The following is a 57671-nucleotide window of genomic DNA, read 5'->3' on the forward strand; positions in this document are numbered from 1 at the left end:
CTCACACCAAACACTCCCTACTTCTTTAGAGTTGCCTCTACTGATCCTCAAGGCAATACCGGAGTCAATGACAATAATGGCAATGGATATGAAGTCACAACGAATCCTGGACCTTCTATCAGTGGTGTAGCGGTATCAAGTGCTTCTAACACACAAGCAACCATATTCTGGAATACGAATGTCCCTGCAGACTCTGTACTCCATTACAGTGAAAACAAGAATGGATCTCTTATCGATCCTATCACTCTCTCCGGATCAAGTGTTCTTACAAAAAATCATCAAGTAACCTTAGATGCTCTTACTCAAGGAACCACCTACTATTTCTACGTTACCTCCACCGACTCACAAGGAAACATTGCCAATGACAATAATGGAGGAAACTATTTTCAATTCTCTACAACACTCGACGAAACACCTCCTACCATAACGAATCTTCAAACATCTCTTATCTCAAATGACAAAGCAGTTATTACAGCAAACACAGATGAAGAAGCATCCTTCCTCCTTCAGTACAGAAAAAAAGGAAGCCTTACCTTCACACAAACAGAACAAGGAACAACATACGATAGATCTCACTACAGGGTACTCGATACTCTTACTCCTGATACAGAGTATGAATATCAAGTGAGTGTTAAAGATATCAATCAAAACGAATCACAGAGTGATATACAAACAATGAAAACAACCTTAGATCCAGAATACAATCATGCACCTCTTTCAAAGATTCATACTATCAGTGATCCTCCTAAAGTACTCACTGATCAAAAAGCAGTCATAACCTTCCAGACGGATCAAGCAGCAAACTGCATCCTTGAATATGGAACCCAATCAAGAAACTACCAAGAAGTTCCTCAAACAGAAGCGACAGGAATCTATGACACACTCCATTCCCTGCATCTTGGAGGACTCATCTTTAACACAACCTACTTCTACAAACTTCTTTGTGAAGATAATCTTGGAACCCTCATAGAGAGTGAAGAAAAAAGCTTCACAACAAAACTCAAACAAGTAGACAGTGGAAGTGAACAAGCAGAATCTACTCCTCCCTCTATCTCAGGAGTCAAAGTCAAAGACATTACAGGAGAGAGTGCAGTGGTGAGTTGGGAGACGGATGAAGTTTCAAACTCACAGGTGAGATATGGGACGACGAAGGAGACTCTTCAATTTGGTGGTGACAGTCTTGTCAACTTCGACCCCACCAAATACACCACCTCCCACTCCGTAACTCTTCGAGGTCTCATCCCATCTACTAAATACTTCTTCTCCACAGGATCTTCCGACACCGCCGGAAACATAGGCACCTCCTCCCAACAAACCTTCCAAACGCAATCTCCTTCTTCCATCTCTTCCATTAAAGCTTCTTCCAAACAAATAGGGGAAACAACTATCACATGGAAAACTTCCACTCCCACTACCTCTATTGTTGAATATGGAAACACAGAAAACTATGGACAAACAAGAAAAAGTGAAGAACTCAAAAAAGATCATGAAATTATCATAAACAATCTTTTAGAAAACTCTACCTACCACTTCCGAGTAAAAGGAGAAGATGAATCAAAAAATCTCTTCTCTTCTTCCGACTCTACCTTTGAACCAAAGTCTCCACCACAAATCAAAGAAATCAAGATAGAAGTTCTTTCAGACAGAGAAGCAAAAGTAAACTTCCTTACTGATACTCTTACCGACTCTCTTGTAACCTACAAAAACAAAAACAAAGAAGAAGATCAAAAGAGTGAAGGAAATCCCTCCCTCCTCCAAACTCACTCCCTCACCCTCAAAGAACTCACTCCTGGAGAAAACTACGTTCTTACTGTACGAGTCAGAGATGATATGGGAAATGAAACTCTCTCTGATGAGATAGAATTCACTATGCAAAAAGATGAAACTTCTCCTACAGTAGAAAGAGTCTCTACCGACTCCGCTCTTTCACAAAACGGAAAAGTACAAATGATTATTAACTGGCAAACAGATGAAGATGCTTCTTCCTCCCTCATCTACAAAGAAGGAAGAGCAGGAGAAGAAAAAACAGTGAATGTAAGTTCTTCCCCAACAAAGAATCACATCATTGTACTCACCTCTTGGAAACCAGGAACTCTCTACTCTTACAAAGTCATAGTAAAAGATCTGAGTGGGAATGAAACCATAACCAAAGACTACATCACCCTTACACCACAAACAAAAGAATCTGTTGTAGAACTCATCATAAAGAACTTCAAAGAAATCTTTGCTTGGACGGGAGGGTAGGAGAAGGAGGTTCTTTTTTGTCTTTTCGATCGATGAGTCTTCGAGGAGTGGAGACTTGGTCCGCCTTTGGCGGAAAACTCTCCGAATTTCCCTCCGTCTTTGCGAGCGAGTCTTCGAGCGTGGCAATCCAGGATTTTTCCGGATGGACCGCCACGTCAACTCATAGAAATGAGTTTCCTCGCGGAGACACAAGAAATCAAGAAAGGTATCTCTCGACTCGAGGACTTGCTTGAGATGGTGGGGGATTTTATAAATGAATTTCTTCATTTATTCACTTGAAAGAAGGGGAGGAAATGATTGACAAGAAAATGTCTTCTGATGTATTTTTCAAACGTTCATTATTATATGAATAAGAAATTTTTCAAAAGGAGGTTTTTGTTATGTACGAATATTGCGAAAGTACCTTTCGTCCAGTTTTTCTTCCAAAGGAAAGAAAAATAAATATAGGTTATTTTCTCCTCGTTCTTTCTGTTTTAACTTTTCTTGTTTTTTTCTTCGGGATATATAGCTTTATAAAGCTTATAACATCTACCAAGGATGCTTATTTGAAAAGATAATTTCTTTCCAAGATCCCATTTAACCGTAGTTTTTTCTGCGGTTTTTCTTTTTTTATGAAAGAGAATATGTAAAAAGTAGCATTTTTTGAAAAAAACTGATAGAATTTTTATGGAACCGTTACTAATTTTTATTGTCATAAAATCTGCAAATTTTTATGAATTTGCAGGAGAAAAGAGAGATGAATAAGAGTTTCTTTCTATCGTAGAAAAGAGAGAATGTGCGAAAAATTCAAAAAACTGAAGAAATAATTTTTGTTGTATGAAATATACTCCTGTTATTGGAATGGAAGTTCATGTAGAGCTTAAAACAGCATCAAAGATGTTTTGTTCGTGCAAGAATGATTTGAGTTTAGATCGAAAACCTAATACAAACATCTGTCCTGTTTGCTCTGGTCAACCAGGAGCACTTCCTGTTCCAAACAAAAAAGCAATTGCCTTTGTCCAGCGAGTTGGTTTAGCTCTTAATTGTAGGGTAAACCTCCTTTCTAAATTTGATAGAAAAAATTATTTTTATCCTGATCTTCCCAAGGGATACCAAATTTCACAATACGACATGCCTTTGGTAGAAGATGGCTTTTTGGATGTGGAAGATGTTCGTATTGGTATTACTCGTATTCACATGGAGGAAGATACAGGAAAATCACTTCACGAAAAAGGCTTAGGAGAAACACTCATCGATCTTAATCGAAGTGGTGTTCCACTTATGGAACTTGTTACAGAGCCTGATATTGCCAATGGAGAACAGGCGAGAAAATTCTGTCAAAAACTTCAATTGATTTTGCGGTATCTTAGTGTGAGTGATGCCGATATGGAAAAGGGACAGATGCGATGTGAAGCAAATATTTCTCTTTATAGCGAAGGAAAAAATAGATTAAGTGGTACGAAGGTAGAAGTAAAAAATCTCAATTCTTTTCGTAGCGTAGAAAAAGCGATAACATACGAAATTCAAAGACAATCAGAGCTTTTGGATTCAGGAGAATCTATTATTCAGGAAACTCGTGGATGGGATGATGCTGGCCAAAAAACTTTTTCACAAAGAAAAAAAGAATCCGCACATGATTATCGATATTTTCCCGAACCCGATATTCCTCCAATGGAATTTACCAAAGATTACATAACCATGCTTCAAAAATCTTTACCTGAACTTCCAGATACGAAAGCGAATCGTTTCGAAAAAGAATATGGTATCGAAAAAAAACTTGCCAAAATTCTTGTTTCCGATAAAGTATTGGCTGAATTTTTTGAACAAACTATGAGCGAGTTGGAAGAGAAAAAAGTTTCAGGAGAAATGAAAGGAGAACTTCTTAATGCAAGAAGAACAGCAACGAATTATCTTATCGTAGAGCTTCGAAAATTTCTTGCTGAAGATAGTCTAACATTTTCGGATATCCGACTTACTCCAGAAAATTTTGCCGAACTCGCAATGATCGTTATTGATGGAGGTATTAATTCTAGTGCAGCTCAAATTGTACTTCGTGAAATGTATGAACGAGGAGGAGATCCTTCTCATATTATAGAAGAAAAAAACTTAGCCCAAATGGATAACGATGATGAGCTAGAAAAAATTGTGGATGAAATTCTAACTCAAAATGAACAATCCATTATCGATTATAAAGCGGGAAAAGATCGTGCACTCGGATTCTTGGTAGGTCAAATTATGGCCAAAACTCAAGGAAAAGCGAATCCTCAAAAAGCAACAGATCTTCTCAAAAAGAAAATGTCCTAGTTTTTTTCGGAAACTATTTTTTCTCTTTACCATTTTTCTTCGAAAAAATAAATTTAGGTAAGGAAGAGAATAGTTTCCAAATGAAAGAAATACTTGTGTGTACTCGTACTACTTTCTGTAAATAAGAAGAAAATATTTTTGTTCATTACCGTATAAAAATATGAAATTAGATAAGAAGATGTTTCTTTCTCTAGCAATTCTCTTTTTTGTTGGTTTACTAGCATACTATGCAGGATCTTTTTTTTCTTCCAAGAAAAAATCAAATCTTCCTTTCAAAGGGGATTCTCAATATTCTTTTGGTATGGATGCTACTATATTCAAAGACCTTGACGTTCCCAAAAGAAACCCTGAGATTCGTGGACGTATTATTTCTGTCGCCGAAGATTCTTTGGTTATCTCTTACTCGAAAGCTATGAACAATACGGATGATCGTGAAAATCGTCGTACGGAAATGCAAAAAATGAGTGAAAGTGAAAGAGAAAAAATGAGAGAAACGCGAATGGCACAAAGAGAAGAAAATACTGAAAAAAGAAAAATATATTTCTCTGAAGAAACAAAAATATGGGAAATTCCCTCAGGGGAAGCGTCTCAAGCTAAAAAAATACAACGAAATGAATTAACTCAAGATGAGAATACTTTTCTTTGGATACAAGAGGGCTCCTCGGATAAAGCAGAGGCGCTTGTTGTGAACAAACGTGAAATTAAAAAATAAAAATATGGCTATTTTGAATTATCTAAAAGAGCATGCTTGGTATTTATTTTTACTTCTTTTGGTATGTTCGGGTGCTGGTTATTATGGTTATTACCAAGAGGGAACAACTTCTCAGACACAAGAAAGTAATATTGAATATGCTTCTGCAACAAAAGGAAATATTCAGGTGGAAGTAACTGCTACTGGTCAGGTATATGCGAAAGAACAAGTTTCTCTTAAGCCTCAAATAGCGGGGGATGGTTTGGAAATTATGGATATTCTTGTCGAAGATGGACAGGAGGTTAAGAAAGATGATGTTATTGCTGTTCTTGATAATGAGGAAGCATATGATGCTATAAGAGATGCTAAACTTTCTCTTAAAAGTGCCAAAATTAAGATGGATCAAACTCGAGATCTTTATATAGATAAAACTGTTGATGATAGAAGACTGCGTCAACTTCAAGAACTAACGTATAAAGAAAGTAAGAATAGAGTTTCTGATAGCGAAAAAGAATTAGAAAAATATTTTATAAAAGCTCCTTTTGACGGAATTGTTACTGATTTTAAAATGGAAAAAGGAGATTCTATTTCACGAGATGAAATATTGGCCTCCATTATCTCCAAAAAAATGTATGCAGAGGTCTCAATAAATGAGGTGGATGCTGTAAAACTAAAAAAGGGGAATCCCGCACGTTTAACATTTGATGCTCTCCCGGGCGTGAGTGTCGAAGGAACAGTTTCTAAAGTAGATACTATTGGAACGGTTGAGCAAAATGTTGTTTATTTTAAAGCAGAAATTGAATTTTCTGATATTCCTAAAGAACTCAAATCAGGAATGAGCGTGAGTGTCGCGATTACAACAGAATCTAAAGAAAATGTTTTAAGCATACCTCTATCCGCTCTCAAGGGAAATTCTTCAGAAGCTTTTGTGTGGAAAGAAAAGAAAAACTCTGATCTTGGTTATGAAAAAGTTCCTATTGTCTCTGGAATTTCTAATGATATTTCTGTCGAAATTGTCTCTGGAATTTTAGAAGGAGATCGCGTAGTAACAAAGATAACAGAACCAACAACTACAAAAGAAACTTCATCTCCATCTGGTATTTTGAATGGAGCTATTCGTATTCCTGGTTCCGGAGGTGCTCCTCCAGGAGGAATGAATCGATAATTTTGAATATGATGATTGAGTGTAAAAATATTACAAAAGTATATGGAAAAGGGGACAATGAAACATTAGCCTTGGACGATGTTTCCTTTACAATAAAAAAAGGTGAATTTGTTGCTATAATGGGTCCAAGTGGTTCGGGTAAATCGACCCTTATGAATATTCTTGGTGCTTTGGATAGGCCGACAAAAGGCTCCTATTTTTTAGATGGAAAAGATGTTTCCACATTAAAAGAAGATGAACTTGCCGAGATACGTCAAAATAAAATAGGTTTTGTATTTCAATCATTCAATCTTCTTTCTAGAACAAGTATTATAAGAAATGTTACCCTTCCTCTTGTTTATGATGAGGTTCCGCATAAAGAGAGGCTTTTTCGAGTTCAGAAAGTTCTTCGTATTGTAGGTATTCCAGAAGATAGATGGCATCATCATTCCAATCAGCTTTCTGGAGGACAGATTCAGAGAGTTGCCATAGCAAGAGCGCTTATTAATGAACCTTCTATTATTCTTGCTGATGAGCCCACTGGAAATCTTGATACAAAAACTGGTCATAAAATACTTGAATTTTTTTCCCAACTTAACAAAGAAAGTGGTCATACTATAATTCTTATTACTCATGAAGATGATGTTGCTACTTATGCACAACGCGTTATTACTATTCGTGATGGGAAAATTGTAGCTGATATTTTGCAAGAATAAATCTATGTTAATACGAGACGTTATTGAAGAAACAGGTATTGCTCTTTTGGCAAATAAAGTTCGCTCTTTTCTTACTGTTTTAGGTATTGTTATTGGAATAGCTTCTGTTATTGCTATGATTGCTATAGGAAAAGGTGCTCAAAATTCTATAGAAAAGAATATTCAATCTATAGGGTCAAATCTTTTAATAATTCAACCAGGGTCTCAACGGGGTTTTAATTCACCCGTAGCTGGATCTTCATCAGTACAAACACTTTCCTTAGAAGATGCTTACAAAATTTTTGAGGAAGTTCCAACAGTTCGTGCTGTTGCTCCAGTAATTTCTTCTCGTGAACAAGTTATTGCCAAAGGAACCAATACAAATGTTTCAATAACGGGAGTTACACCAGAATATGCTCAGGTTCGAAATATTGATTTAGCGGAGGGAGAATTTTTCTTACAACAACATATTGAACGAGCTTCTAAAGTAGCTATTCTTGGACCAGAAACGCAGACAGATCTTTTTGGTGAAGGAATAAGTGCTTTGGGTCAAAAAATTCGTGTTGCCAATATCGAAATGACGGTTATTGGAATTACAAAATCCAAAGGAGGAACATCTTCTGGAAGTTCAGATGCTATTGTCTATATTCCTCTTACGGTAGCTAGCCGTTACATAACGGGAAATAATAATGTTTCTTTGATAAATGTTGAAGTAATAGAACAATCTTCTATGGAAGGTGCTCAAAGTGCTATAACAAAAATTCTTCTTACCTCTCATAAAAAAGAAGATGAATCTTCAGCCGACTTTCGAATTATGAATCAGGGAGATATTGTGGAAACAGCTTCATCTGTGACGAATACATTTACATTACTTCTCGGTGCTGTAGCTGGAATATCATTACTTGTTGGTGGAATCGGTATTATGAATATGATGCTTACTACGGTTACAGAAAGAACTCGCGAAATAGGACTTCGTAAATCTATCGGAGCTAAAAGAAAAGACATTAGTATACAATTTCTTCTCGAATCTATTGTGCTTACTACTCTCGGTGGAATATTAGGGTTGATCCTTGGGTGGGGGATTGCTTTTGGCGTAAAGATGTATACGGGAATTGCAACAGAGATAACCATCTCATCCGTTGTCCTTGCTATAAGTGTCTCATCCTTTATTGGTATCATTTTTGGTTATTATCCTGCTAGAAGAGCTTCTAAACTTGATCCTATTACAGCACTTCGTTATGAATAAATTTTTTCTTGACAGGATTTTTGTAAAAGAAGATAATGACCTTACTATGGAGAGAAAAAAAGTATCATTTGTAGCTGAGAGGAAAAAACGATATTTGAAAAATCGCCGATAAGGCGGTTTTTTTTGTTTTTCTTTCATCAACGAAAGAATGAGGAGAAGTTCTTTCAAAAAAAGAGGATAAAACCATGTGTCAGATAAAATCGACACAAGGACCGTGTCATCATCAGGCCGTTCGTGAGGAAATTCTTTTCCTTCTTGGCTATCAAGAAGAGGATCTGGACTCGATTTCTCTCTTTAGGTATTCCATGCCTGAACTCGAGAAATCTCTTCAGAGATGTCCTTTCAACTGTGCCAATATCTGTGAATTAGACACGATTCTTCCTGGACGTTCTCCAGAAATGATTACTGTGGAAGAAATCTTTTCGCAGCTTTCTAAGAAATCTTTTCTGATTCGTTCCGTTGAGGAATTGACAGAACTTCTAGAAAGAGACCGGATACGTTTTCCTGTTCGAGTTGATCCAGTTTTCGTATCAGCACGAGACTTTGGAGAAATGAGACGGGGGCCGTTTTTTTCAAATAATACATTGCTATTTGCAACTGAAATAGCACTGACCACCTCGCTTTTTTCCAAAGTGATTATTAGCGAGATCAGAAAGATTTCAGATGCCGATGAATAAATCCGAAAAATCCATAAGCACTCTATACAATCATAGGGTGCTTCTTCTTTTGAAAAGAAATAACAATTGAAAGATTCAAAAACTTCAAACAAAAGGAATAAGGAATATCTTATTTTCTTTTCGTACAAAGAAGGTCAGCTATACGAAGAGCTTCTTCTTTTGTTTCTGCCCAATGGAAGATTCTTCCTTGTCGTTCCCATCTCCTAAGCCAAGTAAGCTGACGCTTGGTATAATGATGAATATCTTTGAGAAGTTCGGCGCGCATACCTTCATAAGAAATTTCTTTTTTTAGATAGCGAGAAACCCATCGATATTCTAAGCCAAAACTTTCTAATCGATTCCAGCTGATACGATTTTCATTATGAAGTGTATATACCTCATCAAGCATTCCTTCTTGAAGCCTTTGATCGAGTCGTATTTCTATATTTTTATAAAGAAGTTCTTTGGAAGGATTGAGTATAACAATATCCCATTGGAGAGATTCATTTTTTTTCTTGTGAGGGACTTTTTCTTCGATAGCACTTTCGTTATTTTCTGGAAACTGTTTTTTATGAAGGGTTATTTCTATAGCTCGAATAAGTCGAACAGGATTTGCTGTATCTATGTGATTATAATAGGCAGAATCTAAAGAGAGGAGTTTTTCTTGAAGATCTTTCAGTGAATAGGTTGAAAGCTTTTTTCTTAGTTCCGTATTGGGGGGAATATGAGGGAGCTCTCTGTTTTCTATAAGAAACTCTGCCCAAAAACCAGTTCCTCCGCAGAGAATAGGAAGGTGATTTTTATGGATAATAAGGGGAAGAATACGAAGAGATTTATCTCTGAATTTGGAAATATTATATTCAGTTCGAGGAGAAACAATATCGATCATATGGTGCTGTACACCCTCAGAAAAAAAAGCATCTTTTGGATAATCATCACGAATGACTTTTCCTGAACCGATACTCATTCCTCTATAAATCTGACGAGAATCACATGAAATAATTTCTCCTTCAAATTTTTTGGCTATTTGAATTGCTACATCAGACTTCCCCGATGCTGTGGGTCCAAGAACGGCTAATGCTTTTTGAGAATTACCTTGCATAGAGAAAATAAAAAATTCCTATTTCTTGATTGCTTCAGAAATTTTTGCAATACATTCGTCGAGAGAAACAATGGGATTTTCAAAAAGTATTTCCTGAGAATTTTCTTGTTTATGCTCTCGTATAGCTAATGTTTGAGATATCATTTCTTTTTCTCCTACCACAGCTATAAGGGGAATCTTTTGTTTTTCAGCTTCACGAATTCGCTTGCCAAGAGATTCATTGGAATTCATATGTTCTATGCGTATACCTGCCTGTGTCATTTTTGAATACACCTCATTGGCATATTCAGAAAATTTTTCTGAAACAGGAATAAGAGCTATTTGAACTGGAGCAAGCCAAAGAGGAAATGCTCCAGCATAATGCTCTATAAGAAAAGCGAAAATTCTTTCAAGGGATCCGATAGTACTTCGATGAATCATAACAGGTCGTTTTTCTTGACCGTCTTTATCGGTATAGACAATATTAAATTTTTCAGGAAGTAGAAAATCGATTTGAGCAGTAAAGAGTGTATCTTCTTTTCCATTAATATTCCTTCCTTGTACGTCTAATTTTGGTCCATAGAAAGCAGCTTCATCTTCGGCTTCTGTATAAGGAAATTTCATTTCATCCAAAGCCTCTTTCATAAGAGATTCGGCATTATTCCAAAGAGTATCATCATCGTAATATTTCGTTTTGTTTTTGGGATCACGTTTGGAAAAACGATAGAAGACATTTTTTTCTAATCCAAGTTTTTTCATTCCTTCACGAATCATTTCACAAACTTTTTTGAATTCTTCTTTGAGTTGTTCTGGTGTAACAAAAAGATGTCCATCAGTGAGTTGAAATTTTCGAACTCGTATCATTCCCATAAGTTCTCCAGATTTTTCGAATCGAGAATAGTCCGCTACTTCAGCATAACGAACAGGGAGATCTCGATAACTCAAAGGTTTTCTTTGGAGAAGTCGTATGTGATGTGGGCATGCCATTGGACGAAGATAGAATTTTTCTCCGTCCATATCGATAGGGGCATACATATTTTCTTTGTAGTGTTCGAGGTGTCCTGATATTTTGTAGAGATCTTCTCCACCCATAAAAGGAGTTTCTACATGATCATAGCCATATTTTTTTTCTAATTCTCGAACATAACGAATAAGCTCATGTTTTATCGTCGTGCCTTTAGGTGTCCAAAGGGGGAGACCTTTTCCAACTGCTTCATCGATATAAAAAAGATCGAGTTCTTTGCCAAGTTTCTTATGATCTCGCTTTTTAGCTTCTTCAAGAAAATGAAGGTGTTCTTCAAGATCTACTTTTGTTTCGAAGAGAAATCCATAAATTCGCTGAAGTTGAGAATTGGCACTATTTCCTTTCCAATAAGCACCCGCAATTCTTTCTAATTTAAGCCCTTCTTTGGGGATTTCTCCTGTAGAATCAACATGAGGACCACGGCAAAGATCCGTAAAATTTCCATGATGATAAAGACTTATTTCTTTTTCTCCTTGAATTTTAAGATCATGAAGAAGTTCAGTTTTGTAAACTTGACCAATACTCTCGAATCGTTCAATAGCGGAATCAATAGAAAGAACAGCCTTATCAAAAGGATGATTTTCTTTGATAATTTTTCGCATTCGTTCTTCTATACGTTTGAGATCCTTGGCGCCAAGCGGTTCTGAAAGTTCGAAATCATAATAAAACCCATTTTCAATAGCCGGACCTATTCCAAGTTTTGCATCAGGATAAAGTTCCAAAACAGCACTTGCTAATACGTGCGCGGTACTATGGCGAAGAGTCTCGAGATGTGAATTTTCTTTCATAAAAAAGTATTTACATTTGAAATCAATAGTCCCATACTATCTTGAATAGGGGAAAAATACAAGAAAAATATAAAATTTTATAATCTTTTTCTTTTTTAATAAAATGATACTTTTTATTGACAGCTGGTGTAAAAAAAGATAACCTTGTATTGCCTTTATTTAACTTAACGAGGTCTTAACATGGTCGTAAAACCCAATCCTTTAAGCGGTTTTCCCGAATTACTTCCACAGGAGCAGATTGTTTTTCAACGTCTACTCAATATTATTCGGGAAGGATATGAACTCTTCGGTTTTTCACCGATAGAAACTCCCGCAGTAGAACGTAAAGAAGTTCTAACATCAAAAGGAGGAGATGAAAAGGAAATCTATTCTCTTACTCGTCTTGCTGGTTCCGAGGGTTCTAGCGATACTGAGATGGCGCTTCACTTTGACCTTACGGTTCCTTTGGCTCGTTATGTAGCGATGCATAAAGAACGTTTAACCTTTCCATTTCGTCGCTATCAAATACAAAAGGTATGGCGAGGTGAACGGGCACAGGCTGGACGATATCGCGAGTTTTATCAGTGTGATATTGATGTTATCGGTCGAGGCACTCTCGGTGTCTTATATGATGCTGAAATGCCCGCGATTATCTATACAATTTTCCGAAAGATGAATATCGGGAAATTTGTGATCCGGATAAATAACCGACGTATTCTAAAGGCTTACTTTGAGTATGTCGGGGTTCCGAATGAATTAGTTGGTGATGTATTACGATCTGTCGATAAGCTCGAGAAAATAGGGTTTGAACAAGTTGCCCAAGAAATTCACTCGAGTACTTTACTTGATGAAGCGACGGTTTCGTCGATGCTAACATTTCTTGGAACGAAGCGAAAAACGTTTGATATGCTCGAATTCCTTAAGACTCAACCTTTTGGGGAATCATTTCAAAAGGGTGTTTTGGAACTTGAAGAGGTGGTTCAGGGTATTCAATCTTTGGGGGTTGAAGAAGAATACTTTGTGATCGATTTGACAATCGCGAGGGGACTTGACTATTACACAGGAACTGTGTACGAGACTGTTCTCCTTGATTATCCAGGATTAGGAAGTGTCTGCTCGGGAGGGCGTTATGATGATCTAGCGAGTTTTTTCACAGATGAGAATTTACCTGGGGTTGGTATATCAATCGGGATTACTCGTCTTGCAATCACTCTCATGAAAGAAAACATTCTCAAAGTAGGATCGTCGACTCCAGCATTGGTGCTCATTACTTCTATGGACAGAGCGCTTATGTCGAGATATTTTGAGATTGGAAAAACACTTCGGAATGTTGGCATTAATACGGAAGTGTATCTTGAGCCGGGATCTCTCGGAAAACAACTCAAATATGCTAACAAAAAAGGATTTCCATTCGTGATCATTCTGGGTCAGCAAGAGCTTGATAATGGCGTTGTGCAAATCAAAGATATGCAGACGGGGCAATCGATAGTAAAGGATAGGAATACTTTAGAAGAATATCTTCTTAGTATTCTTGGATGATTATCTGGTCTGCTTAGTAAAACACGCCGTCCATACGTTGTATGGCGGCGTGCATCATTTTTCTTGAAGAATTATTTTTTTTGTTCTTTGATAGAATTTTCTCCTGTCACGATCATGGTATTTTCGGACGCTAAGGGCGTGTATCCAGGACACGATGAAAGAGGAAAATTTCTCCTCCCAAGCACTTGATGGATGGTCGGACCTAAACTGAACTGACCCTTCTTAATGTGGGATTCTTTGTCCCATCCACAATGTTGACATGAAGATATCATGATTCTTTTCTCCCGCACGTTGTATTGAAAGGTGATCATAGAGTAGAGAGAAAATAAAAATAAATCAAGATGTGTTTGTAAATGTATTTGTAAAGAGATATTTTATATGAAAGAAGTTGTAATTAAAAAAAGGAGGAATGATGGATTAAGTCCGGGTAATATTCTTACCTATGAGCAATTAAAAAAAATTCAAGAAGGTGAAAATGATGAAAATTTGGTTTCCCTTGATGAAAGTATTATCTGCTCATACAATCGTTTTGATATGCTCCCTATTACGGGAGAAAAGATTTATGTTCGTAAAACAGTTGCGGACAAGCTTTTGTATATTCAAAAAATTCTTCAAGAAAAAAATAAAAATTATTTTCTTAAGGTGTTATACGGGTACCGACATCCATCTATTCAAGAGAAATATTTTAATGAAATGAAAGGAGTTCTTAGGTTACAACATAGGGGAATCTCAGAAGAAATGCTAAATTCTATTGTTCATAACTATATAGCTGTTCCTGATGTGGCTGGACATCCAACTGGAGGAGCAGTGGACCTTACAATAACAACTCGAGAGGGAAATATTGATATGGGAAGTGATTCTGAAGATTATACGGATCAAGAAAAAATGCAGACTTTCTCAAAAAAAATTTCAAAAGAAGCGCAAAAAAATAGAATTCTTTTGCATGATCTTATGCGATCAATTGAGTTTGCACCATTTTATGGCGAATGGTGGCATTTTAGTTATGGAGATAGAGAATGGGCATGTTTTTATGATAAGGAAAAATCATTATATAATTTTAAAGATTTTACTATATCCAAAAAATAAAATGAATTTGACAGGGTTTTTAAATATGTTATTTTCCTTTTAGTACCAACTTTTGAGAGATATCATCATGAATCAAAATCTATATATCGTAAAAGCTGCAGGGGGGAATCCTACTATCATCGAGGTAATCGAAAATCCCCTTACTCGTTCTTCTTATGAACAGCACGGACGCAGATTGATGGGTATTGGAGCTTCATATGGTGTTGAGCAAAGCGGATCGCTTGTTATTCCAAAAAATGGAGCTCTCGCTCATTTTGAAATGAGTGGGGGAGAGTTTTGTGGGAACGCAGCTCGCTCGGCCGCACTCATTTTGTTTCGTTTAGGATACGGGACATTTTTACAGTTCACTATGTCGGGGATTAAAAATCCTGTTTTGGCAGAAGTGAAGGAAAATGATGGTGTTTCAATAGTGAGTTGTACTTTTTCCGATCTTCCTTTGCAATTAAATATCGGGGAAGATGGTGAGAAGATTGTCGATTTGGGTGGAATTGTTCATATCATTCTTTTCAAGCCTTTTCCGGATGAATATGAACAAATACACAAACATCTCAGAGACCGTTTTTATTTAAACGAAAGAGATGCAGTGGGAGTTCTATGGGTAGAAAAGATTCAAGAAGAAGGAAAAATTCAAATTGAGCCGGTTGTGTGGGTACGCTCAATCGAAACTTTTTTTCATGAAACTTCTTGTGGATCGGGAAGTATAGCTACTGCAATTGCAGTTGGCGTATCTGAGGTGGAAGTGGTTCAACCGACAGGAGAAAGTATTTTTGTCAAAGTTGACCACCAAACAGTAACACTCATTAGCACTATGGAGGTTACCCAAAATGTGCCAAGTTATTCGTGAACCTTGTCCAGATGTCCGAATCTATCTCATTGGTCCATGGTCGCGCATGGAGCGAGATTTTACTCGGGTGTACAAAGAATGTTTTGGTGGTCCACCGTACCATGAACAGTATGAGGATGAATGGGTAATCCAAAATGTTTACAATAAACATTTAGGACATGGTTGTGTGGCGGTTGCGTTGCGTCGTGGAGAATTGGTTGGTTTGTCTTGTGCAGAGAAGATGCTTGATGATGCAGAGTCATCACCCTATCGCTATCTGATACAACGTCAAGATGAGCTACCATTCTCAATTGAAAGCGCTTGTTATATTTCGGAAGTTGCAGTGACTGAGGGAATGCGTCGGAAGGGTGTGGGAACAGATCTTCTAAAAGTACTCTGTAATTGGGGTATGAGAAAGGGATTAACTCATTACACCGCTCGAACAGCCGCAGAAGGTTCTAATTCCATGGGTATTTTTCGGAGTCGTCTTCATGCCAACGTGCTTGAAGGAGAACAAGACGTTGAAGCCTTCGCAGAGGAAGTGGCGACCGCAAGTAAGAAACGAGTCTATGTTTGGGGAATGTTGGACACGTATCTTTAACTTCGGTAGCGAAGGTCAAATAAATCAAAGTAAATGTAGCAAGTTAATAACCGATCCGGAGACAAAAAGTTTCCAGATCGGTTTTTTTTATTAAGTATATTTGAATATATTCTTCTTTCCCCAAAGAGTGCTTCGCAAAAGATTGTAAGGGTTTCTACAACAAACAAAAAGACAATAATTCAAAATCATTGTCTTATATGAAAAACCGATTTTATTTTTTCCTTTGGCGAAAATGAAGATTTTTTGTTTTGAGGACTTTTTAAGTATTCCTTATTGGTCACGAAATTTTCAAATTTTTGGAGGAAATAATTTTTTAGAGAGTACCAGAGGTGAGATTTGAACTCACGACCCCAGGCTTATGAGTCCTGTGCTCTAACCAACTGAGCTACCCTGGCAAAATTTTAAGAATAGTTGCGGGGGTAGGATTCGAACCTACGACCTGGTGGTTATGAGCCACCCGAGCTGCCTGACTGCTCTACCCCGCAATAAATTTTTCTTACAGAAACAACCTTGTTAGGGTACTGTATATTCTCTTTCACGTCAAATTTTTGGAAAGGTCTCTTTTTATTTTTTTGAAATAGAACTCCCGAAGAAGATATAAACACTTGACAAAAAAAGCTTTTTTCCTTTAGAGTGCTTGGAAAACTATGAAATTGGCATACGTCAACCCCAAATTAAAGTCTCAAGAAAAGGCAAATAAATATTATTTGCTTGTTTTTTATAGTATTTTTTGCTTGATAGGTTTTATTTTTCCAAACGAGAATATTTGGGCAGAAGATTCATGGGAAAACTATGAAGATTACCAAGTTATTGATAAGAATACCGTATGGAAAGAATCTTTTGTTCAAGAAAATGTGCTTAAACCTATTGTTATAGTCAATGGTGCTATTGTCACTATAGAACCTGGTACAAAGGTCGAAGTGGGAAAACTTATTGTATACAATGGACGCATTTCGGCTCGTGGATCATTTGCGGAGCCTATAATTTTTACAAAAATGCCCACTCCTTGGGAGAATTTTTCAAAAGAGTACGACAAAGAATGTAATTATCTTTCTCTTCCTGAAGGAACGATTGAGTTTCAAGAATCAGTATCCACAGAAGAAGACACTCCCTCTGTTTTTGAATACGTTATCTTCGAAGAAATGGGAAGGTTTCTTGAAAATATGGAACCTCATTGTTTTGATTCCCAAGATCCTTTTGTAGGAGATCTCACTTTCCCCCCTGTGATGTTCAAAGATCCAGCATTCCGTTTTTCTTTGGGACAAGTGGAAATAAAAAATGCATCTTTTCGAAACAATTTTGTGGCAGATGTGCAAGTAAATATGGAAATTTCTGAGGAAGACCCTTCTTTTGATTATCTTCATATCAAAGATACTGATTTCTATGGAAATGCTCGTGAAGTCGCTATTTCTTCTTCTTTGCTTTATGAAGATGAAAACCTCGATTTTTCTCAAAGAATCCTTCTTCAAAATAATTGGTACGGATCATTTAATGGTCCCACCTGTTCAGAAAATTCAGAAGGAGATGGAAAAAAATTAGAAGGAAAATATGAGCTTGATGGATGGAAAGAGTTTGATGCTGGTCTAGAAAAGCGATGCCCAGACTGTCTTTCTAACATACTTTTTCTTCCAGGACTTAAAGCAAGTCGTTTATATACAAAAAATGAAGATTCACAAGAAAATCGTCGATGGCTTCCGACTGTGGGGAGTGATGACTGGGAACAGCTTCTTCTGGATAAAAATGGCAAAAGTGAATCTTCGATATACACCAAAGATGTCTTAGATTCTGTGGTTACGGGGAATATATATGAATCATTTCTCGATAGATTGAGCAAATGGAAATCCGATGGAGATATTACCGATTATAAAGCATTCGCTTATGATTGGCGTATGAATGTGGAAGATATTGTAAAAGAAGGTGTCTTTTATCCCAATGAAGTTACTCGTTTTCTTGTGGAGGATTGTATCACTCTCGCAAATTCTTCCAAAACAGGAAAGGTGACTATAATAGCACATTCCAATGGAGGACTTCTTGCAAAGGCACTTCTTTTGGAACTTCAAAAACAAGGAAGAGAAGATCTCGCTGAAACAGTTGTGTTCGTCGCTTCTCCTCAAATGGGAACACCACTTTCCATTCTTTCTCTTTTGTATGGGTACGATGAGCCCATACCAGGAATGATGACCCAAGAAGAGGCGAGGGCGCTTGCCGAAAATATGCCAGGAGCATATGGACTTTTGCCCACACGTGAATATTTTGATGCTGTAAAAGATCCTTTTATTCATTTTAATTCTGATCATACTCGATACAAAACATTCAAAAATATTTTTGGAAAGGATATTGAAACATACGACGAATTTACAGATTTTCTTTTAGGCACATCAGACAAACGCAAAGATCCTGATGCCGAAAAAATTGATGAAGAAAATGTTTTATCTCAAACACTTTTCAAACAAGCCAAAGAAACAGCGTATCGATTAGCCAATTGGAAACCGGGAGAAAATATTCGCATAGTGCAATTAGCTGGGTGGGGCTTGGATACCGTTTCGGGAATTTCCTACAATGAAGAAGAAAAAGGTCGTTGTTATGCTCTTTCAGGTGCTGTTCCTTCTTGTGTAGGAATAGGTGAATACAATCCTCTCTATGAACCTGTTTTCTCTTTTGATGGCGATGGTATCGTCACCGATCCAAGTGCTCTTATGCTTGGACAATCGGACGATAGAGAACGCTATTGGGTAAATTTGTTTGAGTATGATGATGAAAATATCATAAATAGAAGACATAGGGATATCCTTGAAACTGATGCTGTTCAAGAATTTCTCGAACATATTATCGAGAAGAAAAACGAAGAGGATCTTCCAGAATTTATAACCCAAAAAAGACCAGAATTCAAAGATGGAACAACCTCTTCTCTTCGTATTACACTCCATTCTCCTTTAGATCTTCATATCTATGATAGCGAAGGTAGACATACTGGTTTGGAAACTTTGCGCGTAGATTCTCAAGATGTGCAAGTGATACAAGAATCTATTCCCAATACTTCATATTTTCAATTTGGAGAAAGAAAATATATACATATTCCCAAATCAAAACAGCCTATTCGTGTAGAACTTTTCGGTTATAAGGAGGGCTATTACACCCTTTCTTTGGAAGAAATAGAACATTCAGCAAAAGGAGAGAAATCGGTTGAAAAAATAGTGTATTCTCTGGTTCCAACTTCTTCTTCCACAAAAGCTTTTTTGGAGATCCCGTCATCAGGAGTATCGTCTGATATAATACTTCGAAATGATTATGATGGTGATGATCCTGGACAAGAAAATATACTCTACCCCAAAAAAGAAGAGAATGTTTCTTCTCCAATTCTTTCTTCTCGAAAAGACGAAACTTCCATTCAAGATGAAGATCAAACCTCGACAAAAAACTCGAGAAAAAGCACGTCTATTTCTTCTATAAAAATAGCAAGCTCCCCACTCGAAAAACAACAAAGATTATTTGAAAAAATTTCTTCCAATCAAAACGAAGTAAATTATAAAAATCAAGAAATGATACCTACGTATTCAGAAGAAATATCTCAAAGTACTATTCCTTTTTCTTGGTATCGTTTTATGATATTTTGTTGTTTTTTGGGTATGGGTATTTTTGTGATAAAGATTTTCTTCTTTCGGCCATTGGAGATAAAAACATAATTTTGATGTATACTAAAAATAAATTTGAATAAATCTATTTTTTATGAAAAACAAAAAATTTAAAAAAATCGTTATTCTTGAAATTTTTATTTTTTGCATTCTTTTGTTTTCTTTTATAGGTCCTTGTAATTTTAGTTTTGGAAAATGTATAGGAGGAGATAGTATTCTTATAACAAGAACATTATTCCACATAGCACTCTCCCTCCTTATAGTTTCACCCTTCCTTTTTTTTCTCCGAGATGAAATGTTTTCAAAATGGATTCGTTTAAGTGTTTTTTGGTTTGGCATCTCGACAATTCTTATTATGATAGCACCAGTTTATTGGGGAGGATGGATGTCTTTTGGACCAACGAAAGAACTTGTGTCGCTCTGGTCGGGAATACTTTTTCTTTTGGTAAATATCTTCTTTATTTTTCATTACAGAAAAGGCTCACGTTAAATTTAAAATACCATTACCAATCTTTCCCTACGAGAAAAGTTCTATCTAAAAAAAGAAAAACGGCTCACAAAATTTTGTGTAACCGTTTTTTATTCTCATGAAAGATGTTCTTATTTAGGAGAAGAATTCTCGGATTTTTCGAGAATCTCATCATAAAGAGGAACGAGTTGCAAAAGTCTTTCTTTTTGAGCAAGGAGGTTATTCTCTTGAAGACGGTTTGCAGAAAACTTTTCTTTGACCGCTTCTAAGATTTTTTTATTAGAAGCCTCGTTTACAGAGTAGATATACTTAAACGGACTGTATTCTGATACTGAAGCGTGTTGTTGGGATGCTCTCATCCACATTCTTTCTGCTTCATCATAATCTCGCATAAGTATAATCGACAAATCTTTTGTCTTTTTAATTTCTCTGTCGATCTCTCGGAGACATTCATAAAGATACTCGGGAAACCGCTCAGAAATCATCGACTCTGTGCTATCTAGCTTGAAATCTTCAATGCAAGAAATTTTTTCTTCGTAAGAATAGGCATTACCAAAAAGAAAAAGTAGAACAAAAAGGGACAAAAACACTGTTTTTTTCATCGAAATCTCCTTACTGGGGATGGAAAGGTACTCTGTGTGATATAAACCAAAAACGTTATTTTTGCAAGCTTTCTTTTCAAAAATATTGCTATTTCTTTATTTTTGTGTTATACAGTTTGAGGAAAAAGGTCCTTTTTGTTCACAGTAGTGCCTTATCAGGAGGCAGAAAAATATGCTCACAAAACTCAGAAACCTTTTATGGGATTTGGGAATATGCTCTTATGGGGGAGAAGATCCCACTACAGCAAAACAGAGAAATTTTTCTCGGACGCTCTCTGTCGTTGCTCAAGATAGAGAAGAAAGGGGAGATTTGGAAGGAGCGTATAAAGCGTATCGTAAAAGAATTTATATCTGCCCTGGTCATTACTCTTTCCGTCGAGACATGCTTCTTGCTTGGGAAGAAGCGCATCACAGGAAAGAGCAAGATATAATGCTTCTCGCTCATGAAAAGAGTGATGCTACTCGGCAAGAGTAAAATTTTTATAACGGCTTTCTTACACAAAGAGGGCCGTTTTTTAATTAAGCCGAAAAATAAAAAAAATATTCTCTTGTGAAAAATACGCTAATGTGTTAATCCTATAATAAAATAAGTTCTTTCTTTACACATAACTTTGATAGGAGGTAGAAGATGTATCAAGGTTTCAGAGGTCATTTTAGGCGTAAAGATTTTTTTCAGAGCGAAGAAGAGATCGCTCGAGAGAATCTCATCTTCAAAGCTTTTCTTACTATCGGCTGTGATAGGAAAGAAAATAATGATGAACCTGGGGCTCATAAATGCTTTTATCGAGTTATAAATATACGTCCTCAAGAAGGAGATTTTCGGAGGACAATAGCAAGAATATGGCTTGCAACAAAGGCAAAAAAAGTTGCCTATGCCGGAGTAAAAGATTCTTGTCATTTGGAACAAGAAGAAGAACCATTCCCTTCATTTGCAAGCTATCTCAAGCAACCTTCCTGAGATAGGTCCCTTACAGCCACAAAAAATTGTGTGCTGTTTTTTTTGGAAGAGGAAATCTTTTAGATCTCTTGCCATTTTTATTTTATTATGTTATTACTTTTTTGGGCCATCGAGTTCTTTTTCAAAAAAAGAGGAGTTATAGTATGAACATGCTTTTTGGATTTCCATTCCCTTCTTTTTTTATGGGGGGAGAGAAGTTAGTATTAGAGAATGTAATGCTTTCAAATCTCTCTTTTATAGCTTCTAGTAAGCAACTTCTTGGCGACTACGCCGGAGCCGATCAATGCTATCGTGAGGCGGTTCACATACGGCCTCAGAATACATTTTTCCGTCAGCGTATGATGGAAAATTGGGCGAAGATGAATCATCATCAGCCGAAAACGGCATAAACATAAAGCGATCACACAAGGATGTGTATCGCTTTTTTATTTTTAGATAAATTCAAACAAAGTTGAAGAGATAAGTATCCTTTTTCAAAGAGATGAATAGCGGATATTGTTTTAAAAGACTTGCCATATATATATTTTTGTGTTATAGAGAATATATTCCCAAAGGGAATATGAGTCCTTTCATAAACTCGAAAAGAGGAGCTGAGAAATGAACATTCTTCATTATGTTGCGTATCCTTTCGTGGCATTTTTTGAGGGCTTCTATGAGCTTTGGACTGGGGGAGAAAGACTTGCCCGAGAGAATCTTCTTCTTTCCACACTCTCTGTCGTTGCCCAAGATCGTGAATCTTTTGGCGACCTTGCTGGAGCGGGTAAATGCTATACACAGGCACATAAAATCTACCCCGAAGGAAAATTTTTTCATAAGATGATGCTTGAAAATTCTAAAAAAATACAAGAAAAAGAGCATATCCAGGAAAAAAGATCAGAACACACGACGAATTTAAGGATTCTGAATTCTTTTCTGAGGCCCCCTCAAGAAGACGTGTTCTACGGGCAACTTCTCAAGAAGATGTAGTATTTATTCTTCTCGAGTTATACCGAGAATGAAAGACTCTTTTCATTTGCGAACCCTTGAGAAAACGAATACCCAAAATTCGTTTCAAATTATTATAAAAACGGCCATACAATTGTATGTGCCGTTTTTTCTTCTTTCTTGCTTGGACCCTTGTTAATCAGGTTGGAAGTTATGAAAGAAAATGAAGAAGGAGAACTTATCGTAGCCATGTATAGAGGACTCCTCTATTAGATACTACAAACGAATGATATGAATATGACAAAAATGCTTATAAGAAAATAAAAACAGGAATTTTTGAGAATGTAACCTTATGTGCAAAGGTAATAAATATTCGAAACGGACATTTCTATATTTTGTTGAAAAATGAAATTTTTTCATTGACGAAGTTGTCTTGAAGGTATATCCTCCTAGAACAAAAAATAAAAGGTTTCCGCATTCCTTTTAGGTAGATTCTTAGGAGTAGGAGACTTACATTCTTGAAAGTTTAAACCTCATATTCACTCTCTTTCATTTCTTTCTATAATTACCCGCAACGTAAATTCTAGAATAAAAACTTTTATGATACGTCGTCTATTGGAAGTATTTGTATTCTCTCTCGTTTTCTTACTTGTAGGAAGTATTCTAGGATTTTTTTTGGTACCGATTGAGACTTCTTCTGAATCAGATAAAGAATCAAAATGTATAACATTTGTTTACAATGAAAGTGGTCAAATGGAGGGGATTTTTATTCGAAATGATATAAAAACGCGAGCACAGGAAATAGCTCACACATTTTCTGATGTCTTGTATGAAAAAGCCACACTTTATAATCCAAAAGGGGATATGGTTCCTGATTCGATCGATGACAATATTAAATTATATATTGAAAAAATAATTCTCTAGAAAAACAAAAAAGCATCATTAACGAAAAAATAAAAAGTATATAATAAACCGTTTACTGTATACTAATTGTATAAATATGCTTTCCCATAGAGAAAAAATCCTTGTTTATATTCAAAAACGAGAACAAGCCACCGTTGTGGATTTGGAAAACGCGTTCGATATCGAAAAGCAGATAATGTTTCAACATTTAAAATCTTTGATAGAAGAGGGATTGATACAAGAAATTGGTTTAGCTCCAAGAATTATTTATGTACCTCTCCAAGAAAGAGAAGGAAATGTTTCTATTGGTGATATTGAAAATATTTCTGAAAGAGAAAGAGAAATTATAGAAGAAAATTTTCTTCTCATAACACCAGGAGGAAATCGTTTAGAAGGTGTTATGGGTTTTTCAAAATGGTCTCAATATCAAGAATATTCTTTCTCTCAAAAAGCAAAAGAATACGCTGATATGTACGAAAAACACGAAGAACTCAAACACTATGGTTTTATAGAAGGAATAGAGAAATTCCACCAAACATTTGGAGCAACTCCTTCTCTTGATGCTGTTTTTTATAAAGACTTTTATACATGGGAAATATTTGGCAAAACAAAATTAGGTCAACTCCTTTTTTATGCCAAACAAAGTCAGGATAAGCACATAATAAGAGAAATAATTCAGATAGTAGCAGAATCTTCTTTGTACAAAATACTTCAGGAATATTTCGTAGATGCGGTTTGTTTTATTCCTCCTACTGTACGACGAACAGTCCAGCTTATGGACGAGTTAAAAAAAGAACTCGCATTGCCCTTGCCAGAAATACGAATTCAAAAAATTACAGGTCCGATTCGAGTACCCCAAAAAACACTCTCCAAATTAGAAGATCGGCTCCTCAACGCTCGAACAAGTTTTTTCGTTTCAGAACGAAGATTATTTCATACCGTACTTCTTATAGATGACGCACTTGGTTCGGGAGCGACTTTTTTTGAGGTAGCTAAAAAACTCAAAAAACAAGGAATAGCCAAAAAAGTTATTGGTTTGGCAATAACTGGGAGTTTGAAGGAATTCGATGTTATTCGCGAAATCTAAATTTTTTCTAAACTATCCGAAAATTTAAAAGTATTTTTATGAAACACTTATTTGAGTAAGAAATTCCTTTATAGTTTCATTAGAAGTTTTAAATTCTGGAAGATAGGTTACAGACTCTGTATAATCAATATCTTCAAAGTAACAAAGTTGTTCACGAAGTATTTTTTCATTAATTTCATTTCCAAATATTTTTTGAGCTTTTGCTATTATCTCATAAAGGGAATGAAAGTTTCGAAGAATAAAATACATATCAACATAGTCTTTCCATTTAGCTCGACGTCCCAATGCATAGAGTTTCATAGCACCGAGAGTCAAAAGATCAGGAAGATGTATACCATGTTGAAATTCGTTTAAAAATTCAATTGGATATGGGTAATAAAGGAATGTGATTTGAACATTTTGAGCAAGAAATGTAAGTTCATTTTTATCATTTCGATACATTCTTTCTATAGGAGAAAATTTTTTGAATTTTGTAAGAATCTTTTCACCATTAAAATCTTCGTTATGAGTAAAAAGATCAAAATCAATAGATTCTCTATGTCCTATATGGAGAGCAATAGCTGTTCCTCCGACCAAACCAAAATCAGGAGAAAATTTTCCAAGAAAAGGAAGAAGTGATGATTGTTTATTGTTGAGGATTTCTTGGTGCATGAGCTTTAAAATAAAGAGTGAAAAAATGTTTTGTTTTCAGATGATAATTAGATCGTTCGTGCTCAATTTGTGAGTGAAAAATCGAGGAAATTTTTTCTATGCCTAAAATAGAAATGAGCTTTTGCACATCATCCCAATTTCCATAATTAAGAGTAGCTTCTACAATAGATTCGACTGAGAGCTGTCCTGGATTTTTTGTCCACCAGACAAAATGAGATCTTTGTATGATAAATGTTTGAATATCCATAGAGAAATGATACCATTTTTGAATAACTTTGTCGAGTAAAAAAGAACAATCCAAACGAAAAAAGATGACATAAAATCCGAATATATGGTATTCTCTTGATATAAAAAAATTTTATATCTCTCTATGAACAAAAAAATTCTCATAACGGGTGGAGCAGGATTTATCGGTTCTCATCTTATAAAACGACTTTTACATGAGGGTCATGAGGTTCTCTGTGTTGATAATTTTTTCACGGGAAATAAAGATAATATATTACCCTTTCTCGACAATCCTCGCTTCGAACTTATGCGTCATGACGTAACATTTCCCCTTTATGTAGAAGTGGATGAAATTTACAATCTTGCATGTCCCGCATCTCCCATTCATTATCAATTTGATCCTGTACAAACGACCAAAACTTCCGTACATGGTGCTATTAATATGTTAGGACTTGCCAAGAGAACTCAGGCGAAAATTCTACAAGCATCCACAAGTGAAGTGTACGGAGATCCTGAGGTGCACCCTCAAGACGAAACCTATTGGGGGAGGGTAAATCCTGTTGGTATTCGATCTTGTTATGATGAAGGAAAACGTTGTGCGGAGACACTTTTTTTCGATTATTTTCGTCAGCATCATCTTCCTATACGAGTAATAAGAATTTTCAATACATACGGACCCAATATGCATCCCCGAGATGGAAGAGTTGTTTCAAACTTTATCGTACAAGCATTAAAAAATGAAGATATAACCATTTATGGAAATGGGGAACAAACGAGAAGTTTTCAATACGTGGATGATCTTATAGAAGGTATGGTGCGAATGATGGAAAATAAAAAAGATTTCACTGGTCCTGTAAATATAGGGAATCCGAAAGAATTTACTATGAAACAACTTGCTGAAATAATTCTTCGGCTTATTCCTGAAAGTAAAAGTACTCTTGTATATAAACCTCTCCCTCAAGATGATCCTAGACAACGAAAACCCGATATAACCCTTGCGAAAAAAATGCTCGACTGGGAACCAAAAATAGATCTTGAAAAAGGCCTTATACAAACCATTGAATATTTTCGAGGAAAAATAAAAGAATTGTAAACGTGCAAAAATATCTCAAGTACCACATCACCTTACTCAAACAAAATAAAAAGAGTGTTTTTTCTCTAAGTCAGATACTCTAATTTTAGAGAGAAAAATTTAAAAAAGAATTGATGAAAAATTAGCTTTACGTAAGCCTCAAATTTTTTCATTTAATTGATTCAAAAGAGAAGAAACAGATTTTTTGAGGTTAGGAAGATCTTTTTTGGCCGTTTCCCAAAGTATTTTTCGATCAACTTTTGCATAATCATGAACAAGAAAGTTTCTCATGCCGATCATGCTTTTATAAGGAATTTGCTCTGGATATTTTTCACGAAATTCTTGTGAAAGACGATTTGTGGCTTCACCCATAATGCCAAGTTGTCTTGCTATAGCATCTGTAAGTATTTCATCTTGACTATAATGAACAAAATCAACATTGTTCAAATAACGTTCAACTTTTTCTATAGCTTGTAAAATATCGTATAGATGAAGTTTGTTTCTATCCATAAATTTTTTGAGCTTTAGAAAGTATGTTTTCCTTTATGTTCTCATTAAGAGCTTCTGGTGTAAGAAGATCTATTTTTTTTCCAATATTTTTTTCCATTTTACTCTGGATTTCAACGAGATCAAAAAAGCTTATCGAACTTTTGGGTTCAAATACGAAAAGAAGGTCGATATCGCTTTCATCTTTTGGACTTCCGTATGCATATGATCCAAAAAGAAAAACCTCCCGAATATCTTTTCGATATGGAGAGTTCTTCACCTCTTTCTGAATAGTAGTAATGATATGAGATTGTGTCATAAATTTTTCTTCTCTTTCACTTTACAGAAAAACACAAGGAAAGTCCAATGAATTTTGTATATCGCAATTTTGGATTTTTTCCTTCACACAAAAAACGCGAAGTTTGTGCCTACTCATTCTCTTATGAAAGAAATGTATCACCGTATGCATATAAAAGAGTGAAGGTCTGGCCAACCTATGTGCGATTCATACATAGTAATAAAGTTAAAATAATGTCCTATGAAGTTTGATACAAAGAGTATTTTTGCTGGTTCGATTCTTACCGTTCTTGCCGGTACCGTCCTCGGAATAAGTGCGACACAAGCAGATGCTTTCTTTTCGAAAGGGGAGAAAAGTGAATCTCGAGAAGTAGTGCGAAAAGCTATCGAATCTGGGGATTACAATGCATTTCTCAAGGCTCGAGAAAATGTCTCTCGTCCTATGCACAAAGATGTCAGCGAAGAAGAATTTTTGAAGATACAGAAAATGCATACGCTCAAAAATGAGGGGAAGTTTGAAGAAGCTGACGCTTTGAGAAAAGAGCTTGGATTTCCTGAGCGAGATGGTCGTGGAGGTATGGGTAAGATGAAATCTTCTCAAGACAGACAGGCTACCTACAACGCCATGGAATCCGGAGATTTCAATGCATGGAAAGAAGTGATGGGAGATCGTCCTATAGCACAAACCATGACAGAAGAAAATTTTCAGAAACTTCGCCAAGCGCATGAAATGAAAAAGAATGGAAATCATGAGGGAGCACGTGCTCTAATGGAAGAACTTGGTATGGGTAAAGCTGGTAATGGATACCAAAGATAGAATCATCGCAATCCAAAAAATTGTGAGTTATCAGAAGACGTATCGCCATCCGAATTTTGTGTTCGGGTGGCGAATATCGTTTTATCCTTCCTTCCCTGTATGTATAATGATATGAGATTGTGTCATAAATTTTTCCTCTCTTTCACTTCACAAAAAAATGCAAAGAAATTCCCTTAAAGGTGTATACTTAAAAAAATAATAAAAATATATGAAAAAAATACACTGGTGGAGAATACTATGCGTTAGCGTTTTCTTTTTCTTTGGGATGCCTTTACTTGTTTGGGCCAAGTCATATACATATGAAAGTATTGATGTTGATATTGATATAAACAAAGACGCAACGATCCTTGTAAGAGAAAAGCAGGTATTTCAATTTTCTGGAGAATTTCATAAAGGCTATCGAGAAATTATCCTCAATGGAACAGACGCTATTCGAGATATAGCTGTCTATGATGAGAGAGGGGTAAATCTTTCGTACCAAAAAAATCTTTCGCAAGAATACATACCTGGACTTGAAGGAAACTATAACTACCAAAAATCTGGAGGTTTTATGAAAATTTGGTGGTTTTTTGATGCACAAGATGAAACAAAAACATTCACTCTAGAATATACCGTCGTTGGCGCCCTTTCTTTTTTCGATGATAAAGACGAATTGTATTGGAATATTCTTACCGATTATGATGTCGCTATTGCTTCTTCTACGGTACAAATCTCTCTTCCTGAAGAAAGTGAAATGAACACACTAAAAATAAAAGAATACCTTCAAGGGGATGAAAGTTCTTTCTCAGAAATTCTCAATGAAAAAACAGCTCTTGCCAGTGCAACACAGCTTCAATCGGGGGCAGATTTTACCGTAGCTTTCGGATTTCCTCGGGGAATCATTGATCGTGGAGCTTATTGGGAAAGTCTCTTTTCTTTATACTGGGGATATATTCTCGGTGTTCTTATTTGGCTTATTACTCTTATTTTCTGTCTTGGATATTGGTATATGAGTGAAAAATACAATAAAGGACGAGGGACGATCATCGCCGAATACGAGCCTCCTCATCATTTACCTCCAGCAATAGGAGAAGTTATTATGAAAGAGAAAATTTCTTCTAAGACATGGGCGTCTACCATTATAGATCTCGCTGTTCGTGGACATGTAAAAATAGAAGAAGAACCTGTACAAGCATGGATGAAATATCTTATCTTTCTTCCAGGAATAATCGGTGCTTTTTTCGTGGGGCAAATTATTTTTGTCATGATGCCTACAGAAGATGTTTTTCTGAAAATCTTGGCATTGTGTGTGTTTATAGGTATAGGAGTTATTTCTTTTACAAAAGATAAGAATAAGGGGAGATTTGAGAAAAAAGAATATAAACTTTTTCTCATAAAAGATAACGCGAAAGACATATTACGCCCATTTGAAAAAGAATTTCTCTCGGTGCTTTTTTCTGGAAGGGCTGGTGTGTTTTCAACTCGAGAAATTAAGAAAGAAGATGAACTTAAGCGACAAATGATGTATAGAAAATTTCAAGCTCTCCAAAAAAGTTTTTTTGATGAAGTGGCTCAGCTCGGTTTTCATAACCATTCCCTTAAGAAAGAATCATATGGAAAAACAGGACTTATATTTTTCTTTTTCGGTCTTTTTTTCCTCTCTTCCTTTATAGGTTTTTGGGGATCGTGGCATTTCTTGATAGCTACTCTTTTGGGGGCATCTGCTCTTATTTCATACTTCATTTGGTTTGAAGTGAAACTCACGCCAGAAGGAAATGAAGAAAAAGAGAAATGGTTAGGATTTAAAGAATTTCTCTACAAAACAGAACGGTATCGTGTCCAAGAACTTACACCTGACATGTTTTATACACTTCTTCCATACGCTATGATTTTTGGTATAGAGAGGCAATGGGCGAAACGTTTCGAAGGTATCGTGGTGAACAATCCTGATTGGCATACATCCCCAACAATGTCTACCTCGGGGAGCTCTTCTTTTGTTTCGTCTGGATCTGTAGGAGCTTTTTCCGCGGGGGCGTTCTCCGCATCACTTAGCTCAAGTTTTTCATCAGCTTTTGCAAGTTCATCAGGCTCTTCAGGTGGAGCTTCTGGTGGGGGAGGATCAGCAGGTGGTGGAGGTGGAGGAGGTGGCGGTGGCGCTAGTTAAAAATTATATTTCTATTTTTCCTCTGATTTCATTCGAGAGATCACCCTCTTCATTTTTCCGTTATTTCGAGTAAGTGAGGCGAACCGAGAAATCTCTCCGAATTTGAAAAACTAAGAAAATCCCTCTCTACCTCTCCCTTTTCCTAAGGGAGAGAAGTAGAGTGAAAAATATTGCATTACTGACCAAAATAGTACATATTTACGTCAGTATACTAACCAGAAAAATGAGATTTGAATTTTTACATGCAAAGAAAGTATGGATCGCAATTTTTTAATTACTAAAGAATACCAATCTTTTATAGAAAAGATAAAAGAGGGTGTACAACGAGCGAGAAATAAAGCCATTCGGAGTATAAATAGTGAGCTTATTAGCCTTTATTATTTTATCGGAAAGCAAATTGTAGAAAAACAAAAAAAATCAAATTGGGGTGAAGATTTTATTGGACAGATTGAAGCTGATTTGAAAAGAATTTTTCCCGAATTAAGAGGTTTTTCTCGTCGAAATCTCAATTATATGAGAAGTTTGTATATTTTCTTTGGAAAAAATGCAAAAATGCCACAGCTTGTGGCACAAATTCCTTGGGGACATATCCGGCTTATTTTAGATAAAATTAGAGATAAAAAAGAAGCTGAATTTTATATACAAAAGACTATTGAAAATTCTTGGTCTCGGGTTATTCTTGATCATCAGATTTCTTTGAATCTGTATCAACGACAGGGTACGCTTGTAAGTAATTTTGATTCTACGATTAATGATCGAAATATAACTCTTATCAAAGAATCTTTTAAGGAGAATTATGTTTTGGATTTTTTGAACTTGGAAGAATCCGCCAAAGAGCGTGATCTTGAGAATGCTCTTATTAAGAATATTACAAACTTTGTTCTTGAATTGGGTAAAGGATTCGCCTTTGTCGGCAAACAACATAAACTGGTCTTCTCTCCCTTTGCCAAAAGAGTATTACGAGTTTTTCCCTCCCTCTTCTCTCCCTTTGCCAAAAGGGAGTACCCGAGTCATCGAGGGGGAGGGATTTGTATTCCAGACATCATACTTAAGTCCCAAGAAAATCCACAAAAGTATGCGTCAATATGATTCAAATCTCAATCAAATAGCCAGAAAACTGAGAAAATCTATGACAGAGGCAGAGGTAAGAATGTGGCAAAGATTGAGAAAAAAACAAGTTTGTAATATTCAATTTTTTAGACAAAAAATTATTGGAAATTATATCGTTGATTTTATCGCACCATTAATACATCTTGTTATTGAAATAGACGGAGGGGGACATTTCGAAAAAGGACAGCTCATAAAGAAAGATCGTGTTCGTGAAGTTTATTTAAAGCAAAAAAATCTCTCGATTCTTCGATTTACAAATACAGAAGTGATGCAAAATATAGATGGAGTTTTTATAAGTATTTATAAGTTTATTGAGAGTAGGAATTAAACTCCAAGAAAATCCCTCTCCACCTCTCCCTTTTCCTAAGGGAGAGAAAAATACACCTTCTTATTATCCCTGTATCATTTTCTGTCCAGCCAAAGGCTGATCAACGTCTTCGCCTTGCCATCCTTGCGGAGGTGGGGAGTCAGCTTAATCAAAAATTCCTCTCGAGAAAATTAGCCCTCTATGAGACAAAAGCTAGATATTCTTAGGAATGTATTGTGCTTTTTCTTTCAAATTTTGACATCCCTTAGTATATTACATATATTCTTTAATAAGAGCCAAATATATATTTGTGAAACAGCTTTCCACTCGAACAATTTCTTTCATCTCTCTCATTGCTATTGCCTTTCTAGCATTAGGAATTTTTGCAATGCAAAGAGTTTACAATACTCCTCTTCCTATTGTGGAGAATAAGAAAACAGAGACTCAAGAAAAGAATGAAGAGAACATACTTGAAACTACTATTGATACATTGAATTGGAAAACTTTTCGAAATGAAGAATACGGATTCGAAATGCAAATTCCTAGTGATTGGGGGATAAATAAAGACACCTATCCTTTTCCTCCCGGCATAGGAGGGGAATGGTTTACTGCGGAACCTATTGATCGTGTAGATAATGGAAAGTTACGATTTACCGTTGCTGTTTTTAACTCTACGGAAAACCCAATAACGTGGTTTGGAAATAATGTGGAAAATACTAATAAAAAAAGTTATCCTATCGTAGAAAATAGAAAGTTAGGAAACAGCTCTTTTCAATATATTAAGAAGGTAATAAATGATTCTGAATATTCTTTTGTTGATCACGCATATCTCATATCCAATGAAAATAGAGTATTCATGATAAAATTCCGAGAAAAAGAAGGTCCTGAAAACTGGCAATACGATTATTCTTCCTCTCTTTCAATATTCGAAACTTTCGTGAGTTCATTGAAGTTTCTTTAGAAGACTATTACAAGGTTCATCTTATGAGGATTTTTATTATAATGACTGTCGGAATAACTAAGAATATAAGCGTTAAAAAAGATACGAAACAAAATTGCTCAAAACATTGTTTTGAAAACTGGTTTTCCAGAGTAAATCTTTCTTTGATTACCTTATTCGGATGTAATGGTTAGTTGATAGGCTACCGACGATGACCCATGGACTCAGTTTGACACTGGATATATGACTATCAAAAAACTTGACGTAAAGCCATATTTTAGGTATATTTTTCGTACATTATTTTAAATACCTTATGAAACAACTCTCGACCCGAACCATATCAATTATTTCTCTTATAGCCATTGCCTTTCTAGCATTAGGAGTCTTTGCAATGCAGAAAATTTACAATACCCCACTTCCTGTTGTGGAGAATGAGAAAACAGAGACTCAAGAAACTCAAGAAAAGAATGAAGAAACTATTACTGAAACTATTGATACATCGAATTGGAAAACTTTTCGAAATGAAGAATACGGATTCGAAATGCAAATTCCTAGTGATTGGAATATTGAAAAAATAGGACAATCAAAAATGTTTATGATTAAAAGAGCGCCTATTGATAGTAATAATAAATTATATTTTACTATTGCTCTAATGGATTCAAGTAAAGATGTACAATCTTGGTATGCAGATAATATAGAAAATCCAAGAAATCAATATAATGATAATTATGACATTATTGAAGAGAATAAAAAAATAGGAAATAATTTTTTCTATTATTTAAAGAAAATTTCCGACGACCTTGAATATTGGTACATTGATCACGCATATCTCATATCCAATGAAAATAGAGTATTCATGATAAAATTCCGAGAAAAAGAAGGTCCAGAATATTGGCAATACGATTATTCTTCCTCTCTTCCAATATTCGAAGCTTTCGTGAGTTCATTGAGGTTTCTTTAGAAGACTATGACAAGGTTCATCTTATGAGGATTTTTATAGAAATAGAGATTCTCTCAGGTGAACCAAAATGGTTCATTAATAAATCACACAAGAGGAGTTATAGTCATGCAACGACTATCTTTTGCTGTTTTTCTTATGCTGTTTACTTTTGGAGTATTCGGTGCGTATCCATATTCAACTTGTCCTATAGGACAGTGGACATTGGAGGGAGATAACTTTCAGAAAGTATACGACAAAAATGGGAATTACCTTCCCAGTGAGAGTTATTGGGCTGATATTTACAAATTTTCCCAGTGCAACTGCACTTCCTATGTCGCCTATAAGATTAATGAATGGGCAGACTCCCATTCACCAACAAATCCACTTTTTTGCAATAGTTTTTCCATTTTTGGAGATCCGGAAACGGATAGATGGGGTGATGCCCACCAGTGGAAAAATGCTGTTGGGGATCGTATTCCTGGTGTGTTCAGTCGGTATCCACTTCTTCCAGAAGTGAATGAAGAAGAAGGTATTAATGATTGGAATTCTTATCCATGGAAGAATGTATGGAAGTTGTCCAATCATACCATCTCTACAGTACAGATTGATCATGCAATTGCATGGTGGGATTCTTCGGTTGGAGGAACATTTGGACATGTGGCCTGGGTGGAATCTGTTGCTAAAGATGGAAAAACAGTGACGGTTTCGGAATATAACTGGCCAACATCAGATAATGGTAATGAGTGGCTCACATATGGCACGCGAATTCTTTCACCGTCTGACCATGGTTATCCCGATGGCTTTCTCTATATTCTTACGGATGAGCTTGTAGAGTGTGATCTCACTGGATTATGCAGCAATGAATGTACAGGTGATGGTGGAGGTGGTGGTGGTAACATCAATCCAACTCCCACAGACCCTGTCAATCTTACCCAAGATACTGACATTCTTGGTGCTGACGGCAATGAACTCTATGCTGGACGTGACTCAATCCTTTCTGGAATGAAAGTAAAAGTCCGCGTTGCAGTGCAAGCTGAAGGAGGGGATGCAGGAAACTGGAAAACGAGAAACGATGCCGACACTATAGACATCGCTTACTCCGTAAGTTCCAATGATGGTCCTTGGACTCAGTTTGATACTGGGTACATTACCATTTCTAAACTTGATGAGGGACAAACTATCACGGAAACGAAGGAATACACTATTCCAAATGGCATCTCTTCGATTGCATTTCGCACAGAAACCGATTATCGAGATGAAGTCGAAGAATATGATGAAGGAGATAATACCAGTCGCGTAGAACGATTTGAGATTTCAAATCTCAAACCTGACTACAGCATCACTGATGTTTTCTTCTCTGATCCCAGTACAGGAGCCATATACCGAAATGGTGCAATACTCTTAGAAGATAGAGAGTGGTATCCCTATTGTGAGATAATGAGCACAGGAGAAATCAATGCTCCTATCAACGTAGAAGTTTCTCACCGTATGGATGGAACAGAAAGAGATACTGATACGCTAGGAATAGATGATATTTCTTTGGGACAAACATATCGTGAAGTCGTCTGGAGCAAATGGAAACTGGGAAATACAGGAACACGTACCTATACGTGCTGTGTAGATTCCAAAGGTTGGCTTCCAGAACTCAATGAGAGCAATAATTGCAAGAGTGCACTCTTTACGATAGTTCCATGGAAACCTAGTATCACCATCACTGATCTCTGGGTAGACTATGATGGAAAAGTAGTTCGTAATGGTGGAACAGGGAGCAAAGGGAAACGTTATCATCCTAATGTTACCTTCACCAATACGGGAAACAAAACAATGTCGTGTGGTGCTGAAGCAAAGTACTACATTAATTCTAACTCCTATAGAGATAGAGACGGGATCGATCCTCTTTCCGTGAATCAATCCGGACATGAGAGAGTCGAGAACGACAATATCAAACTTGGAGATGGAGGATGGAGATCATATCGTGTTACTATCCAATCTAGCTGTGGAGAGTTTCCTACAGTGGAAAGGACGATGAGTTTTTATCTTCGATGATTCTCGAGAGACTTCCCGCAAGGACGCGGGAAATACTGAAATGAATGAAGATGAACCAGTTTTGAAAAAGGCTGGTTTTTTTTGTTTGAATTTTTTTATTATCTTTCTTTCAGAAAGAATTGTTTTCTATTTTACATTACTTTCTCACTGCACTTTCTTCTGTTCTTCCCCGCACCATTTCTTACCATCCTCGCGGAGGCGGGGAGTCATCTTAATCAAAAATCCCTCCCGAAAAATAATCCCAGAAATCTTTACCCGCAAAATACATCTCGAAGATGACAGTATATCTGAATGTATGATATTCTTTTTGCATAATACGAAATCAAACCGATAGAAAGAACTATGAACATTCTCTGGTTTACATGGAAAGATCTTTCTCATCCTTTCGCAGGAGGTGCAGAAAGAGTCAATGAAGAACTTGCCAAACGTCTTGCGATATAAAATTCTGAAAAGATGTGGAAAATATGACGCAAGAGCAAAAGAAATTATATCTTTATGCGGATGAATCAGGTCAAGATACTCATGGTAAATTTTTTGTGGTAAGTGCTTTTGTCACGGAGAAAGAACGGTCTCAGCTCGAGTCATTCCTTTTCGATATTGAAAAGAAAAGTGGTAAAAAGAATTCCAAGTGGAATGGTTCCAAATATGAATTTAGACAAATATATATAGAACAACTTCTCGAGTGGAAGATGGCTCGATATTCTCTATTCTTCGGTGTCTTCAAAGATACTGTCCAATATATAGATCTTACTTCACTCCTTTGCGCCAAAGCGATATTGAAAAAATCAAAAGGGAAACCATACAAAGCAACATTATTTATCGATGGCTTTAAGAAAAAAGAAGTTGATATTTTTAAAAAAGGATTACGAGATCTTCATATTCACGCAAGGAAAATTCGAGGTGTGAAAAAGGATGAAAATAATGCTTTTATCCGACTCGTAGATGCTATGTGCGGACTTATTAGAGACGCTGAGGAAGGAGATGTATGGGCTCTTTCAATAGTCAAAAAACTTCTCACAAAAAATATACTGAGTCGTCTTTAAAAAAACAAAACCCCCATTGAAGGGGGAAGAACCTATCCTTTCGGAGACCCGCCATACGGTCGGTGTTCGGTTCATGTTTGTACGATTATTTTAGCAACTCCCTCCCTAGGTGTCAATAACAATAAACCGAAAGTAAATCCTAATACTTCTTTCATATCTTGTATAATTGTACAGGAGAAAAGTAAAAATATTTCAGCTTGTCTTCTTCTGTTCTTCTTACACCTTTCCATCCTCGCGGAGGCGGGGAGACAGCTTAATCAAAAATCCCTCCCGAAAAATAATCCCAGAAATTCCTCCCAGAAAAATCCATCTCGAAGATGACAGTATATCTGAATGTATGATATTCTTTTTGCATAATACGAAAAAATTATTCGAAAATACTCTCAAAGTCTAAGAAAAAACTCTTAAGAACTATGTTAATAAAAAACACAAAACATTCTTTTATCCCAGACGAAGACTATAAGAAAATAATGGAAATAATGCCTATCCCTACGGTGGACATTGTGATCTTTCATCAGGACAAAACGAAAGTTCTCTTGTTTCTTAGGAAGAACAAACCAGCTCAAGGATATTATTATGCTTTGGGAGGAAGAATTCATAAAGGAGAATCCCTTACAGAGTCCGCCATGCGCAAAGCCAAAGAAGAACTCCATCTCACACTAGAAGAGAATGATCTTTTTTTCGGGGGAGTGATAGACGAATTTTTCGAAGACTCGAGATTTGACGGAGTAGCTATGCACTCACTCAATAGTTTCTTTGGCTATGTTTTGGGAGAATCTGCTATTTGGAAATTCGACCCTACCCAATTCGAAGATGCAAAATGGTTTGATATTCTTGACGACAAGCTCCACCCCTTTATGAAACAAAAGCTAGACATTCTTAAGAAAATATTGTGATTTTGCTTTAGGAAAAGAAAAATGGTATTATTTTCTGAGACATAAATAAAATTTGTTGGGTGTTTCTAAAAAATTACCTCGCTGAATTGAAAAATAGTGGCTGATTTTATTTTAAAAAATGGTGATTGTATATGAAAAAAAATCCATTAGTTTCTGTCATTACTCCCGCATACAATGCAGAAAAATATATCGGAGATACTATAGAAAGTATCTTAAATCAAACTTTCAAAGATTTTGAATTTATCATTCTTAATGATAAATCAACAGATAATACTCTCAAAATTATTCAAGAATATGCGAAGAAAGATTCTCGAATTATCGTTATTGATAATGAAAAAAATCTTGGTATCGCTGGAAATCGAAACAAAGGTATAAAAAAAGCAAAGGGAAAATACATTGTTTGGCAAGATGCAGATGATATTTCCTTGCCAGAAAGAATAGAAAAACAATATCGATTTATGGAAAAAAATCCAAAAGTTGGTATACTGGGTGGGTTTCTAGAAATGTTTGATGATTCTGGTATTGTAGGTTTGCGAAAATATGACGCTCATGATAAGTCTTTGAGAGAAAAAATTTTTCTTTATTCTCCCGTAGCTCAACCAGCATCGATTATTCGCAAAAAGATTTTTGGAGAAGTGGGGGATTATAATCTTAAATATCCTCCCGCGGAAGATATTGATATGTCTTTTCGTATAGGGATGAGCTATAAATTTGCCAATCTTCAAGAAATAGTTATTCGCTATCGAGAGCATCCTAACTCTGCGACATTTACCAAACTCAAAAAAATTGAACTCAGTACTTTGGAAATACGAAAAAAATACGCCAAAACCAAATATTACTCAATGAGTTTTTTTGATAAAATGTATAATTTATTTCAATTCTTCTCTATTTTTATTATCCCACCGAAAATAAAGATTTGGATATTTGATAAAATAAGAAATAATTAATATGAAAAAAGCCTTTATTACAGGTATAACTGGACAAGATGGAAGTTACCTTGCGGAACTTCTTCTTGAAAAAGGTTATGAAGTGCATGGAATGATTCGACGGGCTTCTACTTTCAATACAGAGCGAATTGATCATCTCTATCATGATCCACATATTAATGGAGCATCTCTTTTTCTTCATTATGGAGATCTTTCTGATAGCAGTAATATTTCTCGACTTCTTACGAAAATACAACCAGATGAAATTTATCATCTTGGAGCACAAAGCCATGTTCGAGTGAGTTTTGATATTCCTGAATATACAGGAGATGTAGTTGGTTTGGGAACGGTTCGGATTCTCGATGCTATTAAGGATAGCGGAATAAAAACACGTTTTTATCAAGCATCAAGCTCCGAAATGTTTGGAAAAGTTCAAGAAATTCCCCAAAAAGAAACGACACCTTTCTACCCACGATCTCCCTATGCTTGTGCTAAAGTATATGCGTACTGGATAACGAAAAATTATCGAGAAAGTTATGGAATCTTCGCTTGTAATGGAATCCTTTTTAATCATGAATCTCCAAGAAGAGGAGAGACCTTTGTAACCCGAAAAATTACTCGTGGACTTTCACGCATTAAACATGGACTTGATAAAAAACTCTATCTTGGAAATATTGATTCTAAACGAGATTGGGGATATGCCAAAGATTATGTAGAAGGGATGTGGAGAATACTTCAGCAGGACAAACCGGACGACTATGTTTTAGCGACCAATGAAACGCATACGGTAAGAGAATTTATAGAAGAAACAGCAAAACATTTGAGTATAGATTTGATATGGGAAGGAAAGGGAATAAAGGAAAAGGGGAGAGATAAAAAAACTGGAAAAATTATTATTGAAATTGATCCTAAATATTTTCGACCAACGGAAGTCGATCTTCTTATAGGAGATTATTCTCGAGCAAAAGAAAAATTAGGATGGGAACCAAAAACAAAATTTCATGAATTGGTAAAGATTATGACAGAGGCTGATGAAGAAATGGTGAAAAAAATGAAATAATATTGTATATGGAAAAAAAAGCAAAAATTTTTGTTGCCGGACATACTGGATTAGTGGGCTCATCTATCGTAAGAAGATTAAAAAAGGAAAATTATAAGAATATAATCCTTTTGACAAAAGAGGAATTGGATCTTTTGGATCAGCATGCTGTACATAATTTTTTTCAGAAGGAAACGCCTGAATATGTTTTTTTATCTGCAGCAAAAGTTGGAGGAATTCTTGCAAATAAACAATACAAGGCAGATTTTATTTATGAGAATCTTCAAATTCAAAATAATATCATTCATTCTTCTTGGAAAAGTGGGGTAAAAAAACTTCTTTTTTTAGGAAGCTCTTGTATTTATCCAAAACTTTCTCCTCAGCCAATAAAAGAAGAATATCTTCTTACCGGACTATTAGAAGAAACAAATGATGCGTATGCTATTGCCAAAATTGCTGGAATAAAAATGTGTCAAAGTTTCAATGAACAATATAATACAAAATTTATTTCTGTAATGCCAACAAATCTTTATGGTCCAGGAGATAATTTTGACAAAGAAACATCTCACGTACTCCCTGCGATGATACGAAAATTCCATGAGGCAAAAGTAAACAACAAAAAAGAAGTTATTCTATGGGGGACAGGAACTCCAAAAAGAGAATTTTTGTATGTAGATGATTTAGCGGATGCTCTTGTATTCCTTATGAATACGTATGAAAATTCTGAAATTGTTAATATTGGTACAGGCAAAGATCTTTCTATCAAAGAACTTGCCAAGACAATAAAAGGAGTTGTAAATTTTTCTGGAAAGATTATTTGGGATACGGAAAAGCCCAATGGCACACCAAGAAAACTTCTAAATGTTTCTCGATTACACAAAATCGGTTGGAAGCATTCCATTGAACTCGAAGAAGGTATCCAAAGAACGTATGAGTGGTTTAGAAAGAGCTATGGAAAATAAAAAAAATATTGTCATTGTAGCTCATAAATTTCTTACTCAACCCGATGATGAATTAGTAAATTTTCTTAATCGGGAAAAGTTTGAAAATGTTCTTCATATACGACACAGCTTTTCAGATGCCAAAGATCGTTGTAGTTATTACACTTGGTACAAAAAGGGACAAATTCATAAAGAACAAAGAACGAAGGATTATAAGAATGTATTCGAACCTTTTTTATATGCCAAAGAAATATTTTTTACTTTGAAATGGATAGCATTTTCTTCTGTTAAATGGGATGTTTATATAGGGATGGATGGATTATGCGTTTTATTTGGAAATATTTTGCGATTTTTTGGAAAGATCCAAAAAACTATTTTTTGGGCCATTGATTTCGTTCCCGAATCTAGATTTCAAGAAGGAATAAAAAACAAAATATATCATCGTATTAATATTTGGGGATATAAAAATTCAGATGAAATGTGGGATCTTTCTCCTCGCATGGTAGAAGCAAGAGAGAAATTTCTTGGTATCAAAAAAGATGACTATCGAAAACACAAAGTTATTCCTTATGGCATGTGGACACAAGAAATACGCACATATTCTTTCGATGAATGTGAAAAAAATACTTTGGTTTTTATGGGACATCTATTAGAAAAACAAGGTGCTCAATTAGTAATAATGGCAATTTCAGAAATTATTAAAACTATACCAGACTTTCGATTCAAAATTATTGGAGATGGGAAGTATAAAAATGAACTGATTTCACTAGCAAAAGAAAAAAAGGTTTCAAAATATTGTAATTTTATGGGAAAGATTGATGATATTCGAAAATTAGAAGATGAGGTAGCAAAGTCTGCTATTGCTATCGCACCATACATTAAGAAACTTGATACATGGACTTATTATGCTGATCCTGGAAAAGTAAAGACGTATATTGCATGTGGCGTACCCCTTCTTTTTACAGATGTTTCATGGAATGCTCGAGAAATACAAGAAAAAGGTTGTGGTTACGTTATTTCTGAAGATATACAAGAAATAACTGATAAAGTAGTAGAGTTTCTCAAGAAAGATATTAATCAACAATGTAGAGAAAAATGTCACGAATACGCAAAGTCATTTGATTATGAAAATATATTTAATAATTTACTTTTATGAAAAAACTAAATACTATTATTGATTTAAAAAAAGCCTCCCTAGATAAAAATGGTATCTGGGTAACAGATATTAAATTAGGAAAAGATGTGAGTATTTCCAAAGAAGCGTGGGAAAATATTTATAATTTTAATCTTGACGAATTAAGAAAAGATAAAAAAGATTTTATTGATAATAAATTGAAAGATCATATTTCTTATATAAAAGATACATATAAATTTAATGAAAAAACTATTTATTTAGAAATCGGTTGCGGACCCGCTCATATCGGAGAATATTTAATGGAAAAACACGACGTTACTTTCGTTGGCGTTGATTTTAATTATCCGATGTTGCTTAGCCTTCAAGCACACTTAAAAGAAAAAGGTTTTAAGAAATACATTCTTATTCATTCAGATATAACAAAGATGCCGATTCTGGGTGATTCAATAGATTATATTTATGGAGGAGGTGTCATAGAACACATGAGTGATACATTGGGTATTTTAAAAGAATTGAGACGAGTTCTTAGAAAAGATGGTGTAGTTTTTAATACTATTCCAGCTTTTAATTTATTTTGGTTGTCACGTTTTTATAATAACATTCCTTATAACCCAATATTAAAATCATTTTTCGAGTATGTTCATATTAAAATATTAAAGGGGGAAATTTTAAAGAAGTATTATGGCTATGAATTAAGTTATACTCTAAAACAATTATATAAACTTCATAGATCTCTTAAATTTCAAAATATCACACAAAAACCATTTGCTTTTTATCCATCGGAAAAAAAAGTCAAAAACAAACTATTAAGACGTTTATGTTACAAGATAAGTTTAAATTCTTTTACTAGTCCCGTTTATTGTGTTTATGCAAAAAAATAAGTTAAACATTATTTATCATATCCCTTCCCTTGATACTATTTATGCCGGAAGAACGATCTATAATGGGTATAAAAATGCTTTTGAAGATTTAGGACATACATTTATTCCTTTCACAGCAAATGATAGTCAGAAAGAATTATTTGAGAAAATTGTTCCTGATATTTTTATTACATCTCTTAACGCCTATAATTTGAAATATCTTGATCTTTCCCTTCTCAAAAAACAAAAAAAGAAAGGTATGAAAGTTTTCATAAATACTCCTTTTTGGACATCACCCCTCTCTAAAATGAGGATAAATGAAGCGCCAAGTCTTTCTGAAAATAAAGAATATGTGCAACTCATTCAATCTGGAACGTATGGGAATGTTTACTTTAATTCATGCGAGGAAGGAGATTTGAGAATGGAAGGATTTGAAAAAATTACAGGATATAAACATCATACTATACCACTTGCCGGGGATAAAACCCTTCATCATCCCGAATATTCCAAAAATTTTTTGGCTGACATTTCTTATATCGGAACCTATCTTCCAGAAAAACGCGATTTTTTCAAAAAAATAATATTTCCACTTCAGAAAAAATATAACATAAAACTTTACGGACAAGATTGGACTTTAAAAGATAGGGTATTGGGATTTACTCAAAAAGTTGGTCAGTATTATAATGTTCCATACTTTAGATCTTTCCAAAAACCAAAACTCCAACTTGAGGATGAGCGAAAAATCTACTCATCTTCCACCATTTCCATAAATGTTCATGAAAAGTATCAAAAAAAATTTGGAGGAGATTGTAATGACAGAACATTTAAAGTTCCTTTGTGTGGAGGATTTGAGATAACGGATGATGTCGCATGTATACGAAAATATTTCAGAGAAGGTGAGGAAATAATCATTGCAAAAAATGATGATGATTATGTACAAAAATTAGAATATTATCTGAAAAATCCAGAAAAAAGACGAGAAATTATAGAAGCGGGGAGAAAGCGAGTTTTAAAAGAGCATACATATCACGCTAGAATAGAAGATTTTATAAAACTTTTTACTGATATGCTATAACAAAAAAATTATCAATTTGTATATGCTTTTTAAATTTAAAAGAATATTTTTTTGGGTTTTCCCATTTTTAGTGAGCTCCGTTTTTATATATTTTTTGAATTATAAATTACAGGATGGCTTTCTTGTAGTTCACGATAGTCCTGTATATCATGATAAAGTTAGGGCGGATAAAGAATTTTTTTTTCTTTGGAATGAGGGTAATTTTGGTTTTGCTGATTTTTTGTGGCAAGGAACAGCCTTTTTTCCCCGAAGTATATCATTTTTTTTGTTTGAGGCGGGTTTTAATTCAAAAAATGTTCAGCTAATTTTGTATTTTGTAGCTATAAATTTTATTTGGTATTTTTCTTGGTGGTCATTTAAAGGGATATATAATATTCTTGATTTTAAAAATGTTAATAAGCAATCATTTTTAGCAGCAACTTTCTACACGTTTAATTTATACATGATAATAACATGGCACGCAGGAATTTCTGATTTTTTATTTATTCTTTTTGCTATAGCACCTCTGATTCTTAAATTTTTTATAAAGACATTATTATTTGATAATACGAAAATTATTTATCAAGGAATAACATTTGGATTATTTATATCTTTCTTAGTAAATACGGGACCATTTTTCTTAGCAATGTTTTTACCTTTTTTAGTTTCATATCTAGTAGTTACTTCCCTAAAAGGATTCTCTATATTTTTTTATAAAATTAAATTATTAATAATATCTTTTTTTGTTGTTATATTTCTAGCAGCTCCTTTTATTTTACTTCTTTTTCTTGCTCATGGATATACAGATAAATATTGGATAGAAAGTACCTCAAATGCCTTTATTTTTTCTGATGCTGGATTAGATGGTATTTTTAGGCTTTTTCTTGAATACTTTTTTGATAAAATATGGTTTGGAAGATTTTTTCATTCTTATTATCCTTATTATGAATCATGGCTAGCCATAGGGTCTATATATACTTTGTGGATATGCGGTTTATTTGGTATGTTTTATAATTTTAAAAACAAAACCATAAAGGATAAGTATTTCATTATTTTTATTATATTTTCTTTACTGATCGCTCTTTTTATGGCAAAGGCAAATCAATTGCCATTAGGAAGTCTGAATGAATATCTTTATGAAAAAGTACCAGTTCTCGCTCTTTTTAGAACACCAGATACTAAATTCGGATTACCAATTATTTTAATCTTATCTTTAATTATTGGATATTTCACCTTGTTGTATAGAAAAAATAAGTTAGTTATTTCTTTCATATCTTTTTTGATTATTTTGCAAGTAGGAATATTTTTTTCAGGCATTCCTATTATTGAAAAAAGAATAGGCGATGGATTTCAAAGAATTGTAGTTATTCCGGAGGAGTATAAAAATATAGCAAATATTTTAAATAGAGATCGTCTCGACGGATCTATTTTCATGTGCCCAGATGAAAGTTTTTTTACTAATTTTGATTATGGTAACGGATTTGGTCTTAATGGTCCTGATATTTTAGGAGAAATTATAGAAAGGCCGGTTATCTATGGTAATGGACTGACTTTTGGAAGATCATTGAAGAAATACAATTTTATCAACAATGGATCCGATGTTGATTTAATGAATATTCGATATTTCCTTATCAGAAAAGATATTATTAAGAATAATAAAGAATTATCTTGCGAAGAAATTTATTTTAATAATTCTTTAAAAGAGATTTATAATTCATCGGTTGGAACATTGTTTATAAATAAGCTTGATAATGAAAATTCTAATGTTATTTTTTCTGATAAAGATAATAATGTAATTGTTCATAAAGTTAGCCCTTTAAAATACGAAATTAAGGTATCTCACTTAAGTAAAAAAACTGATGTGGAATTCTTACAATCTTTTCATGATGGTTGGAAATTTTATCCTGGTACTGACTGGTCTATTTTTAACGTTCTATGGAAGAAGGATTTCTTCCAAGATACTCATAGAGTTTTTAATGGTTATGCAAATAAATGGACTATTGATCCTAAATATATAAAAGAAAATTTTCCGAAAGATTCTTGGGAAGAAAATCCTGATGGAAGTATTAATGTTGCTTTATCACTTTATTTTAAACCCCAATCATATTTTTATGCTAGCGTTCTCATATCCGGGATTTCTTTTTTTGCTTGCATTTCTTATTTAATATTTTTCTTTATAAAAAGAAAAAAAATAAATAGTAATGTTTCAATTTAAGAAAATAAATTTTATGATTTTTAATAAAAAACTCACATCTAAATTTCTCGAACAATTTTTTTGTTTTGGATTAATTTTTAGTATTGCATTTTTGTTAAACTCTTTCCCTTCCGAATCTATAGTTGCTGGTGGAGATTTTTATCAATTATTAAAACCTTCCGAACATTTTTCTCAGTATTTTTATGTATGGTTTAATCAACATGGTCAAGGACAGCTCAACACTATTTCTCCCGCGTACCCATTTTATACATTATTAGCCATTCTTGATTTTATAGGAATGAATACAGATACAATTTCAAGCTTTTATATTTTTTTTATTCTTTATGGTTCTTATTTAGGATTTTTTTTATCGATACGCTGGATTTATCCAGAAATAAAGAAATATGAAAGGATTGGATTTAGTTTATTCTATTCTCTTAATTATTTTACTTTTTCTATTTTTACGTATCCATGGGGGTTTTCTCATCATTTTCTTTTTTACATTTTTATACCCCCTTTAATAATTCTTTTTTTAAAAATATTCTTTATTAAAAAAATTGATATAAAATATTTTATAATCTTTTGGCTTATTTTTCTTATTTCAACTATTTCTTATTCTAATATAGCATTTCTAGCCTCTTTATTTTTTATTCAATCTATTTTATTTTTTATATTCTTAAAAGAATTTCCTCTTGAAAATATAGTGAAGAAAATTTTTATTTTCGTATTTATATACATAGCAACTTTTGGCTATTTTTTAGGAATTATTTTTAGTAGTAATAATAAGGAAACAGAAGGAAAACTTTCCGATAGCGTTGTGTTCGGAGGCGATATCACGAGATTTCTAAAAGAAACATCTAATACTATTTTGAATATATTGTCTTTAGATATAAATAATGGAAATTTTTACTCTTTTTTTATATATATTTTTGCATTTCTTATTTCTTTATTCGTGTTTTTCTTCTATAAGAGAAATGGTATTTCTCTTATAAGGAAGTCAATAATTCTCGGTTTGATAACTTGTTTTTTAATATTAATCTTTTTAACAATTCGTTTGGAAGAACCTTTTAAAAATATAAATACATTACTTTATACAAAATTATTAATTATTTTTAGATCACCTGACAAAATATTTGTTTTCATTCCTTTTTTCTTTTTTATAATTTTAACAGGAATCATCTCACATTTAAGATTGAATAAGATTAAATTAATGATCATTTTTACCATCTTAGCAATTCCTTCTTATCTTTTTTATGACGGTTCTATTGAAAAAAAACTAAGAGAAACTGATAAAAGACATAGCTATATCGTAAATATTCCCTCGGAATATAAAAAAGTAAGTATGCTTATTAATAAAAGTCATGAATCCACCTCAATTATCTCACTTCCTTATTCAGTAACTAACTCTATAAATTGGTCTGATTATCAGAAATGGAATTTTATAGGACATGACATTCTTTATCTTTTTTATAATAAAAATTATATATCCGCAAATTCTTTTGATCATCCTTCTTTTGAAACAAAATTTTCTTTTAAGGAGTATGAGAACTCCAAAGTTATTGATATCGAAAAATTTGAAAAGATTCTTCAAAAATTTAGCGCACAATATATTATTTTTCACAAGGATGTTCAAGTAGGAAAATTGAAAAATTCAACACTAACTCAAGAGACACTTTCTATTCTTGAATCAAATAATTTTTTAAATTTATTAGAATCAAATGATTTTTTTGATCTATATTCCTTAAAAGAAGGCTATATCAAACCTATTATTTCAGTTAAAGATGTTAATTTAGATTTTGTAAAAATAAATCCTTCTCAATACAGAATAAAAATAAAAAATATATCAGCTTTAGCCTTTTTTGAGTTTCATCAATCATTCAATACTCAATGGAAATTGTATTCAGAAGATTTTTTATCAAAGGATAACTGTTTAGATCATAAAGAATATAAGGGATTTAATACGAATGAATGTATTATAAATGAAAGATTTTTTTACTATAAAGATTTTTTAAAATTATTTAAAAATAGCTTTTTTGAAGAATCTCATGAAATGATTAATGATTATGCCAATCAGTGGACTATTAATCCCAAGTATATAAAAGAAAATTTTCCGAAAGATTCTTGGGAAGAAAATCCTGATGGAAGTATTAATGTTTCAATGACTCTTTATTTCAAGCCTCAATCATATTTTTATCTTGGGATGTTTATTTCTAGCATAATCCTTATTGGCTGTATTGGATATTTGGGATATGATTTCTGGAAGGGGAGAAAAAAACTCTATTAAGAAAATATGCGATACCAAAAAATAGGAATTTTTTCAGCTTTATGCATCCTCGTAATAATTACGTATTATCGTTGGTTTTCTTTTTCATGGTTTGGTCTTGGGGATTGGAATATATATTTTTCTGAAAATTTACGAGAGTTTTCACTACTTTCTTTATGGAATACAAGTTTAGGTTTTGGAGTTTTGGATGTGATCGTTTGGAAAATTCCTTATAGTCTCCTTATCTCCTTATTTGGATTTCTTGGTTTTGATTCAAATATTTCGGATAAATTTCTCATTCTGATTCCTTTGGCATTCTTTTCTTTATTTGCACCTTTTATCCTCTTGAAGAAAATTGTTCGATCAAATATTTCCGCGTTTATAGGAGCATTTATTTTTGCATATTCCAGTTATTTTCTTGCTATCCATACGCATGGTCACCAACATCTTTCTATGGCAAGTGTATGGGGCGTATTCGCTCTTTATTTTTGTATACGTTTGGTAGAGGAGAGGCGGATAGAGTGGGCGGTGCTGGGGGGGATGATACTTGCGATTTCCGGATATTATGATTTTCGATTTGCCTATATTTTCTTTTTTATATGCGGTGGGTTTCTCTTGGTTTCGTGGGTGAAAGAGGTGAGAGGAGAAAATATGAAAGTAAAGAGCAGGGAGTCTTCTTCTCTCCCTTTGCTAAAAGGGAGTACCCGAGTCATCGAGGGGGAGGGATTTGTATCTCAGATGGGGAAAATCCCCCTCAATCCCCCTTTTCCTAAGGGGGAGGAAGACGGAGGGGAAGGAGATTCGATCACAATGACGGGGGAAAGAAAGAATGTATGGAATCTTTTTTGGATGAGTACGGTGTTTGTACTGGTATTTGCTGGACTCAATGTTTTTTGGATTTTACCTTTTGCTACGGCAGGGGCTATGTCAGAAAATGCAGGAGTGGGACGAGATCTTTTTGGTAATGATTATTTCGAACTTCAAGAAGCACTCTTTCTCTCGCATCCTTTCTGGACAGGGTATGGAGTTGAGTGGATGTCCAATCAACCAACTCCATGGTGGCTTACTATTTTGGGAATCTTAGCTTTTGCAGGTTTCTGGGTAGGAAGAAAAAATCCATATGTAGTATTTTTCGCTCTCATTGCTCTCATCGGAATATTTTTGGGTAAACAAGTCGATCCTCCCTTTGGAAACTCGTATTACTGGCTCTATGAGAATCTCCCGGGCTTCAATGCCTTTCGTGAAGCTTCCAAATTTTATGTACTCATTGCTCTGGGCTACTCCGTCGGCCTCGCCTCCCTCATCAACTGGCTTTTACCGAAAGAGGGAAGTGAAAAATAAAGAAGTTTAACAAAAAATTAAGAATGCAAAAATTCCTCTCTAGCTCTCCCTTTGCCAAAAGGGAGTACTCCTAAGGGGGAGGGATTTGTATAAATTTCAAGCTCTAAGAAAAATTGTTGAATCTGCCTTTTCTTACTTTGACAAAATCTCAAACACTAGTTATATTTCCTATAATTAAGCATCAAATCTATGAAACAACTTTCTACTCGAACCATCGCTATTATTACCCTTATAGCCATTGCCTTTCTAGCATTAGGAGTTTTTGTGATGCAAAAAGTTTACAACACACCTCTTCCTGTTGTAGAGAATGAAGTTGAGCAAAAAGAAAATCCGAAAACAAATGATGAAACCTTCATTACTGACGTTGATATGAATGTAGAGAATTGGCAAACAAAAGAAACGGAATTTTTTACTATTAAATTTCCGAAGGAGTGGTATTTCTTTCAAACAAACTATGATACGATGGGATATAACTCATACGTTATTACAAACAATCCAAATTTCGATATTAGTAAATATCCAGACATTAGTATTGGAGTGGGGAGGATCTATCCTTTGGATCTGATGAATGAAACAGAAATTGTAATTTCATCAAACTATCTTGGGGATGCTACTGCTAATTCAGGAACGTCTTTGGATTACATAGAATATATGATCAATAGTATGAGGGAATACGTAGGTTTTACCGTTGCATGTCAATATATGTCGAGTATGGACAGTATCCCTCTTGCTACGTATTGCTCATTTACAGATGAGGATAATAAGCAAAGAGTTGGAACGTATTATGCTTCTTATCCAATACGTACGTTTGGATTCTCTGCTCGTGTGAAAAAGGAAAATAATATGGTTTTAGAAAAAATATTGGAGGGTATTGTACAAAATTATTCTGTAACTGTTTCATATCGGTAGGAAATTATTGGTTTTTCCGCTTCTTAATCACCTCATCTAAACATGATGGGGTTATCTATGAAACGGTAATATCCGTTTCTCAAAAAACATTTGATCTTTAACAATTCGAAAGAGGACTTTCTCCATGAAACTGTTAGCGCAAGGCGTATTGAGTGTATTCTTAGTATTGTCCAGTCTGGGTGCAGTCGCCGGAACGAATGAGTGCTACGGCTACACGTCTACAACGAATCATTTCCCATGCCTTTATCCAACTGGCAACTGCACCTGGTGGGCAGCATATATGCGCCCCGATATTGCAGAAGTGATCACCGGAAGCGGATGGGATGGTGGAAATTGGATCAACAAGCTCAATGGAATGATTCCTGTTGGTTCCGTTCCTGGAGTTGGGGCAATCGTGGAGTTCGATGGGCACGTTGCCTTCGTAACGAACGTGTTGGATGGGGGTGCATTTCGTGTTTCGGAAATGGATGCTACTGGAAAATTGGGTAATGGTTTGCAATACGCCACCTACTACCCAGGTAGTAGTAATACCTATCATCGCAATACCGATCGCGGATCTGATGTTAAAGGGAGTTGGATCCTCAAAGGTTTCATTTACGCTGAAGATCCCGCAATTATTCCTGGCAATCAATTCTCGATCCGTCATGTGGGAAATTATGGTTGGTATCCAGCATACAGCTCGTGCATTCATGCCGAGTCATGGTATGGATTTAATAATGATAAAAAGATCGTAAGGATCTATCGCTATTCCAACCACAACCCGTGTCAATGGATCTACGAAACACTTTATCCGAAAGAGGTCAGTTACAATGCACTCTTCGGAAATGCTAATGCGTGCTATCAATAAGACGCAAAACGACCATTTGAGAGGTGCTAATCGTGAAAACGAAACGATTCTTTGAAGTAGTAATTACTTCCATTTTCCTCTTTGCTTTCGCAAGCGTTTACGCTTCCGATTGCGGAGAATTCGCAACTATCTCTGTTCCAAGTTCGGGCGGAGGATATGTGAGTGGAGGCGATGGCTACATCCCACCCCAAAATCCAACTCCCACAGACCCTGTCAATCTTACCCAAGATACTGACATTCTTGGTGCTGACGGCAATGAACTCTATGCTGGACGTGACTCAATCCTTTCTGGAATGAAAGTAAAAGTCCGCGTTGCAGTGCAAGCTGAAGGAGGGGATGCAGGAAACTGGAAAACGAGAAACGATGCCGACACTATAGACATCGCTTACTCCGTAAGTTCCAATGATGGTCCTTGGACTCAGTTTGATACTGGGTACATTACCATTTCTAAACTTGATGAGGGACAAACTATCACGGAAACGAAGGAATACACTATTCCAAATGGCATCTCTTCGATTGCATTTCGCACAGAAACCGATTATCGAGATGAAGTCGAAGAATATGATGAAGGAGATAATACCAGTCGCGTAGAACGATTTGAGATTTCAAATCTCAAACCTGACTACAGCATCACTGATGTTTTCTTCTCTGATCCCAGTACAGGAGCCATATACCGAAATGGTGCAATACTCTTAGAAGATAGAGAGTGGTATCCCTATTGTGAGATAATGAGCACAGGAGAAATCAATGCTCCTATCAACGTAGAAGTTTCTCACCGTATGGATGGAACAGAAAGAGATACTGATACGCTAGGAATAGATGATATTTCTTTGGGACAAACATATCGTGAAGTCGTCTGGAGCAAATGGAAACTGGGAAATACAGGAACACGTACCTATACGTGCTGTGTAGATTCCAAAGGTTGGCTTCCAGAACTCAATGAGAGCAATAATTGCAAGAGTGCACTCTTTACGATAGTTCCATGGAAACCTAGTATCACCATCACTGATCTCTGGGTAGACTATGATGGAAAAGTAGTTCGTAATGGTGGAACAGGGAGCAAAGGGAAACGTTATCATCCTAATGTTACCTTCACCAATACGGGAAACAAAACAATGTCATGTGGTGCTGAAGCGAAGTACTACATCAATTCTAACTCCTATCGTGATCGTGATACTGTTGGTATTCTGGGAGTAGGAGGTATCGGGCACGAGAGAGTTGATAACGACAATATCAAACTTGGAGATGGAGGATGGAGATCCTATCGTGTTACTCTCCAATCTAGCTGTGGAGAGTTTCCTACAGTGGAAAGAACGATGAGTTTCTATCTTCGATGATTCTCAAGAGACTTCCCGCAAGGACGCGGGAAATACTGAAATGATTTATTATGATAGATATACCAGCTTTGGAAGGGGCTGGTTTTTTTTGTTTTTTTTCGCATCATTACTCATCGAACCGGCTTTTACCTCCCTCCCATCATCCGAAAGAGGGAAGGAAATAAAAAATGCTTTATAGCGGTATTTTTCACAAACACTTGACGTAGAAAGGTTATATATATCCATAAAGCATGTATATGCTTTATGGACTAAAGGTTATAAATTATATAACATCTAGTGCATGATATTAAAAAAGCTTTATAGAAGCATTTCTTATAAACATATGAAAAATGCTAATATAATAGCATATTTCATGCAGGAGATGTCTTTTAGGAGGAAATTTAGCAAAGAGATCGTGCTCTCCTAAAATTTGGATTACATTCCAAAAATTTACTTTTACACTTATTATAGCTTATATAAAGCGTTATATTTATAAAAAAATTTCAGATAATCTCAAAAAGAAAATATTATTTTTATGACCTTGGTATTCACAATGCAATTCTTATTGATTTTTTTTGAAAATTCTCGATGATATACTACAAAGCTTTCATTTGGGAACTCTTAGAAAACGCAAGCAACCTCGGAACTGATACCTATATGAAATGGACAGAGGATAGCGATGCTTAACTAAGTAGTTCCTAGCTCCCGAAGTATACACACTTCGGGAGTTTTTAATTTTTCAAGAATCTCTTTTGCAGGATAGGCGCAGTTTAATTGTTTCGTGTTGGATATTTCTTTGATAAAAGCAATACAACTATCAGGCAATAATAATAGAGTCTTGTCCATATCACTCAGGATGCTTAATGCCTTATTGCGAACGTCCGGTGCTCCGTATTGTAGCAAAGATACGAGAGTTTTTGTAAGTAAAATTTTCATTTCTTGGGACATGCCTGTGATACAAGGAATGAGCTGTCGTAGTAAAATATTCGTACAATCTCTATAAAGTTTTTTTCTAAGAAGATATAAAATATTTTCTAATAGAACAGGATCTTTATAGATCCATTGTAGCGCTATTCCAGCATCAATAGATCCGTTCTCCACAAGATTGATAAGATCGCTAGTTTTATCAGTACACAATTTTTGCACATCCTGTTCTATTGATCGTAGTATAGGATCTTTTGAGAAAAAAATAGTATCGTCCCGTTCTAATCCAAGATTACCTCCATTGGCATATAGACTATCTGTGCGTCTTTGATGTGTATTTATTATAGCAATTACTTCTCTAAACCATTTTGGAGTTTGTAGGTGAGATTTTCTGGATAGGTCTGGATTATTACTCTTTTTGGAGTACAAATCAATCGTCAAAACAGTTTCTAATGTATTGTTATGTTGATATAGAGGATTCATTATTTCTGCATTATATCCTCGAACGTTGTAGTATTCCCATATTTCTTTCTCAGCACGGTTATATTCTGTAGTAGAATATTTTGATCCGATAATAAGACTACTCAGATCCATTGCAAAAGTTATAGGACAAGGATATTTATTTTTTTGATGATGCCATACTTCAATATCTAATAGCACATATTCAAGCTTAATATTTTGCATATTCCACTTTTAACAATTGATATCTCTAGTATAGAACATAGAGGTTACTGTCGGATAGTATCTCTTATATTCTCAACAATGAAGCACTCTTTCTCTCGCATCCTTTCTGGATGGACAGGGTATGGAGTACAGCGGATGTCCAATCAACCGACTCCTTGGTGGCTTACTATTTTGGGAATCTTAGCTTTTGCGGATTTCTGGGTAGGAGTTTTCCCTCGTCATCGCGAGTCCGCCGACTGGCGGAGAAGCGATCCAGAAGGAAAGGAAAATGCATGGATTGCCACATCGCAGATTCCTCGCAATGACACTCCCTTCCTCATCAACTGGCTTTTACCAAAAGAAAGAATGAAATGAAAAAAGAAAAAGTATAAAAAAGAATAAAAACCACCTCTTCGGTGGTTTTTATATTTACTTTGTAAAGAATTGTTTTTGACCAAATTTTTCTTCGTATTTTTTCAAAAGTTTTTCTTGATCTTTTGCACTAAGTTGAGCAGCTTTTTCTATGATTTTCTTTTGTTTAGAAGAAGACATAGCAGAAAAATGCTCCTCTTGTTTTGGAGAGGTTTTATGCGTTGTTTTGGAGTAGTTTAAAATTTTTTCGATAATGATTTTTCGATGTTCTTTGATAAAAATTTTTGCTTGTTCGGCAATATTGGATTCTTCTTTATTCATAGTTACATTATACTAAAGAAGTAACTTTTTGATAAGAAAGACCGTCTTCAATGCCTTTCGTGAAGCTTCCAAATTCTAACTCTGGGGGCTACTCCGTCGGCCTCACCTCCCTCATCAACTGGCTTTTACCGAAAGAGGGGAGAAAATAAAGCCATGGTGACGGAGAATAAAATAAAACTTAAATATAATTTGACTTATGTTTAAGTTTGACTTAATGCATACTATAAAATAAGTAATTGAAAAAATATTCATACAATGCAAATTTAGATATATCTATTTATACATACAATGCTCAAAAAGTTATAAAAAGACACCTCGAGTAACTTTTGTTTTACTCTCAGATGGACCCTCTCCCGCTACGGCGGGAACGGAGGAAAAGGAAAGAATAAAAGAGAGGAAGAAGGGAATAGCGTTAAGAATAGTGTATTATATTGACCGAAATAGTATGTATTTACGTCAATATGCTAACCAAAACATAAAGAGAAAATGTAAACAAAATCCACGAAATAATATGATTTCGTGGATAGACAATCCTTGAAATTGACATATTTCGTGGATTCAGTCTTATGAATGGTATGAAATCAAGAAAATCCCTCCCCCTCGATGACTCGAGTACTCCCTTTTGGCAAAGGGAGAGAAGAAGTTTGGAATTCAAAGAGAGAGGAGGGAGATTTGTGTATCATCAGGGAAATAAAACGCTCCTCTCAAAAAAGATTTAGCAAGCTATAACAAAAGAGTATTCTTAAATTGTATTCGTTTCATTAGATTATTATTTTTCATAAACAAATGAAACGATACAATAGTCTATTTGAAAGTTTTCGAGTGTTTTTATATGTACTTTCCGTCTGAATTTTTCTTGACAAAACACTTTGTGAATATTAACATTACAAATGTTGATATTCTGTATTTTATAACATTAGGAGTATGACTTTTAAAAGAGATCTTTTGGAAGAGGTAGTGGCAGATCAGGCGCTTTCATTTGCATCACGTAATCGTGGGATAGCACGGTTGGTGAATTTTGACAATCACAAAAAATCTAAAATGATTACCGTTATATCTGGTGTTCGCCGAAGTGGAAAGTCTACACTCCTTTCGCAATTTTTCGATCTCTTGGGAGGTGGACATTATTTAAATTTCGATGACGAGCGCTTATCCGAATTTGTTTTGGAGGATTTTCGAACACTTCTCTCAATTTTTGATGGGAAAAAAGAATCAGATACTTTCTTTTTTGATGAAATTCAAAATGTTTCTGGGTGGGAACGATTTGTACGCCGTCTTCATGATGAGGGAAAAAAAGTATTTGTAACAGGATCGAATGCCACGCTTTTGAGTGGTGAGTTAGGAACACATTTAACTGGTCGGTATAAAAAAATAGAGTTATATCCATTTTCTTTTTCTGAATATATTTGTTTTAAAGAAATAAATATCACGGATAAAACATCGAAAAACTGTGCGAAAATTGTTAGAGGATTTGATGAATATGCAGAGATGGGTGGTTTTCCGGGATTTTTACTCGAGAACGACAGAGAAATTTTACAGAGAATTTATGAGGATATTCTCTATCGTGATCTTTTGGTACGATTTCAAATACGCGAAGTAGAGGCATTTCGTAAGTTAGCGTCATTTCTTTTTGCTAATGTAGGAAAAAACATTGGATATTCTTCTCTAAAAAATATTTTGGGTTTTGCAAGTGCTACATCGGTAAAGAATTACGTTTCTTTTTTGGAAGAGAGCTTTTTGCTTTTTGAAATGAGAAAATATGATGCGTCTCTCAAAAAACAATATGTCTCAGAGAAGAAAATATATGCTGTGGACAACGGACTTCGTAATGCCATTTCTTTTTCTGCTTCCGAGGATCGCGGTAGGATGTTGGAAAATGCGGTGTATATGGAACTGCGCCGACGTGGGAAAGACGTGTTTTTTTTCAAAGAAAAGCGAGAATGTGATTTTGTTGTTCGCAAGGGAATACGAATTGCTGAGGCGATTCAGGTCTGCGAGAATATTTCTGATCTAGAAACAAAAGATCGAGAGGTATCGGGACTTGTTGAAGCTATGAATGTATTGCATCTTTCTTCGGGAACGATTATCACTCGCTATGAAGAAGAAACAATTGAGATTGAGGGAAAAAAAATATACATTGTTCCAGCATGGAAGTGGTTTTTGGAGATATAATGTATTGCAAAAACGTTTACATTTTTACTCTCGTGGGAATACTTCTGGGCAAACAAGTGTCAGAACCTTTCTCCACACTTTACTCCTGGCTCTATGAAAACCTCCCATCATCCGAAAGAGGGAAGGAAATAAAAAAATGCTTTATAGCGGTATTTTTCACAAACACTTGACGTAGAAAGGTTATATATATTAAAGTATATATATGTTTTATGAACTAAAGGTTATAAATTATATAACATCTAGTGTATGATATTAAAAAAAAGCTTTATAGATTCTTTGTATCTTTCGCCTCAATCCGTCTTTTCTAGTAAAGAAATAGCTATTCTTACAAAAGAAGCCGATCCTCTTTCTCTCAAGTCAAAACTTGCCTATTATGTGCGTAGAGGAAAACTCGTTCGTTTGCGAAAAGGTTTTTATGCAAAACCAGAAAAATACGAAAAAAAAGAATTTGCCGTTCGTCTTTATACACCATCATATATCAGTTTTGAAACAGTTCTTGCGCAAGAAGGGATTATTTTTCAATATTACGCAACCATATTTGTTGCTAGTTATGTGTCTCGGGAGATACAGCTTTCCGATGCTACTTTTCGATATAGAAAAGTAAAGGATGCTATTCTTTTGAATAGAAAAGGTATCGTAGATAAAGATGGGTTTTTTGAGGCAAGTAAAGAAAGAGCTTTTCTAGACATGCTTTATAGTAATCCAAAATATTATTTTGATAATTTGCGATCGATCGATTGGGACGCGTGTTTTGATCTTGTTTCTTTGTATCAAAAAAAATCTCTCGAAAAAACACTTAAAGAATATTATAACTTGTATGCTAAATAGAGAAAAACACGAGCTTGTAATGACGCAAATACTCAAAGATGTGTATGCAGATACTTTTATAGGACCACTTCTGGGATTTAAAGGTGGCACCGCGGCATATTTATTTTATGGATTAGAAAGATTTTCTGTCGACTTGGA

Annotated in this window: 54 protein-coding genes and 2 tRNA genes (2 of these 56 cut by a window edge); 45 read left to right on the forward strand and 11 right to left on the reverse strand. The window is 34.9% G+C overall.

Translation table 11 applies throughout. The features are described 5' to 3' along the window. The 7 genes from IPN70_04545 to IPN70_04575 form a co-directional block, all read left to right on the forward strand. Positions 1 to 2244 carry the end of a fibronectin type III domain-containing protein gene (locus IPN70_04545; protein ID QQS61126.1) on the forward strand. Its footprint begins 5643 nt before the window's first position, so 2244 of the gene's 7887 nt are visible here — the last part of the coding sequence; its start codon lies off the left edge, out of view; the stop codon is at positions 2242 to 2244. An 816-nt stretch (positions 2245 to 3060) separates the two neighbouring features. Further along, positions 3061 to 4527: an Asp-tRNA(Asn)/Glu-tRNA(Gln) amidotransferase subunit GatB gene (gene gatB / locus IPN70_04550; GenBank protein ID QQS61127.1), complete on the forward strand. Its 1467-nt coding sequence runs from the start codon at positions 3061 to 3063 to the stop codon at positions 4525 to 4527. Positions 4528 to 4687: 160 nt separating this feature from the next. Further along, positions 4688 to 5239 carry a hypothetical protein gene (locus IPN70_04555; protein ID QQS61128.1) on the forward strand — a complete coding sequence of 184 codons (552 nt, stop codon included), beginning with the start codon at positions 4688 to 4690 and terminating at the stop codon, positions 5237 to 5239. A 4-nt stretch (positions 5240 to 5243) separates the two neighbouring features. After that, positions 5244 to 6383, forward strand: a complete 1140-nt coding sequence (locus tag IPN70_04560; GenBank protein QQS61129.1) for an efflux RND transporter periplasmic adaptor subunit — start codon at positions 5244 to 5246, stop codon at positions 6381 to 6383. A gap of 11 nt (positions 6384 to 6394) precedes the next feature. Beyond that, complete coding sequence (locus tag IPN70_04565) at positions 6395 to 7078, forward strand: ABC transporter ATP-binding protein (GenBank protein ID QQS61857.1); 684 nt, start codon at positions 6395 to 6397, stop codon at positions 7076 to 7078. 4 nt (positions 7079 to 7082) lie between these two features. Then, positions 7083 to 8303, forward strand: a complete 1221-nt coding sequence (locus IPN70_04570) for an ABC transporter permease (protein QQS61130.1) — start codon at positions 7083 to 7085, stop codon at positions 8301 to 8303. A gap of 185 nt (positions 8304 to 8488) precedes the next feature. Continuing rightward, positions 8489 to 8980: a hypothetical protein gene (locus IPN70_04575; protein QQS61131.1), complete on the forward strand. Its 492-nt coding sequence runs from the start codon at positions 8489 to 8491 to the stop codon at positions 8978 to 8980. Positions 8981 to 9089: 109 nt separating this feature from the next. Here the strand turns inward: IPN70_04575 and miaA are convergent, their stop codons facing one another. Further along, positions 9090 to 10061 (reverse strand): tRNA (adenosine(37)-N6)-dimethylallyltransferase MiaA, encoded by a 972-nt coding sequence (gene miaA, locus IPN70_04580; GenBank protein ID QQS61132.1) that lies wholly within the window; start codon positions 10059 to 10061, stop codon positions 9090 to 9092. 18 nt (positions 10062 to 10079) lie between these two features. After that, on the reverse strand, positions 10080 to 11852 hold the full coding sequence (gene thrS, locus IPN70_04585) for a threonine--tRNA ligase (GenBank protein ID QQS61133.1): 1773 nt from the start codon (positions 11850 to 11852) through the stop codon (positions 10080 to 10082). A 180-nt stretch (positions 11853 to 12032) separates the two neighbouring features. Here thrS and hisS point away from each other — a divergent pair, with 180 nt between their 5' ends. The 4 genes from hisS (at position 12033) to IPN70_04605 (ending at position 15880) form a co-directional block, all read left to right on the forward strand. After that, entirely contained in the window at positions 12033 to 13370 is a 1338-nt protein-coding gene (gene hisS, locus IPN70_04590) for a histidine--tRNA ligase (protein ID QQS61134.1), read from the forward strand. A gap of 378 nt (positions 13371 to 13748) precedes the next feature. Further along, positions 13749 to 14456, forward strand: a complete 708-nt coding sequence (locus IPN70_04595; protein ID QQS61135.1) for a D-alanyl-D-alanine carboxypeptidase family protein — start codon at positions 13749 to 13751, stop codon at positions 14454 to 14456. A gap of 67 nt (positions 14457 to 14523) precedes the next feature. Then, the gene (locus tag IPN70_04600; protein QQS61136.1) at positions 14524 to 15300 is read left to right on the forward strand and encodes a hypothetical protein; all 777 of its coding nucleotides are present in this window, start codon (positions 14524 to 14526) and stop codon (positions 15298 to 15300) included. Beyond that, the gene (locus tag IPN70_04605; protein QQS61137.1) at positions 15281 to 15880 is read left to right on the forward strand and encodes a GNAT family N-acetyltransferase; all 600 of its coding nucleotides are present in this window, start codon (positions 15281 to 15283) and stop codon (positions 15878 to 15880) included. The genes IPN70_04600 and IPN70_04605 overlap by 20 nt, the downstream gene beginning before the upstream one ends. A gap of 321 nt (positions 15881 to 16201) precedes the next feature. On the opposite strand, the gene IPN70_04610 is transcribed toward IPN70_04605, so the two are convergent. Next, a tRNA-Met gene (locus IPN70_04610) sits at positions 16202 to 16275 on the reverse strand. 16 nt (positions 16276 to 16291) lie between these two features. Beyond that, a tRNA-Met gene (locus IPN70_04615) sits at positions 16292 to 16365 on the reverse strand. Positions 16366 to 16527: 162 nt separating this feature from the next. On the opposite strand from IPN70_04615, the gene IPN70_04620 reads away from it, so the two are divergent. Together IPN70_04620 and IPN70_04625 are read left to right on the forward strand one after the other, a co-directional pair. Next, on the forward strand, positions 16528 to 19563 hold the full coding sequence (locus tag IPN70_04620; GenBank protein ID QQS61138.1) for a hypothetical protein: 3036 nt from the start codon (positions 16528 to 16530) through the stop codon (positions 19561 to 19563). Between the two features lie 43 nt (positions 19564 to 19606). Then, complete coding sequence (locus IPN70_04625) at positions 19607 to 20002, forward strand: hypothetical protein (GenBank protein QQS61139.1); 396 nt, start codon at positions 19607 to 19609, stop codon at positions 20000 to 20002. A gap of 110 nt (positions 20003 to 20112) precedes the next feature. Here the strand turns inward: IPN70_04625 and IPN70_04630 are convergent, their stop codons facing one another. Further along, positions 20113 to 20583 (reverse strand): hypothetical protein, encoded by a 471-nt coding sequence (locus tag IPN70_04630; GenBank protein QQS61140.1) that lies wholly within the window; start codon positions 20581 to 20583, stop codon positions 20113 to 20115. A 172-nt stretch (positions 20584 to 20755) separates the two neighbouring features. Here IPN70_04630 and IPN70_04635 point away from each other — a divergent pair, with 172 nt between their 5' ends. The 6 genes from IPN70_04635 to IPN70_04660 all read left to right on the forward strand — a co-directional run bounded on the left by IPN70_04635 (position 20756) and on the right by IPN70_04660 (position 24455). After that, on the forward strand, positions 20756 to 21058 hold the full coding sequence (locus tag IPN70_04635; GenBank protein ID QQS61141.1) for a hypothetical protein: 303 nt from the start codon (positions 20756 to 20758) through the stop codon (positions 21056 to 21058). 153 nt (positions 21059 to 21211) lie between these two features. Continuing rightward, a complete protein-coding gene (locus tag IPN70_04640; GenBank protein QQS61142.1) occupies positions 21212 to 21541 on the forward strand; it encodes a hypothetical protein in 330 nt (109 codons plus the stop codon). A 143-nt stretch (positions 21542 to 21684) separates the two neighbouring features. Further along, positions 21685 to 21930, forward strand: coding sequence for a hypothetical protein (locus tag IPN70_04645; protein ID QQS61143.1), 246 nt, complete (start codon positions 21685 to 21687; stop codon positions 21928 to 21930). Positions 21931 to 22138: 208 nt separating this feature from the next. Continuing rightward, the gene (locus tag IPN70_04650; GenBank protein ID QQS61144.1) at positions 22139 to 22507 is read left to right on the forward strand and encodes a hypothetical protein; all 369 of its coding nucleotides are present in this window, start codon (positions 22139 to 22141) and stop codon (positions 22505 to 22507) included. Between the two features lie 558 nt (positions 22508 to 23065). After that, positions 23066 to 23389: a hypothetical protein gene (locus tag IPN70_04655; protein ID QQS61145.1), complete on the forward strand. Its 324-nt coding sequence runs from the start codon at positions 23066 to 23068 to the stop codon at positions 23387 to 23389. Between the two features lie 76 nt (positions 23390 to 23465). Then, on the forward strand, positions 23466 to 24455 hold the full coding sequence (locus IPN70_04660) for a hypothetical protein (protein ID QQS61146.1): 990 nt from the start codon (positions 23466 to 23468) through the stop codon (positions 24453 to 24455). 36 nt (positions 24456 to 24491) lie between these two features. Here IPN70_04660 and IPN70_04665 read toward each other — a convergent pair whose 3' ends face one another. Together IPN70_04665 and IPN70_04670 are read right to left on the reverse strand one after the other, a co-directional pair. After that, positions 24492 to 25106, reverse strand: a complete 615-nt coding sequence (locus IPN70_04665; protein QQS61147.1) for a nucleotidyl transferase AbiEii/AbiGii toxin family protein — start codon at positions 25104 to 25106, stop codon at positions 24492 to 24494. Beyond that, positions 25081 to 25353 (reverse strand): hypothetical protein, encoded by a 273-nt coding sequence (locus IPN70_04670; GenBank protein QQS61148.1) that lies wholly within the window; start codon positions 25351 to 25353, stop codon positions 25081 to 25083. The genes IPN70_04665 and IPN70_04670 overlap by 26 nt, the downstream gene beginning before the upstream one ends. A 123-nt stretch (positions 25354 to 25476) precedes the next feature. On the opposite strand from IPN70_04670, the gene IPN70_04675 reads away from it, so the two are divergent. Further along, entirely contained in the window at positions 25477 to 26424 is a 948-nt protein-coding gene (locus tag IPN70_04675; protein QQS61149.1) for an SDR family oxidoreductase, read from the forward strand. A gap of 138 nt (positions 26425 to 26562) precedes the next feature. Here the strand turns inward: IPN70_04675 and IPN70_04680 are convergent, their stop codons facing one another. Together IPN70_04680 and IPN70_04685 are read right to left on the reverse strand one after the other, a co-directional pair. Beyond that, positions 26563 to 26913 carry a DUF86 domain-containing protein gene (locus IPN70_04680; GenBank protein QQS61150.1) on the reverse strand — a complete coding sequence of 117 codons (351 nt, stop codon included), beginning with the start codon at positions 26911 to 26913 and terminating at the stop codon, positions 26563 to 26565. Next, on the reverse strand, positions 26906 to 27208 hold the full coding sequence (locus IPN70_04685; GenBank protein QQS61151.1) for a nucleotidyltransferase domain-containing protein: 303 nt from the start codon (positions 27206 to 27208) through the stop codon (positions 26906 to 26908). Before IPN70_04685 ends, IPN70_04680 begins: the two co-directional genes overlap by 8 nt. A gap of 219 nt (positions 27209 to 27427) precedes the next feature. Between IPN70_04685 and IPN70_04690 the strand changes: the two genes are divergently transcribed. From IPN70_04690 to IPN70_04790, 21 genes are all read left to right on the forward strand, one after another. Then, complete coding sequence (locus tag IPN70_04690) at positions 27428 to 28003, forward strand: hypothetical protein (GenBank protein ID QQS61152.1); 576 nt, start codon at positions 27428 to 27430, stop codon at positions 28001 to 28003. Between the two features lie 208 nt (positions 28004 to 28211). Next, complete coding sequence (locus IPN70_04695) at positions 28212 to 30146, forward strand: DUF2207 domain-containing protein (protein ID QQS61153.1); 1935 nt, start codon at positions 28212 to 28214, stop codon at positions 30144 to 30146. Between the two features lie 255 nt (positions 30147 to 30401). After that, positions 30402 to 31235 (forward strand): DUF1016 family protein, encoded by an 834-nt coding sequence (locus tag IPN70_04700; protein QQS61154.1) that lies wholly within the window; start codon positions 30402 to 30404, stop codon positions 31233 to 31235. Beyond that, entirely contained in the window at positions 31222 to 31584 is a 363-nt protein-coding gene (locus IPN70_04705) for an endonuclease domain-containing protein (protein QQS61155.1), read from the forward strand. The genes IPN70_04700 and IPN70_04705 overlap by 14 nt, the downstream gene beginning before the upstream one ends. A gap of 289 nt (positions 31585 to 31873) precedes the next feature. Beyond that, positions 31874 to 32524 carry a hypothetical protein gene (locus tag IPN70_04710; protein QQS61156.1) on the forward strand — a complete coding sequence of 217 codons (651 nt, stop codon included), beginning with the start codon at positions 31874 to 31876 and terminating at the stop codon, positions 32522 to 32524. Between the two features lie 292 nt (positions 32525 to 32816). Then, on the forward strand, positions 32817 to 33464 hold the full coding sequence (locus IPN70_04715; GenBank protein QQS61157.1) for a hypothetical protein: 648 nt from the start codon (positions 32817 to 32819) through the stop codon (positions 33462 to 33464). 105 nt (positions 33465 to 33569) lie between these two features. Beyond that, positions 33570 to 35489, forward strand: coding sequence for a hypothetical protein (locus tag IPN70_04720; GenBank protein QQS61158.1), 1920 nt, complete (start codon positions 33570 to 33572; stop codon positions 35487 to 35489). Positions 35490 to 35953: 464 nt separating this feature from the next. Continuing rightward, complete coding sequence (locus IPN70_04725) at positions 35954 to 36532, forward strand: DUF3800 domain-containing protein (GenBank protein QQS61159.1); 579 nt, start codon at positions 35954 to 35956, stop codon at positions 36530 to 36532. A 413-nt stretch (positions 36533 to 36945) separates the two neighbouring features. After that, positions 36946 to 37428 carry an NUDIX domain-containing protein gene (locus tag IPN70_04730; GenBank protein ID QQS61160.1) on the forward strand — a complete coding sequence of 161 codons (483 nt, stop codon included), beginning with the start codon at positions 36946 to 36948 and terminating at the stop codon, positions 37426 to 37428. Positions 37429 to 37559: 131 nt separating this feature from the next. Then, positions 37560 to 38375 (forward strand): glycosyltransferase, encoded by an 816-nt coding sequence (locus tag IPN70_04735; protein QQS61161.1) that lies wholly within the window; start codon positions 37560 to 37562, stop codon positions 38373 to 38375. 1 nt (position 38376) lies between these two features. Beyond that, positions 38377 to 39414 (forward strand): GDP-mannose 4,6-dehydratase, encoded by a 1038-nt coding sequence (gene gmd / locus IPN70_04740; protein ID QQS61162.1) that lies wholly within the window; start codon positions 38377 to 38379, stop codon positions 39412 to 39414. 8 nt (positions 39415 to 39422) lie between these two features. Further along, positions 39423 to 40355, forward strand: a complete 933-nt coding sequence (locus IPN70_04745; protein QQS61163.1) for a GDP-L-fucose synthase — start codon at positions 39423 to 39425, stop codon at positions 40353 to 40355. Continuing rightward, on the forward strand, positions 40324 to 41490 hold the full coding sequence (locus IPN70_04750) for a glycosyltransferase (GenBank protein ID QQS61164.1): 1167 nt from the start codon (positions 40324 to 40326) through the stop codon (positions 41488 to 41490). Before IPN70_04745 ends, IPN70_04750 begins: the two co-directional genes overlap by 32 nt. Further along, entirely contained in the window at positions 41487 to 42350 is an 864-nt protein-coding gene (locus IPN70_04755) for a class I SAM-dependent methyltransferase (protein QQS61165.1), read from the forward strand. Before IPN70_04750 ends, IPN70_04755 begins: the two co-directional genes overlap by 4 nt. Beyond that, positions 42337 to 43404, forward strand: coding sequence for a glycosyltransferase (locus IPN70_04760; GenBank protein QQS61166.1), 1068 nt, complete (start codon positions 42337 to 42339; stop codon positions 43402 to 43404). The genes IPN70_04755 and IPN70_04760 overlap by 14 nt, the downstream gene beginning before the upstream one ends. 94 nt (positions 43405 to 43498) lie before the next feature. Next, positions 43499 to 45598 carry a hypothetical protein gene (locus IPN70_04765; GenBank protein QQS61167.1) on the forward strand — a complete coding sequence of 700 codons (2100 nt, stop codon included), beginning with the start codon at positions 43499 to 43501 and terminating at the stop codon, positions 45596 to 45598. 13 nt (positions 45599 to 45611) lie between these two features. Further along, positions 45612 to 47861: a hypothetical protein gene (locus IPN70_04770; protein QQS61168.1), complete on the forward strand. Its 2250-nt coding sequence runs from the start codon at positions 45612 to 45614 to the stop codon at positions 47859 to 47861. A 6-nt stretch (positions 47862 to 47867) separates the two neighbouring features. Then, the gene (locus IPN70_04775) at positions 47868 to 49181 is read left to right on the forward strand and encodes a hypothetical protein (GenBank protein ID QQS61169.1); all 1314 of its coding nucleotides are present in this window, start codon (positions 47868 to 47870) and stop codon (positions 49179 to 49181) included. Positions 49182 to 49370: 189 nt separating this feature from the next. Then, positions 49371 to 50090, forward strand: coding sequence for a hypothetical protein (locus IPN70_04780; protein ID QQS61170.1), 720 nt, complete (start codon positions 49371 to 49373; stop codon positions 50088 to 50090). 124 nt (positions 50091 to 50214) lie between these two features. After that, positions 50215 to 50937 carry a CHAP domain-containing protein gene (locus tag IPN70_04785; protein QQS61171.1) on the forward strand — a complete coding sequence of 241 codons (723 nt, stop codon included), beginning with the start codon at positions 50215 to 50217 and terminating at the stop codon, positions 50935 to 50937. A 32-nt stretch (positions 50938 to 50969) separates the two neighbouring features. Continuing rightward, positions 50970 to 52274, forward strand: coding sequence for a hypothetical protein (locus IPN70_04790; GenBank protein QQS61172.1), 1305 nt, complete (start codon positions 50970 to 50972; stop codon positions 52272 to 52274). A gap of 666 nt (positions 52275 to 52940) precedes the next feature. Here the strand turns inward: IPN70_04790 and IPN70_04795 are convergent. Then, positions 52941 to 53861 (reverse strand): hypothetical protein, encoded by a 921-nt coding sequence (locus tag IPN70_04795; GenBank protein ID QQS61173.1) that lies wholly within the window; start codon positions 53859 to 53861, stop codon positions 52941 to 52943. Positions 53862 to 53939: 78 nt separating this feature from the next. Here IPN70_04795 and IPN70_04800 point away from each other — a divergent pair, with 78 nt between their 5' ends. After that, positions 53940 to 54215 (forward strand): hypothetical protein, encoded by a 276-nt coding sequence (locus IPN70_04800; GenBank protein ID QQS61174.1) that lies wholly within the window; start codon positions 53940 to 53942, stop codon positions 54213 to 54215. Between the two features lie 54 nt (positions 54216 to 54269). Here the strand turns inward: IPN70_04800 and IPN70_04805 are convergent, their stop codons facing one another. After that, positions 54270 to 54533: a hypothetical protein gene (locus tag IPN70_04805; GenBank protein ID QQS61175.1), complete on the reverse strand. Its 264-nt coding sequence runs from the start codon at positions 54531 to 54533 to the stop codon at positions 54270 to 54272. 924 nt (positions 54534 to 55457) lie between these two features. On the opposite strand from IPN70_04805, the gene IPN70_04810 reads away from it, so the two are divergent. From IPN70_04810 to IPN70_04820, 3 genes are all read left to right on the forward strand, one after another. Beyond that, positions 55458 to 56705, forward strand: a complete 1248-nt coding sequence (locus IPN70_04810; GenBank protein QQS61176.1) for an ATP-binding protein — start codon at positions 55458 to 55460, stop codon at positions 56703 to 56705. A gap of 246 nt (positions 56706 to 56951) precedes the next feature. Next, on the forward strand, positions 56952 to 57533 hold the full coding sequence (locus IPN70_04815; protein ID QQS61177.1) for a hypothetical protein: 582 nt from the start codon (positions 56952 to 56954) through the stop codon (positions 57531 to 57533). Next, positions 57523 to 57671, forward strand: partial view of a nucleotidyl transferase AbiEii/AbiGii toxin family protein gene (locus tag IPN70_04820; GenBank protein ID QQS61178.1) — the beginning only. 559 nt of this gene lie beyond the right edge of the window; the window shows 149 of its 708 coding nt (coding positions 1-149); its start codon is at positions 57523 to 57525; its stop codon lies beyond the right edge, outside the window. Before IPN70_04815 ends, IPN70_04820 begins: the two co-directional genes overlap by 11 nt.

This window comes from Candidatus Moraniibacteriota bacterium (genome assembly GCA_016699795.1).
Taxonomy (GTDB): Bacteria; Patescibacteriota; Minisyncoccia; order Moranbacterales.

Excerpts from the sequence above, each read along its gene's own strand:
- gatB (QQS61127.1), top strand. The coding sequence starts at position 3,061 with ATGAAATATACTCCTGTTATTGGAATGGAAGTTCATGTAGAGCTTAAA.
- IPN70_04555 (QQS61128.1), top strand. The coding sequence starts at position 4,688 with ATGAAATTAGATAAGAAGATGTTTCTTTCTCTAGCAATTCTCTTTTTT.
- IPN70_04560 (QQS61129.1), top strand. The coding sequence starts at position 5,244 with ATGGCTATTTTGAATTATCTAAAAGAGCATGCTTGGTATTTATTTTTA.
- IPN70_04565 (QQS61857.1), top strand. The coding sequence starts at position 6,395 with ATGATTGAGTGTAAAAATATTACAAAAGTATATGGAAAAGGGGACAAT.
- IPN70_04570 (QQS61130.1), top strand. The coding sequence starts at position 7,083 with ATGTTAATACGAGACGTTATTGAAGAAACAGGTATTGCTCTTTTGGCA.
- IPN70_04575 (QQS61131.1), top strand. The coding sequence starts at position 8,489 with ATGTGTCAGATAAAATCGACACAAGGACCGTGTCATCATCAGGCCGTT.
- miaA (QQS61132.1), bottom strand. The coding sequence starts at position 10,061 with ATGCAAGGTAATTCTCAAAAAGCATTAGCCGTTCTTGGACCCACAGCA.
- thrS (QQS61133.1), bottom strand. The coding sequence starts at position 11,852 with ATGAAAGAAAATTCACATCTCGAGACTCTTCGCCATAGTACCGCGCAC.
- hisS (QQS61134.1), top strand. The coding sequence starts at position 12,033 with ATGGTCGTAAAACCCAATCCTTTAAGCGGTTTTCCCGAATTACTTCCA.
- IPN70_04595 (QQS61135.1), top strand. The coding sequence starts at position 13,749 with ATGAAAGAAGTTGTAATTAAAAAAAGGAGGAATGATGGATTAAGTCCG.
- IPN70_04600 (QQS61136.1), top strand. The coding sequence starts at position 14,524 with ATGAATCAAAATCTATATATCGTAAAAGCTGCAGGGGGGAATCCTACT.
- IPN70_04605 (QQS61137.1), top strand. The coding sequence starts at position 15,281 with ATGTGCCAAGTTATTCGTGAACCTTGTCCAGATGTCCGAATCTATCTC.
- IPN70_04620 (QQS61138.1), top strand. The coding sequence starts at position 16,528 with ATGAAATTGGCATACGTCAACCCCAAATTAAAGTCTCAAGAAAAGGCA.
- IPN70_04625 (QQS61139.1), top strand. The coding sequence starts at position 19,607 with ATGAAAAACAAAAAATTTAAAAAAATCGTTATTCTTGAAATTTTTATT.
- IPN70_04630 (QQS61140.1), bottom strand. The coding sequence starts at position 20,583 with ATGAAAAAAACAGTGTTTTTGTCCCTTTTTGTTCTACTTTTTCTTTTT.
- IPN70_04635 (QQS61141.1), top strand. The coding sequence starts at position 20,756 with ATGCTCACAAAACTCAGAAACCTTTTATGGGATTTGGGAATATGCTCT.
- IPN70_04640 (QQS61142.1), top strand. The coding sequence starts at position 21,212 with ATGTATCAAGGTTTCAGAGGTCATTTTAGGCGTAAAGATTTTTTTCAG.
- IPN70_04645 (QQS61143.1), top strand. The coding sequence starts at position 21,685 with ATGAACATGCTTTTTGGATTTCCATTCCCTTCTTTTTTTATGGGGGGA.
- IPN70_04650 (QQS61144.1), top strand. The coding sequence starts at position 22,139 with ATGAACATTCTTCATTATGTTGCGTATCCTTTCGTGGCATTTTTTGAG.
- IPN70_04655 (QQS61145.1), top strand. The coding sequence starts at position 23,066 with ATGATACGTCGTCTATTGGAAGTATTTGTATTCTCTCTCGTTTTCTTA.
- IPN70_04660 (QQS61146.1), top strand. The coding sequence starts at position 23,466 with ATGCTTTCCCATAGAGAAAAAATCCTTGTTTATATTCAAAAACGAGAA.
- IPN70_04665 (QQS61147.1), bottom strand. The coding sequence starts at position 25,106 with ATGCACCAAGAAATCCTCAACAATAAACAATCATCACTTCTTCCTTTT.
- IPN70_04670 (QQS61148.1), bottom strand. The coding sequence starts at position 25,353 with ATGGATATTCAAACATTTATCATACAAAGATCTCATTTTGTCTGGTGG.
- IPN70_04675 (QQS61149.1), top strand. The coding sequence starts at position 25,477 with ATGAACAAAAAAATTCTCATAACGGGTGGAGCAGGATTTATCGGTTCT.
- IPN70_04680 (QQS61150.1), bottom strand. The coding sequence starts at position 26,913 with ATGGATAGAAACAAACTTCATCTATACGATATTTTACAAGCTATAGAA.
- IPN70_04685 (QQS61151.1), bottom strand. The coding sequence starts at position 27,208 with ATGACACAATCTCATATCATTACTACTATTCAGAAAGAGGTGAAGAAC.
- IPN70_04690 (QQS61152.1), top strand. The coding sequence starts at position 27,428 with ATGAAGTTTGATACAAAGAGTATTTTTGCTGGTTCGATTCTTACCGTT.
- IPN70_04695 (QQS61153.1), top strand. The coding sequence starts at position 28,212 with ATGAAAAAAATACACTGGTGGAGAATACTATGCGTTAGCGTTTTCTTT.
- IPN70_04700 (QQS61154.1), top strand. The coding sequence starts at position 30,402 with ATGGATCGCAATTTTTTAATTACTAAAGAATACCAATCTTTTATAGAA.
- IPN70_04705 (QQS61155.1), top strand. The coding sequence starts at position 31,222 with ATGCGTCAATATGATTCAAATCTCAATCAAATAGCCAGAAAACTGAGA.
- IPN70_04715 (QQS61157.1), top strand. The coding sequence starts at position 32,817 with ATGAAACAACTCTCGACCCGAACCATATCAATTATTTCTCTTATAGCC.
- IPN70_04720 (QQS61158.1), top strand. The coding sequence starts at position 33,570 with ATGCAACGACTATCTTTTGCTGTTTTTCTTATGCTGTTTACTTTTGGA.
- IPN70_04725 (QQS61159.1), top strand. The coding sequence starts at position 35,954 with ATGACGCAAGAGCAAAAGAAATTATATCTTTATGCGGATGAATCAGGT.
- IPN70_04730 (QQS61160.1), top strand. The coding sequence starts at position 36,946 with ATGTTAATAAAAAACACAAAACATTCTTTTATCCCAGACGAAGACTAT.
- IPN70_04735 (QQS61161.1), top strand. The coding sequence starts at position 37,560 with ATGAAAAAAAATCCATTAGTTTCTGTCATTACTCCCGCATACAATGCA.
- gmd (QQS61162.1), top strand. The coding sequence starts at position 38,377 with ATGAAAAAAGCCTTTATTACAGGTATAACTGGACAAGATGGAAGTTAC.
- IPN70_04745 (QQS61163.1), top strand. The coding sequence starts at position 39,423 with ATGGAAAAAAAAGCAAAAATTTTTGTTGCCGGACATACTGGATTAGTG.
- IPN70_04750 (QQS61164.1), top strand. The coding sequence starts at position 40,324 with ATGAGTGGTTTAGAAAGAGCTATGGAAAATAAAAAAAATATTGTCATT.
- IPN70_04755 (QQS61165.1), top strand. The coding sequence starts at position 41,487 with ATGAAAAAACTAAATACTATTATTGATTTAAAAAAAGCCTCCCTAGAT.
- IPN70_04760 (QQS61166.1), top strand. The coding sequence starts at position 42,337 with ATGCAAAAAAATAAGTTAAACATTATTTATCATATCCCTTCCCTTGAT.
- IPN70_04770 (QQS61168.1), top strand. The coding sequence starts at position 45,612 with ATGATTTTTAATAAAAAACTCACATCTAAATTTCTCGAACAATTTTTT.
- IPN70_04775 (QQS61169.1), top strand. The coding sequence starts at position 47,868 with ATGCGATACCAAAAAATAGGAATTTTTTCAGCTTTATGCATCCTCGTA.
- IPN70_04780 (QQS61170.1), top strand. The coding sequence starts at position 49,371 with ATGAAACAACTTTCTACTCGAACCATCGCTATTATTACCCTTATAGCC.
- IPN70_04785 (QQS61171.1), top strand. The coding sequence starts at position 50,215 with ATGAAACTGTTAGCGCAAGGCGTATTGAGTGTATTCTTAGTATTGTCC.
- IPN70_04795 (QQS61173.1), bottom strand. The coding sequence starts at position 53,861 with ATGCAAAATATTAAGCTTGAATATGTGCTATTAGATATTGAAGTATGG.
- IPN70_04800 (QQS61174.1), top strand. The coding sequence starts at position 53,940 with ATGAAGCACTCTTTCTCTCGCATCCTTTCTGGATGGACAGGGTATGGA.
- IPN70_04805 (QQS61175.1), bottom strand. The coding sequence starts at position 54,533 with ATGAATAAAGAAGAATCCAATATTGCCGAACAAGCAAAAATTTTTATC.
- IPN70_04810 (QQS61176.1), top strand. The coding sequence starts at position 55,458 with ATGACTTTTAAAAGAGATCTTTTGGAAGAGGTAGTGGCAGATCAGGCG.
- IPN70_04815 (QQS61177.1), top strand. The coding sequence starts at position 56,952 with ATGATATTAAAAAAAAGCTTTATAGATTCTTTGTATCTTTCGCCTCAA.